This is a genomic window from Janibacter sp. Soil728 (genome assembly GCF_001428305.1).
GTDB lineage: Bacteria > Actinomycetota > Actinomycetes > Actinomycetales > Dermatophilaceae > Janibacter.
Map to the genome: position 1 here is coordinate 230,687 of NZ_LMRZ01000003.1, position 57,671 is coordinate 288,357.

Consider the following 57,671-nt stretch of genomic DNA (forward strand, 5'->3'; position numbering starts at 1 on the left):
CTTGAGGGCGACCGCCATCTCGGAGGGCAAGGTCGCAAACATCTGCGCCGTGCCCACCGGACCCTCGGCGAAGCTCACGTCCGTCTGCTCGCGACGGTTGCGACGTGCCTTCGCCGCGAGGATCTCCGGCTCGACGCGCTGCAAGACCCGTCGGATCGCCTTGCGCAGCGCACGCTCCTCGAGCTCACCGATGCGGACCGACCCGGGCTTGCCGCGAAGGGGGGCGAGCAGGTGAGCAAGGACTGCCGCCACAGCTTCGGGGCTGGCCCGCTTGGTCTCCTTTGCCACGATGCTGAGCACCCTGGTCGGGACACGGCCCTCCGCGACCAGATCGGCAATGGGCAGCAGATCCGTCACCGCTCGGGCTGCCAGATCGCACCGCTCCCCCGCCGCCCAGGTGCTGGCGTGCGTGACCATCGCGACCGCTTCCTCGGCGAACTCGGCCACCTCGCCCTCGCGCAGGTGAACCTGACGGTAGATGCCGTCCGGGCCACGCTCCTCGCCCCAGCGCACGACCTGCCCCAGCACGGACAGCTCCAGGGCATCAGCCGCGCGTCTGAGTCGCTCGGTCGCCTGCAAGACGCACGTCAGGCTCGTCTGGTCAGCACGTCCGCCGCGCTCACTCACCCCCGCTCGCGCCTGCCCCAGCCCTCGGAAGGACTCCTCCACCACGGTCAGCTCATCGTCGAACATGTGTCCACGATTCCAGCGAGGTGTGACAACGGTCTGGGCCGAGCGCGGGGCAACGCCCGAACCGTCAGGGCTACCCTCCTCTACTCCGGCGCGATGAGTTGCCAGAAAGGCACCTCACGGATGAAGCGAGTTGGCGACAGGTCGGATCGATACAAGGACTCATGAACCTTCAGGCCACGGATACGTTCGGCCATATCAAAGTTTGCATCTTTAATACCCAGAGCTGACAGCTCCGTGTGAATAGCATTTGGCACCTTGTGGATGAACCACGTCGAGAGCGTCTCTGCGTAGTTCGCCCCTTGGACCTTGAAGTGACTCAGGTACTGCGACGAAAGAATCGTTCCAACGCCAAACTCACGCCCTTCTTTCAGGAGACTGTCCAACACGTCGAACTTGTATTTCATGATATTGGACGCCTCGTCAACCAAGAGGTACGACGAGATGTTTCTGACCGTAACTCCGTCATCCGTGTGACGCGGCGGGACCTTCTTCATCCGCTTCATCCGCTCATAGAACATGTCGAGGTAGAAGACGACGATTGCGTTCTTCGTATAGGAGTCTGCTCCGAGCGAGTTCAGATCAATAACGAGCACAGTGTCTCTCATCGCCTCGTCGAGGGAGATGACTTCGTCGCGGTCCTCGGTGAAGACTTCGCCCAGGACGAAAGCGTTTAGGATCGACGTCACAGAGTCTCCTGCCGCCTCTTCACGGTACGTCTCCAGAACCTCACCGAGCGTTGGCGCGGCACCGGAACGCTGCTCATACAAACCCATAATGACGGCAATTAGCGCATCACGCTGCACTGGACCGACGCCCTTGTAGATCCTCCCCAGCATGGTCGAGAAGGCCGCTGCGCGTCTGTATGCCGCCGCCTTTGTGTATGCCTCGTGGAGGTCTAGAACATTGAGTGGCATGCGAGACGGCTGCCAGACGGTCGCCCCAACAGAATCCACGAACTCCTTGTCTTGGAAGTCTCGCTTGTAATCGAAGACCAAACAATCCACCGGGTCCTGCTGGACTTCGCGTGAGACCTTGCGAAGGTTCAGCATGAGAGCCTTCAACAACTGGGTCTTCCCAGTGCCAAGGTCTCCGACAACACCCATGTTGAGCTGGGTGGTCTCGGAATTACCTGGCCAGTACTCACCCAACTGCCCTGCAAGGGAGCCAGGCAGCGACCCGACGGTGAAGCGGACTCCGTGGTTGATTGCCTCCGTCTCCCGCGACTCAGCACCCGTAGGCGGAGATGCCACAGACGAGGTCTCATGAATAGGGCTGACGACCTCCGCCGCTCCGGTATCAACACCTGTGAATATCGCCGGCGGCACCGGCCGCGAGGACAGCGGTGGCGGTGGCGGTGGCGGTGGCGAAGAGGAAGAAGAAGAGGAAGAAGAGTCCGGCGAGTGGCTAACCGCCCCGCCTGGCTCCTCCTCCTGCCGCGTGCCAGCAGTGCGCCGGTACGTCAGGGGAAGCCCGGCCAAATCTGAACGCACGATCACCGGCGTATCGCGTACATCCGTCTCGAATCGCGCACCCAGCCCCGCCTCCTCGTCGAGCCTTGGCGACTCCGTCTCCGAGTTCGCCGCCTCGCGAGGCTTCCTGCTGCCCACATCGACCTCGCGGACCGGATGTGTAAGAGCCCACTCGACAAGGCTCGCCCACTTTGCAAGCACCTGTGCCTCGCCGTCGAACGCGCCGGCCTGCTCCTCCAAGGCATAGCGCGGCCGAACAGCCATAGCCCCGTAGGCCGACATCACATCGTGTCCGTCGAGGGAGCCCTCGCGATAAGTCTCAATCTCGTCGCCTGCATCGACTTGATGCTTAAAGAAGAGGATGAGAGGTCGTCCAAGGGCGACTGTGCGATTGCCTTGAGCAAGCCCTTCGAGGGCATCTCGAACTGTGTCCGGTCCGGAGTCCTGATTGGGCGACAACCGCAGTCCAGCCTCGAAGAGCGTCGCCATCGCGGAATCCCAGAGCGCGGCATCATGGCTCAAATGGTTCGAACGCAGTCGCTTCCTCTCCATCTGCATCTTCTTGAGAAGGCTGACTGTGGCGTCAAGTTGCTCGAGCGGTTCGGCGAACTCCGGCCCCGGGCCGGGCAGACTCCCGCCCTCGCCACCGGCGCCATAGAACTTGATCTCGACGGGGGCCAAAGTGACCTCCTCGCCGACGACTCGCACAATCAGGAGGTCTGCGCGCCGTCGCGTCTCGGAAACACCACTATCTGGCGCCAGCGCATCGAGGAAGGTCTGGCAGGAGTCCAAAGGCAGTACGGCCTGGACGCTGCCACTCGGCACCGGCATATCTCCGATGAGACGAAGAGCAAGGTAAAAGCCCAGCGCCCCGCTCGCATGCTGACCGCCCATCGATAGTAGCGACGATAGCCCAATGCCTCGCGTACCCAGTGTCCGGAAGATGTCATCCACCAGAGCAGGGACGGCAGTTGCGTTCGAATCGCTGACGATGCCTCGTACTTGTGAACTGACCTGCTCCACCAAGGACCCAGCGACGCGAGCGATCGTTACATAAGGACGGCGACTGAGTGGTGATTGGTCCTTCGTCGGGCGGAGAAAGGGGGGACGCCACTCCCAAAGCATCCGATCCGTCGCGTTCCCACCGTGGTTGGCGATCATATGCGCGAGCGCCGTGGGTGAAAGGAAGGACTCTCCTGAAATGGTCCAGTCCGAAGCATCGTTGAGCAGTGCAGAAACAGCGGTCTGCAGCCGGATCCTCGGCGCGAAGTCGGGCCCTTCCACCGCCCTGAGTGCACGGGTGAACGCATGGGGGCCCGCAGGCACCCCTGGCTCGAGGGTCGTCGAGGTCGAGTTTTCTGAAACGCTAGCCGTCTCATACCGACGCACGCTGGCCTGGGCCAGCACGCCGCCGTCTCTACCAGGCTTAGGAATGTACCCAATCTGCACCCCGCTGTCTTGGAGCAGACGCAGATTGCTTCGTGGACGGGAGCCCGGCGTTGTCGCATGAAGTGAAGCCGGATAACGGCTCCAGCTCACCGACGTCGTCAAATCGTCCTTGAACAGTCCGGACAGCAGGTCACGCGGCAAATCGCCTTCCCGCGTCAATTGATCCAGAACCCTGACTCCGAGGAGGGGCTGTTCCCGCTTTGACCACTCACCAACAGCACGGATGACACTGGAATCAATCTCCGTCAAGCGTGGGCCCGGAGCCGAGCTCGCGAGGTCGACAGTGACACTGGGCAAGTGTTGGTTCGCGCGGATGAAGTCGCGCATCGCCGCATCTGCTGCCGTGCCGGTGAGCCCACTCGGCGCGCTGCCCGGCATCGCATAACCTGCCGCTCGAGACGGGGCCCTCAAGTGCAGGGTCTTGCCCGTGGCAAGCAGCACCAGCATCGACCACCCCACGAAGAGCTGGTCTGTGCCGGAATCAATCGGCACAGCCACCATACGATCGATGCCTGCGCGGCCAGGGCCGACCATCGGGAACCGCCAGCCTTCGACCACGCCAGCCAGATCCCGCGCACGTTCCGCCCCCCACAGGACTTCCTCCGTCTGAGCCAGCCATGCCATGCGGAGCGGATGCCAAGGGGACAGAAGCACTGCTGTGCATTCGACACCTCCCGTCACTTCACCCCACACAGAGGCCGAGAACGGAAATGCAGCGCGGAATCTCACCATCTCGTCGAGCTCCGCGCATGCGTCAAGGAGGTCGGCGTAGCGCTCAAGGAGTCGGTCAATAGATCCGTCCTGAACCAGATGACGCAAGGATCGCTTAGATGGCCAGACCCCACTGCGGCCAAGTTCCGTACAGTCTGTCCGTGTCACACACTCTCGCCATTGGGCAACGAAGGCGTCGTGAGCCTGACGCGCGGGAGAGTCGAATGAGACGTCGGCATCGAGGGCGACTCCTTGATCCCAATAGTTAACCGTCTCGCTCGCCATCTGAAGGCCCCGATGGCTGATGTTTACGTCCGGAATAGCAGCGGTGCGATCTTCTGGGAGCACCACGTGCCCCAAACAACTGGTGAAGTCGTCATCTTCAACGCGCGCAGCGTAGAGGCTTTCGAGTTGCCCGCGCAGAGAGTTCAGGACGTCCGCGTCGGGGTCTTCTGGGTTGACAGGGGTCTTGTAAATCGCGGCTACAAGCAAGGAATGTGGAGCCTCGGACGCGCCTCCAGCTGCCAAGGACCACTCACGCGACCCAACCTTGAGAGAGCCACCTGCATTAGGCAGGAGATCTCCTACGTACCACCCGGACCGGTCATCCATCGGCTCGAGGGAGAACCCTGACGACGCAGGCACGCCATCATGAGCCCAGACAACCACGCGGTAGTGCTTGTCCGGTTTCAGCTCGACGCCGAAAGCGTCCTCATCATCTGACCTAGATGCTGGCCCCTCGTACCGAGGCAAGCGAAGGCCCGTCCGCTTTCCGGAGTTCCACTCGATGGCGACGACGCCTTCATCGACGGGCGGCACAACGTGCACCGCAACACTGCCGGACCCGAGATACCCGAAGAGGGGATCCATGGAGTCCACCTCGAGAGAGAGCCCTACCTTCTTGAGGCTAAACGTCTTGGCTGGCCGCACCCTGAGCACCACATCAAACATCAGCTCCTGACCAGATATCCTGAGAGACCGCACGGTTTCTACCTGTGCAGCCGCCGAAGCCTTCACTCTGACTGACGTTGCACGCATGAGATCTTCAGGAGGACGGGAGTGCAGCGGAGCGACGATCGTGACCTGTTCCGTCTGCAGACGGCCGTCAGGCATCTCCGTCGAGGCAACCAAAGAAACCGTAGGCTGCGTCTGGCTTGCGGAAAGCAACGCAGCGCTTGAGTCGAGCACGTAGAGCGCCTTGGCGGGTGGCGCGCCTCGAAGGAAGGAGTCCTCAGATATCTCACTGAAGGCCCTAAGCCGTTCGCCGTCTTTCGTCACAGTGGCCTGGAGACCGAGGAGTCCACTGCCGGAGCCAACCACCTCGTCATCCAGTCCGTCCCAACCCGCCTGACGGCACGCATCGAGAGCGCTTGCCTCGACACCACCTGTCAAGACCATTTCGCGGGTATAGAGATCAATTGCCTCCTCCGAACTCCAGATTTCCTGCAAACTCAGCACGAAGTCGGATGCCTTGTGGCGCTTTTTCCACGCGACCATGTCGGCTGGCCGGGGTAGGCCGAAGGCTGCCCACACATACTCAGTCAGGGCTTCTGCGAAGGTCGAGATGTGCGGCACAGTGTGCGCACTAGCGACAGCTTCGATGAGCGCATCTGCTCCCCTATCGACAGCCAGGAACCATTTGGCGTTCCACCCAGCGCCACCGTCTTGTTCCACCACCAGAATGTCAGCAACTGCACGCAGGCAGCGCGCCAACTGTTCAGAGAGTTCGTCCACGGGAAGCTCGCGGACGTCCACACGTGATGCCTCTGCGATGAGGACAAGGAGTTCCCGCGCCAAGGCGGTCACGTCAAACGACTGCAACGCCGTCTCCGGGAAGCCAGGGCCGACGAGCTCACGAAAGGCACCGTCGAACGACGCCAAGTCCACGCTTGTAGCCGAAACCACAGCCAATCGATCCCCTTGCCGGTACCGAATGGATTCCGAGCGAGATACAACGGGAAGGTTCCGCTGCGACTCCCCCTCACCTACGAGTATCGCGAAAGGGGTCTGGCTCGGCCTACGTAGATTTGCCTCGCGTACGGCGGCAGCACCGACGGATGGGGCAGCGTCCGAAGGCAAGTAGATGGCGTTGAGGCCAGAGAGCCCTGACGCCAGCCTTCCGATGGAACGTCCAGTCAGGCTATCCGTTGCTCTCTGCATCAGTACGCGCTCCTCACTCGAACTCCACGGTCAGCGTCTGCGCTTCCCTGAGCCAGACCAGCGGCCTCAAGCGCTTTGACAAGCTCAAGCAATTCCGGGCGCAAACCAAGTTGGCCAAGAGTGGCTAGTACCTGTCCAAGATTCGTTTCCCCGCTTGGTTCATCACAGGCAAGGCTCGCGATAACAGCGATCCACTCTGTACCGGGTTGAATCACCGAGTAGCGGTTCCCGTGTTTCCGCAAAAGGCCGTAGTAGTCAACCTCGGTAGACGAGTCACGCTGCTGGAGGGAGTACAAAATGGTCTCATACATGTTTTTGCACGAACCCGGCCAAGACCTGCCGCTCAGCGCGTCCCGAACTGCTTGCTTCAGCTCGGGGTCTCGCCGCGCCTGCTGAAGAGCGTCCTGCAAGGTGACGTCAGAGCCGCTTCCAAAGTAGTCCTGAAGGGCAGCCCGCGTCAGCACCCCACCCCCTACCATACGGCGCATTTGAGGCTTGTTGTTTCGTGAACTCACGGGGAGTCTTGCACCCGGCCATTGCAGGAGGGGCGCAGAAGAATCGAGCATGCTGAGCGGCACGTCATCGCCAGATAGGATGCTCCTTCCAACCGCCTCAAACCAGCGGCTTTCAAAGAGAAATCCGAACGCAATTCCCATCCTGAGGACTGTGGTGCACCAGTCGGTCCAGACCCGTGGCGGAAGTGCTTCGACCCACTCAGGACTCGTCAATTTGACCCACTGGTCGTGGAGCCATCCGTATGGAGTCTCTCGCAACTGACCCCGCCAGGGTGCAAGTGACGACTCGTCGAGAGATACCCGATCCGTGCCCGTAGACTTGAGGCCGAGCCCGCTGGCCATTGCTGTGTCTGTTGCCCTGAGGACCGGGTCGTCAACCATCCGCAGATCTGCTGCCAGCACCCACCGGCTAGCCATCGAAATTCTAGGCCCCCCGGGCCGTGACTCGGATTCGCCCAAGGCAAACATCGTCTCGAGGACGCCCGCCATGTCCGGCGGATTCTTGGCGCCGAGAACTCCTCGGAGACTCTGCGCAAGGGCCAGATGTGTGGTCATAGGGCTGACCGGAACCGTCTTGGCCTTCGCCGACCTCACGCCGGTGATGCCGCTAACCACCGCCCGCACAAGGACTTCGTCGGATGCCTCGGTCTGCATGCCATAGCTGCGCAAAACTTTGGCGAACGCTATTTGCTTTTCGCTGGTATTAGGTGCCGATATAACGACACCCTCCTTGTCGGACTCGCCTAGAAAGCGACTGGCATGGACATTATCGTCACCATAAGCCCACCGTCCACTTCCCCAGACCAGCGCAGATACGAGAACCTCGGCAGCCGGAACATATTGCGGGCGGTTGAGTGGGAAAAAGAGAGGTGCCTCTTGGTTCATGCCTGCTCCTTCATGCTGAGGGCGATGTCGCTGGCAGACGTTGCGATACGCAGATCCTTGGCACCCCTATTCTTTGGGATGAGCCTCAGGGACCTGAACCTTTCCAGCCGTGGGGCCGTCGAGTCCGTCGCGTCAGTCATTCCCGCCCAACCTCCATGCGACGCCAATGCCTCCCGAATCAACTGAAGATCAAGCACCACCGCCCCCAGTCGATTATTCCCCTCAGTCAGGTAGAGGAGCAGCTTTTCGCCATCGGCGTGTGTCCGGAATTTGACGTCCTCAACGACCACGCTCAAGGTCGGAGAGGAAGTGCGCCCCCTCAAAGGCTCTGTACGGCTCGCGAAAAGAGGGATCAGAGACTTGCTCTGTGAATCATCCGGTTCCCGACGTGGGCTAACCAGCGTAGTCAGCGCAGTCTCCAGCTCAGGCGGAAGTGCCGGTGCCAGTGCGCGCGCCTGAGTCCAGGTATGGATCTCCGAGCCAAAGGCGGGGTATCCGTGAGCGAGAGCCATCATTCGGGTCAAGTACCTGCCATACCACGACGTGGCCTGCGCCCTCTGCTTGGCGTCGGATTCTTCGTTGATCCACCGGACGTACGATGCGTCCAGCAACTGATCGAACGGCGTCACCATGTCGTCAAGTGCTCGCGTAGGGGCAGAGGCAATGAGCCGTTCAAGCGGCGATGCGCCCAACTCTGCTCCTGCGAATGCCTCCATAACCGGTGTCGCCCAGCCAGAGTCATCCGTTTCAGGCGCCCCCGGAACCATGTCACGAGCCGGGTCCACTGCGGTCGTCGCCCGCAAGATTGGATGCCTCCCAACCCTGTCTTCAGCGAAGAGCGCCTCATGCAGACGGACGGCAGCCAACTGCCTCATGTGATCAAAGCTGGGGACCCCGCCTTCGGACAACTTTGCAGCTTGCTCGTCATACCAATGACACAACTGGGACTTCGCCAAGGTTTCTGGGAGTGGTCCCGCGATCACACGAGCCATTGCGCCCCAGATCTCTCTGTATGAAAGCAACTGGGAGGAAGCAATCTCTGACGCGCGCAGCACCGACAAGAGTCCGTTCCGTACCCTCGACGAAGCGAGGGAATCGAGGTTCGCTGCGATCGGATCCCAGACACCCGTCGATTCCCATTTGAGTTCCCCCGCGACTCTGGACGCCAGAAGGCCAGCTGGCGTCGCTGTTCGGTCATGGCTGGGCGAGAAGACTGCGACCTCGTAGTCGGATGCGGACACCACCTCTTCGGAGAGGTGGGACTCGGGACGCTCCTCCAGCAGGGAGCATACGTCAACGAAGACAGCCAGAACATCGATATCAGGCATGTCGGATCCACCCACCGCTAGCCCCTGACGAACAAAGTTTCGAGGAGTCCCAATAGCGCTCACTCTCGGCCCGGTCGGGGACTCGCGAGCAACTGGCTCCGTGGGCGCGTCCGTGCGCCTCAACCAGGTCGTGATTGCGCTGCCCAGAGAGTCCTGCGGTTCCTCGGGGGCCTCGTCTACCAAGACCCCCCGGTTGACGCAAGCGACAACAAAATCCTCCGTGCTCGCGTCCAACTCCGTAGCAATGGTCATCGGCGACGCCCAATCCTCTGGGGGTATGGTCGCGTCATTGATGACGCGCAGAGAACCTCCCGGCGCTCGGTAGGTATACGAGCGATGCGCCAGACCGTCGTCGCGCCCGGACACTGGTTCGAGGCCAGCAGTCAACGATGCCGCGACGTGGGACTTGCCGCCGCCTGGACCACCAACGAGGAAGAGGATCCTCCGCGCACCTGCCCCTTCCAACAATGCGGTGCGCATCCATTCGACACCAGCATCCACCGCTGCCGGCGACGGAGCACGCAGAGCAGTTCGGCGCTTGCCGGGTAGCGCTGCGACGTCGGCGCCCCCAGTGGCAAAGTCCCAAAGGGTTGATACGCCGAACAGTTCCGTCGCGTCGGCCACCTCGTCACCACTGGGCTGGACCGGTGTTGACGCGGCGCTTGGCTCGGCCGACAGAGCTGCTTCGCTCGAGATGATCCCGTTGTCAGCAGCCCGGTCGTCCACGATCGTCCCTCTGATACCTCCGGAGACCTGATGTATTGCCTCGGCACCCCGGAGGTACATGGCAGCAACAGGCCGCACCTCCAATTCTCGCCTAACGACCTCAGTCAAAGAGGCCTGAAAATTGTGGGCTGGGGCCAGACCCAACGGAAAGCCATAGCCCAGCGATACCAGCACGCCCGAAACATTCAGCATCTTGAACTCGACGCTCTTGGGCACGCGTCCGATGCGCTCTGAAACGTGACGGTATACATGAGTCTTGACGACCGGCTTCCCGGCGGCTAGGGACTCGACCAACTCCATGTAAGCCGCAACGAGTACAGAGTTCTCATCATTAGTCCACGCATCCGCCATGAATCGGACCTTACCGGCTGCGGGCGATGGAACCTGCGGCAGTCAACGCCAATTCGGAGTCAGGTCCACGTCCCGCCTCGGACGTCTGGAGAAGCTCTGAAAGAACCAGCCCGATTGCATAGCCAAGAAGCGGCGGAACCGCGTTGCCCACCTGGGTGTACTGCGGCACTTGGTACTTCCGCCGCGGCCCACCAGTCGTCGGCAGCGAACGGAACTCAAAGTCGTCAGGGAACGACTGGATCCTGGCCATCTCACGGACGCTCAGTGTGCGCGGTACGTCGTAGTGGCAAGCGTCGTCTGGAATCGACAGGGCAGCTGGTGCAGGGTGACCAGCACGGAGAGCTCGCTGTGTCCGCTTCCGCGTCCGGAGCCCCTCGACGGCGCGCTTCGCTTCCGACACGGACCGGACCTGACGCCCATCTACCCCATGAAGCCCGACTGCCATGAGCTTCGCCAACGCCGTATGACCGGGCGGGGCAACGTCACTGTTGGCCGACTTGAGGTACTGACGGACAGAGTGCGCCTCCCCCTCGTCGCCTGCAGCGATCAGGGCTTCAAGGGCCTGATAGAGCACGAAGCGGGCCTCGACCCTCACAGTGTGGCTGCGGTGCTCATTGTTCAGCGTCTGGCCATCGGGCCTCGGTCGTGCGCGGTTCAGTTTCGGGTTGAAGCGGTGGTTGATGTCCTGCACGTACTCGGATGGCGTTCCGCCTGACTCAAGGTCGTCGATAGCGTCTCGGACAGACACCGGCGTGGCCGATTTCAGTGACAGATTCCCCAACGGGGATGCTCTGTACCGTTCGATGACGTCGGGCTTGGTCAGGTCCACAATTTCGTGGCGCTCTGGGTCGAAGGGCACGTCACGGTGAATGTCCTCCAAGAGTTGCTTACCCATGGACAAGGCTCCACGTGCTGTCCCGAGCGCGCGTGCCACGCTTTCCACGAGGTCCGACCTCACGGCGATCATGAGGTACCGGGGGCGGTTCTGAGCCACCCCAACGTTGCGGGCATTGACCTGCAAGCAGATTGGCGCATAGCCGATGGCTGCGAAGGCCTTGGCCACCTCAAACCACGCGTGGATGCGCCCGCTTCCCTCGGTGAATGGCCTGAGGATTCCAGACACGTTCTCCAGCAGGGCCACCTTTGGCTGGTGCACCTCCACGAACTTGGCGAACTCCCAGGGTAGTCGATTCCTGCCGTTGCCAAACTCTCTGAGTCCCGCCATCGAGAAGCTCTGGCAAGGTGGCCCGCCCGAGACGATGTCCACGTCCTCTACAAGCTTCCCGCGTGAGCCCACGACCTCATTCAGGTGGCGAATGTCTCCGACGAGCAGGCGGCCTTCGAAGTCGTCTACGTCCTGCAGTTCCTTCGTATAGGGAGAGCCTCCGTAGGTCATGGGGTCCTCGAGCAACCGACGCCGATCGAAGGGGTCCTCGTATGCGCTCCGGAGCCACAGTGCCTTGCGTTCGCGGGCGCCCCCACCATCTGAGGACAGGTCCAGCCCAAGGAGGTTGTACGCGTAAGACTCGGCTGCCATGGGAGACAGTTCGTTGGCGAGGCGGCGCTCGTGGCCAGCAGCTTGCAGGCCCAGCGACAGCCCTCCACAGCCTGCGAACAACTCTACATACCCGCCCATGTACCACCCGTTCCTCAAGCCACAACCGTCTGGACGTCACTCTAGGCGCAGGGCGTGGAAGCTCCGGTATCGACTCACAGGCCATTCCGTGTGAACATGAAAGTCCCAACGGAAGGCTGACCAATGGTTGACGCCGTTGAGTCAGGACGAGTTCCACCGTCGCCAGCGATCAGCGCAAAGTTCGCGGCACTTAGACGGTCGGATACTGTGCCCGAGATCCGTCTGCGCCGTGAGTTGCACGGACTTGGTCTGCGCTATCGAGTCCAGTACCGCGTTCCAGGACTGCCACGACGTCGCGTCGACATTGCATTCACGCGCGCACGCCTTGTCGTCTTGGTGGACGGCTGCTTCTGGCATGGCTGCCCCGAGCATGGGCCGATACCCAAGACCAACACCCAGTGGTGGCTGGAGAAGTTCGAGAGAAACCGACTCCGCGACCGGGACACAGATCAACGACTTGCCCTTCTCGGGTGGACCGTTGTCCGGGTCTGGGAGCACGAGCCTTCTGAGGCGGCGGCCAGTGAGATCGAACGGGTCTACCGGGCACTCATCAGACAGGGGATGCATCCACCTCGTCCCTCCAATCGATGACCGCGAGGATCACCACCAGCCCCCAAGAAAGGGGGCCCACCGGCAAAGCCGGTGGGCCCCCTTCGATCACTTACTCAGATCAGCTGCAACCGCTGGTCGAGCCGCAGCCCTCGCAGACGTAGCAGGAGCCGGCGGGACGCATCTTGGTGCCGCAGGTCATGCACATCGGGGCGTCCGAGGCCTTGCCCTGGAACTTCTCCATGAGCTCGGCCGAGGAGTGGACGGTGGCGTCGACCGTGCGGGCAGAAGCGGCACCAGCACCGGACTGGTCGGCGATGGTCTCGTCCTTGGCAACCGCCTCGGGCTTGGCCTCCTTGACCTCACTGGTCGCGACACCCTGGCTGTAGCTGTCGTCGTCGTAGTCCGAGTCGCTGTCGTCCGAGGACGAGGCCTCGTACGACCCGGTCTCGAGCTGACGGGCACGCTCCTCAGCGGTGTGGATGCCCATGAAGGACCGCGTGTCGAAGTCCAGGTAGTCCAGCGCCAGGCGACGGAAGACGTAGTCCATGATCGACTGCGCCATCCGCACGTCCGGGTCGTCCGTCATGCCGGCCGGCTCGAAGCGCAGGTTGGTGAACTTCTCGACGTAGGTCTCCAGCGGCACACCGTGCTGCAGCGCGATCGAGATCGCGATGGAGAAGGCGTCCATCAGACCGGCCAGGGTCGAGCCCTGCTTGCCGAACTTCAGGAAGAGCTCGCCGAGGTCACCGTCCTCGTAGGTACCAGCGGTCAGGTAACCCTCGGCCCCACCGACGGCGAAGCTCGTCGTCTGCGAGGAACGACGCTTGGGCATCCGGCGACGCAGCGGGCGGTACTCGACGACCTTCTCGACGGGCGCGGCATCGGCGGCGTCCTTCGCGGTCTTCGCATCCTTGGCGGTCGAGCCACCGTCAGACAGCGGCTGACCGACCTTGCAGTTGTCGCGGTAGACCGCGAGCGCCTTCAGGCCGAGCTTCCAGCCCTGCATGTAGACGTCCTCGATCTCCTCGACCGACGCCGTCTCCGGCAGGTTGACCGTCTTGGAGATGGCACCGGAGAGGAAGGGCTGGACCGCAGCCATCATCCGCACGTGACCCATCGGGGCGATCGCACGCGCACCCATGGCGGTGTCGAAGATCTCGTAGTGGTCCTGCTTCAGACCCGGGGCGTCGATGACGTGACCCTTGTCGGCGATGTACTCGACGATCGCCTCGATGGTCTCCTCGGTGTACCCGAGCTTCTTCAGCGCACGCGGGATCGTCAGGTTGACGATCTGCATCGAGCCGCCACCGACGAGCTTCTTGAACTTCACCAGCGAGAAGTCCGGCTCGATGCCGGTGGTGTCGCAGTCCATCATGAAGCCGATGGTCCCGGTCGGGGCGAGCACCGACGCCTGGGCGTTGCGGTAGCCGTTCTTCTCGCCGACCTTGACGACCGCGTCCCACGCCTTGGTGGCGACGGCGTGGATGTCCTTGTCCATCGTCTGCAGGGTGCGGATCTGGTCGTTGGCCGCCTGGTGCTTGCGCATGACCCGCTTGTGGGCGTCAGCGTTGCGGGCGTAACCGTTGTAGGCGCCGACGATCCCGGCGAGCTCGGCGGAGCGCTTGTAGGACGCACCGGTGAGCAGCGAGGTGATCGACGCGGCCAGCGCGCGGCCACCGTCGGAGTCGTAGCCGTGGCCCGTCGCCATGAGCAGTGCGCCGAGGTTGGCGTAACCGATACCCAGCTGGCGGTAGTCGCGGGTGGTGTCGCCGATCGACTCGGTCGGGAAGTCCGCGAAGCAGATCGAGATGTCCATCGCGGTGATGACCAGCTCGGCGACCGCCTGGAAACGCGCAGCGTCGAAGGTGTCGTCGTCCTTGAGGAACTTCAGCAGGTTGAGCGACGCCAGGTTGCAGGAGGAGTTGTCCAAGGACATGTACTCGCTGCACGGGTTGGACGCGGTGATCCGGCCCGTCTCCGGGTTGGTGTGCCAGTCGTTGATCGTGCCGTCGTACTGGATGCCCGGGTCGGCGCACTCCCACGCGGCCTTGGCGATCTTGCCCATGAGCTCACGGGCGTCGACGGTCTCGATGACCGAGCCGTCCTTGCGGGAGGTCAGACCGAACTCGGTGCCCTCGTCGACCGCGCGCATGAACTCGTCGTTGACCCGCACCGAGTTGTTGGCGTTCTGGTACTGGACCGAGGTGATGTCGGACCCACCGAGGTCCATGTCGAAGCCCGCGTCGCGCAGCGCACGGATCTTGTGCTCCTCGCGCGCCTTGGTCTCGACGAACTCCTCGATGTCCGGGTGGTCGACGTCCAGGACGACCATCTTGGCCGCACGACGGGTCGCGCCACCGGACTTGATGGTGCCCGCCGAGGCGTCGGCACCACGCATGAAGGAGACCGGGCCGGAGGCGGTGCCACCGGAGGAGAGCAGCTCCTTGGAGGAGCGGATGCGGGAGAGGTTGAGGCCGGCGCCGGAGCCGCCCTTGAAGATGAAGCCCTCCTCCTTGTACCAGTTGAGGATCGAGTCCATCGAGTCGTCGACCGAGAGGATGAAGCAGGCGCTGACCTGCTGCGGGCTGGCCGTGCCGACGTTGAACCACACCGGGGAGTTGAAGCTGAAGATCTGGTGCAGCAGCGCGTAGGTCAGCTCGTGCTCGAAGACCTCGGCGTCGGTGTCCGCGGCGAAGTAGCCGTGGTCCTTGCCCGCCTTGACGTAGGTCAGGACGACCCGGTCGATGAGCTGCTTGAGACCGGACTCGCGCTCCGGCGCACCGACCGCACCGCGGAAGTACTTGGTCGTGACGATGGTCGAGGCGTTGACCGACCAGAAGTCGGGGAACTCGACACCGCGCTGCTCGAAGATCGTCTCGCCGGTCTTCCAGTTCTGCTGGACGACGTCACGCTTCTCCCAGGTGACCTCGTCATAAGGGTGCACGCCCTCGGTGGTGTGGATGCGCTCGATGGTCAGGCCCTTGGGGCGGGACCCGCGACGGGTGCTGGGCTTGCCGGCGGTCTCGGTCATGCTGATTCTCCTGGTCAGGTCTGGCTGGTCGTGCGGGCTACTACTCACGGTGTCACCGGGTACCGACAGCCCACTCGCATGTCGGCACCCGGGGTCTAGGGGGTGGTGGCGGCGTGCTCGCGACGCAGGGTCGCGATCGCCGACTCGAAGTCCTCGAGCGAGTCGAAGGACTGGTAGACGGAGGCGAAGCGCAGGTACGCCACCTCGTCCAGGTCACGCAGCGGCACCAAGATCGCCATACCTACCTCGTGGGCATCGATCTCGGCGCTCCCCTGCGATCGGATGCTCTCCTCCACGCGCTGGGCGAGGAGGGCGAGCTGGTCCTCGGTGACCGGTCGACCTTGGCAGGCCTTGCGGACACCGGCCAGCACCTTGGCCCGGCTGAAGGGCTCGGCCGCCCCCGATCGCTTCGTCACGGTCAGGCTGGCGCTCTCGAGCGTCGTGAAGCGACGGCTGCACTCGGGGCACTGACGACGACGCCGGATGGCGCTGCCGTCATCGGTCGTGCGGCTGTCGATGACCCGGGAGTCGGTGTGACGGCAAAACGGGCAGTGCACGGCCGGATCTCCCTTCGCCTGTGGATGGTGCGGTGGACAGAACTGGGGATCAACCCCGATTTCTGTGGACAACTGCCGTCAGCCTGTGCACTAGATGTGGACGAATGACAACTGTGTAACCACAAGATGTAGTGACCATTAGACGCCTCCGCACAAGAGGACGCAAGTCCTGCGGCCAGACCCGTCGGTGAACGGCACATCGGCCACCTCCGAGGGGGACGGAGATGGCCGATGGCCGGCCCGGGCTGGGTCGGTGGGCCCGGAAGGAAGGGGGTCGCCGTCGCCGGCGAGCGGGGTCAGCGCGTCGGGATCGTCAGCGTCTGACCGGCGTGGATGTGGGTCGTGGAGAGCCCGTTGGCCACCTGGATGCTGGCCACGGCCTTGGCCGTCGGCACGCCCACGAGCTCGCTCGAGGCGATCTGGCTCAGCGTCTGCCCGGGCTCGACGGTGATCTCCTGCGGCGCGGCGGCGGGCCCGGCGAAGGCGAAGGTCGCACCGGCGATGCTCGCGGCGGCGAGCACGGAGGTGGTGATGGCCAGGCGGCCGCGACGGGTCAGCCGCGTGCGAGGGGTCGGGCGTGCGACTACTGCGTCACCGGTGGGCAGGGAGACGAGGTGGCGCGAGCGCGCGGGGACGTCGATGCGGATCGGGGTGGCGGTGAGAGCGGTCATGCGAATCCTCCTCGGTGCGGTTCTGTCGAACCGGTGTTCGATAGAACGTCTGTACGATGTCTAGCACGGGTGTTCGAAGAAAATCAACAACACGCTCGAACAGATGTTTGAAATGCCTGTTCGAACGCCCTACTGTCTTCACTACCGAGAAGTTGACCAGCGAGCACCGACAACGCTGGCGAGACCTCGGTCCAACCGGACACGGACGAAGGGGTCGAGAGCATGAGCGGCACGGACGAGGACAACATCCACCAGCTGCCCGAGCGAGACACGGGCGATGGTCTGACCGTCCGCCAGCGCAAGGTGCTGGAGGTCATCCGCAATGCCGTGGCGACCCGTGGCTACCCGCCGAGCCTGCGCGAGATCGGTGAGCTCGTCGGCCTGACCAGCCCCAGCTCCGTGGCCCACCAGCTCTCCTCCCTCGAGCGCAAGGGCTACCTGCGCCGCGACCCCAACCGGCCCCGCGCCATCGAGGTCATCTCTCCCGACGGCCACGCCGCTCCCCCGGCCGAGGTCACCGACCTGGGCGGCATGCGCGGCGGCGCCAGCACCGCCGACGAGGTCGTCGACCCCACCGGCTCCGGCGACGACCGCCCCGAGGCCAGCTATGTCCCCGTCCTGGGTCAGATCGCCGCCGGTGTGCCGATCACCGCCGAGCAGGTCGTCGACGACGTCTTCCCCCTGCCGAAGCAGATCGTCGGCGAGGGCTCCCTCTTCCTGCTCAAGGTCGTCGGCGACTCGATGATCGACGCGGCCATCTGCGACGGCGACTGGGTCGTCGTGCGTCAGCAGCCCAATGCCGACAACGGCGACATCGTCGCGGCGATGCTCGACAACGAGGCAACGGTCAAGACCTTCAAGCGCACCGACGGCCACCTGTGGCTGATGCCCCACAACCCCGCCTTCGACCCGATCGACGGCGACCACGCGACGATCCTGGGCAAGGTCACCGCGGTCCTGCGCAGCCTCTGAGACGCCGACTCTCTGGGACGCTGACTGCATGAGTCGATGGTGGCCGGCGCTGACCGGCGTGATCGCGAGCGTCCTGCTCGTCGTGCAGTCGTCGCTCACGGGTGACCTGTCGAGACTCGTGCTCGCCGTGGGCTTCCTCGTCCTCGCGTGGTGGCTCTCACCCCTCAACGGGCGTCGCGGCCCGCGGCACGCCGACATCGACACCCACCGTGAGGACTTCCCGGTCGTCATCTACTGGCGACCGGGGTGCGTCTACTGCCTGCGGCTGCGTGGCGCCCTGGGCAAGGACAAGGGCAAGGCGACCTGGGTCAGCATCTGGGCCGACGAGGAGGCCGCCGCCTTCGTCCGCTCGATCAATGACGGCAACGAGAGCGTGCCGACCGTGCGCATCGGCGAGCAGGTGCACACCAACCCCGAGCCCGAGCTCGTCAGGGCCGCGTTGCGCTGACCCCGCGCCCGCTGACGTCAGCGCTGGACAGGAGCTCCACGAGCGAGCGAAGGGAGTCCCCCAGCTCCTCGTCGACGCGGTGGTCGACGAGGTCGTCACCCCTCGTCGGACCGCGCGTGATCAGGGAGACCGGGATCCCCCGCTTGGCCGCGTGCCGGACAAATCGCAGCCCCGACATCACCTGCAGGGAGCTGCCGAGCACGAGCAGGCTGGGCGCCGTGTCGACCAGGTCGTAGCAGTGCTGCACGAGCGGTTTGGCGACCGCTCCGCCGAAGAAGACGACATCCGGCTTGAGGGTGTCGGCCCCGCACGCCTGGCAGAGCGGTGTGTGGAACCGCTCCACGTCCACGCTGTCCAGACGCACGTCACCATCAGGGCGGATCTCGTCGCTGTCGACGTCGAAGCCGGGGTTGTCCGCAGCCATCCGCGCATCGAGCGTCGGACGATCGACGCGAGCCTCGCAGGTCAGGCAGACGACCTCGACGAGGTTGCCGTGCAGCTCCACGACGTCGCTCGTCCCGGCGGCCTGGTGCAGGCCGTCGACATTCTGGGTGATGAGCGGACCGACCGTGCCGAGCTGCTGCAGGCGGGTGACCAGGTGGTGCGAGATGTTGGGCCGCGCCGCGTGGAAGCGGCGCCAGCCGACAAAGCTGCGCGCCCAGTACCGCTGCCGTGCCTCGCTGCTGCCGACGAACTCCGAGTAGTGCATCGGGGTGACCCTGCGCGTGCCGTCGGGCCCGCGATAGTCAGGGATCCCGCTGTCGGTCGACATGCCGGCGCCGGTCAGCACGAGAGCCGGTCCGGCCGTCAGCACACGGGCGATGTCCTCGATCACCCGACCAGTATGGGCGCCTGGGGCGGGCCCGACCTACGATGGCCCCATGATCGACGCCGCAGGGCTGCGCGTGATGCGGGCCATCTCCGAGGAGGGCAGCTTCACCGCGGCCGCTCTTGCCCTCGGATACTCCCAGCCCGCCGTCTCCCAGATGGTCAAGCGCCTCGAGCAGCGCACCGGAACCGTCCTCGTCGAGAAGGTCGGCCGCTCGGTCCGGCTCACGGAGGCGGGCGCCGTCCTCGCCCGGCACGCCGCCCCGGTCCTCGCAGCCCTCGACGCCGCCGAGGAAGAGGTCGCCGCCATCGCTGGCCTGCGCGCCGGGCGGGTGCGCCTGATGGCCTTCCCCTCCTCTTCCGTCACTGTCGTCCCCCGGGCGCTGGCCGCCGTGCGCGCCGAGCACCCCGACCTGTCGGTGCAGTTCGCCGAGGCCGAGCCTCCGGAGTCGCTGACCGCACTGCGCGCCGGGGAGGTCGACCTGGCCGTCGCCTTCACCTACGACGGCAGTGACCTGGGCCGTGGTGAGGACCTCGAGGGCTTCGTCGTCCACCCCCTGCTCGACGAAGAGGTGCGTGTCGCCCTGCCGCGCGACCATCCCCTCGCCGCCAAGGAGACGGTCTCGATGACCGACCTCACCGACGAGGACTGGATCGCCGGGTGCGCCCGCTGTCGCGGCCACCTCCTCAAGATCGCGCATGACGCCGGCTTCGCCCCCAAGGTCGCCTTCGAGACCGAGGACTACGTCGCGGTGCAGGGCTTCGTCGCGGCCGGCCTCGGCGTCGCACTCATCCCCGACCTCATCCGGGCCGCGACGTCCAACCCTGATGTCGTCATCCGGCCGCTCGACCCGCAGAGCCGCCGGCGCATCCACGTCGTCACCACCGAGGACCTGCTCAAGGTCCCGGCCGTCGCCGCGACGCTCCAGGCCCTCATCGCCTCGTCCAAGGTGGCCCTGCCGGCCTGACCTGCACCCTGACCCACGGTCAGTCCTGCAGGCCCCACTCCCGCCAGCCCCGCTCGGCGTCCAACAGCTCCTGCGGACGGTCCGTCGCAAGGACGACCACGCCCGGGTAGTCGGCGAGCTGCGCGCGCAGCATCGCCCGGCCGTCGGTGCCCAGGTCGTCGTCGACATGGTCGAGGACGAGGAGCGGCGGCTGGCCGAGCATGGCCCGCGCCACCCACAGGCGGGCGATCTCCTGCCGGGTCAACGGCTCACCCCCACGCCGAAGGGAGGTCCGCTCACCCTGCGGCAGCTCGGCCACCCGCTGCCCAAGACCGACCGCGGCGAGGGCCGCAGCGCCCTCCCCTTCGTCGAGGTCGGGCCTGCGGTAGCGCACCGCGCGGCTGATCGCTCCTCGCTCCAGGCGCGCGCCGACTCGGGCGTGCCCGACGCGGCGGCGGCGGTTCTTGGGGCCGGTGTGGGCGAGGTCCTTGCCGTCGACGCAGACGCTGGTCCGACCATCGAGCGATGGCAGGACGAGCTGGTCGAGGATCTCCCGCGCGTGCCAGGGAGCGGCGCTGCGCACGAGGACGCGCTCCCCCGGCTCGACCACAAGCGCCGGGAGGGGCCGCTCGCCGACCTGCAGACCGCTCACGAGAACCCGCCCACCTGCGCTGGGGGCGGGATCCTGCACGGGTGCGGTGCGCGCCGGGCTCGTCTCGGCGAGCAGGGGCGCGATGATGCGGCGGGCAGCCCGGTGGTTCTGCCGGTACTCCACGACCCGCCCCATCTCGGAGACCGGCCCCGCGAGGATGCCGATGATCGTCAGGGCCACGGCGACGGCTGCGGTGCCGACCACCCCCAGGGCACCGAGCATGGCCGCGCCTGCCGACCCGGCGACCGGGGCGACCAAGGCCGCGGCGCGCAGGGCTCCCGCGGTCCGCGATCGGTGGACGGCAGCATCGACCACCCTGGACCCGGTCCGGTCAAGGGCACGCAGCTCGCGCTCGACACCGCCGGCGGCGGCGATGCCCGGTGCGGCCGTCACCGTGTCGGCGACCCGCGCGGCCAACGATCCCCGGTGACGACGCAGCTCACGGGCCCGCTCGTAGGCCGGCCCGGAGATGAGCGCGAAGATGATGACGAGCACGATGAGGGGCGCGGCGACGACGACCGCCAGCTGCCAGCCGACGACGACGAGCGCAGCGATGCATCCGAGCGCCAGTGGCACGAGGGCGATGAGCGGCGCGATGCCGAGGGAGACCCAGTTGCGCACGCTCGCCAGATCGTTGGTCGAGCGGGCGATGGTGATACCGAGTGAAGGAGCCGAGGCCGAGGTCATCGCGTGGCCGACGAGGCCGCGGCGGATCTCTTGGACGTAGTCCTGGCCCAGCCTCTCGGCGGCAACCCGGTCGACATAGCGGGTGGCGCCGAGCCCGACGAGGGCCAGCAGGAGGATGCCCAGGTCGACGAGGATCTCGGGGGTGGGCCGGCCGACGTCACCGAGCAGCTCACCGACGAGCAGCCCTGCCCCGACGGCGCAGGTGCTGTGGGCCAGTGCAGTGGCGACGAGCAGGGCCATGGTCCCCCGCCGGTCCCCACGCAGGAGCGGGGGCATCGGCGGGGTTGTCTCGACCTCGATCTGCTCGGTGTCGTCAGTCACGATGCGAGGAGTCCGCTCGCCAGCAGGCCCTTCGGCAGGAGGCCGAGCGCGGTGTGCGGCTCGCGCAGGTCGAAGGTGCCGATGACGGGGACGGAGAGGACCTGGCCGGCCTCGCTGGTGGCCAGCGGCGACGAGGTCACGACGCCCGAGACCGCGGAGGTGGTGACCCCGGCCGCGTCCAGCACCTGCATGCCGGCGACGGCACCGAGCGCGTCCTGCGAGGCGAAGACGACGCGGTCGACCCGCTCGTGGAAGGCGGGGTCCTCGAGGAGGCGACGGGTCTCCTCCTGGTAGACGCCGTCAGCGACCTCGATGATGACGACGTCCGGGCCGGTGGCGGCGAGCTCGTCGACCATGTCGACGAAGATCTCCCGGATCCGCTGATCGCCGAGGCGGTAGGTCGTGGCGTGGCCGAAGTCGGTGAAGTCAAGGACGGTCGACGCCCCCGCGTCGCGGAAGTGGTGGGGGTCGTTGCCCGCGCCGGTGCCCGTCGACTTGCCTGCGGCGACCTGCAGGCCCGCGGTGACGAAGCCGTTGACGATGGAGCCGAGGACGGTGGACTTGCCGGAGTTCATCGACGAGCCGAAGACGGCGATCACGGGCGGTCGGCCGGCGGTCGGCGCCGGCGCCCTGGTGGCGGTGGACCCGAGCGGGGCGAAGCGGTCGAGGGTGACCCGGCCATGGCGGTCGGCGAGGAGGCCGAGCGGCTCGATGCGGGTGGCGCCGTCGATGCTCGCGTGCATCTCGATGACCTGTGAGGCGAGGCCACCACCGGCGACGAGGTCGGCCGGCGCGAGCGACTCGGGGACGTGCGCGAGGAACTGGTCGGGGGCGTAGCGGTCGCCGTATGCGACGAGGATCTCGCGCCCGGGGAAGAGCAGCTGGCGACGCGAGACGGGGCTCTCGAGGCGGGTGTGCTTGCCGATCTCGACCACGCGGGCGAGGACGACGTCACCGGCCCGCGGGACGACGTCGCTGCCGAGCTCCAGGTGGTAGCCGTCGGCGGAGGACTCGATCGCGACGGCGACGAAGCGGGTCGTGTACGCCTTGAGCACCCGGCGCAGCCGCATCGGGTCCATGGACTGCGTGTGGCGGCCCGGCTGCATCGCGGTGGTCGACCGGTCGGCCGGGGCGGTCTGCACGTCGGTGGTCTCGCTCGGGATGAGGTGGGTCGTCGTCATCGTGGGCTCCTGTGGGTGCGCCGCCGGGGCGGTCTCGGTGCGGTCGAGGGGGGTCCTGCGGCCACGAGGTACAGACAATCGCGCCGCCGTGAAGCGATGATGAGGTCTGGATGAGAACCTCCTCATCCACCGGACACCCGCCGTTCGCCTTGCCCTGCGGGACTACCGAGAGATGCTGCAGGACTACTGGGAGGTGAGGACGGCCGGCCCGTCAAGGACCGCGATGTCCCCGTCCTGATCGGTCCGCAGGACTCGCGCCCCGTGATCGCGTGCCCAGCGCAGCGCCGTCGGCGTCGGGTGGCCGTAGGTGTTGTCCTCGCCGACGCTGATGATCGCCACCGGGGCGGCCACCTCGTCCATGAGCTCTTCGTCAAGATTGCTCGACCCGTGGTGGGGCATCTTGACCAGATCCAGGTCGGCCGCCGCGGCAGCCATCGTCGGATCGCGCCTCATCGCCAGCAGCATCGCGTGCCCGGCCTCCCGCTCGACATCACCCAGGAGGAGCGCCGAGAGGTCGCCCACCCGCACGTGCAGGACGAGGCTCGCGTTGTTGGCCGCCGAGCCGCCGCCGACCACCCGCGCCGGCCACCACGCCGTGGCGCTCACCTCTCCCAGCTCGACGTGGTCGCCTGCGACGACGGGCGTCACCGGGATCGAGCGGTCGGCGGCCAGGGCGCGGACCTGCCGCGCGGCCCACTGCGGCTCCTCGACAGGCGTGACGAAGATCCGCCCGACCGGCCGGTCACCGATCGCTGCCTCGAGGTCGCCGACGTGGTCGTCGTGGAAGTGCGTGAGCACCACGGCGTCGAGCGTGCGCACCCCCAGTCGACTCAGGCAGCCGTCGATGCCGCCGCCCTCGGGACCGACGTCGACGAGCACCGCGCGCCCGGGGCCGGAGGCGAGGACCAGCCCGTCGCCCTGACCGACATCGCAGGCGACGATGCGCCAGTCCGGTGGCGGCCAGACAAGAGTGCGTTGTGGCAGGGAAGAGATGGCGACCACGACGACGAGCGCGAGGGCCACGAGTGGGCTGGCTCGCGAGCGCCGGATCGTCCACGGGCCGGCCAGGATCGCGAGCGTCGTGACCACCGTGAGGAGCACCGCACCGAGCGCGCCGTCGGGCCACGGGAGGGCACCACCGGGCACGTCGGCGCCCACCCTCGCCGTCCACGCGATGGCCAGGGCGAAGGGGGCCCCGCACCATCCCACGAGCGTCGCCAGGGTCGTGCTGAGCACCGCGACGAGTGCGATGCTCACGCCGAGGACCGTGGCCGGGGCGACGAAGGGGGCGGCCACGAGGTTGGCGACGACCGCGATGAGGCTGACATTGCCCTGGAGCAGGACGATCACCGGTCCGCAGACGAGCTGGGCAGCGAGCGGGATGGCGATCGCGGGGCCGATGAGGTGCAGTCGCGGCGGCAGGTGGGCGTTGATCGCGGCCGACCACGGCCGGACGAAGAGCAGCAGCCCCAGCGTCGCGAGCGAGGACAGCACGAAGCCGTAGGACCGGGCCAGCCACGGATCGAAGGCCAGCAGCACGAGGATTGCCGCGCAGAGCGCGGGGGTGCCGGATCCCCGGCGGGAGGAGCTCATGCCCAGCAGGCCGATGGCGCCCATCGTCGCGGCGCGGATGACGCTCGGCTCGGGGCGGGCCAGGACGACGAAGAAGGCCAGCCCGGCTCCGGCCACCCACGGCCGCCACCGCCGGCGCACACCACCGACTCGACAAGCACCCACCAGTGCCGCGAGGACGACCGCGACATTGGAGCCGCTGACGGCGGACAGGTGCGACATCCCGGTGACGAGCATGTCGTCGGTGAGCTCCTGCGGGGTGAGCGAGGTGTCGCCGATGACGAGCGCGGGCAGCAGGGCTCGGGCATCGCTCGGGAGCGGCTCGACCGCTTCACGCATCCCACTGCGGAGGTGCTCGGCTGCGGTCCGCACCAGCGACCGCTCTCCCATCGGCTCTGGTGGACCTCGGGGACTGAGCAGGGCCACCTCCGGGTCCGCCGGGTCCGCGGGAGAGAGCTTGCCGGTCAGCGAGATCCGGTCGTGCCAACCCACGTCAGCCCACGCCTCCTTGGCCCGGACGAAGACCGGTGCGCTCACCGACGTCGTCACCCCGCGCGCGGTCACCGACTCCAGGCGTACCCGGAGCAGGACCTGCCGGGGCGGGTCGCTGCCCGAGTCACCACGCGCCCGACCGGCGCGCACGACCGGCTCGGTGAGGACCACCCCGTGCGCCTGCACCATCGCCCCCTGCGCGACGAGCTCGTCGATCGGCCCGACCCGACGAGTGGCCTCGTGGGCCGCCGACGAGCCCAGGACCAGCACCGCCGCGACGAGCCCCAGGGCCACCGCCCCCGGGCCGTCACGCCGCCACGACGGCCGAGCGTGCCGACCTCGATGTCGCACCCCTGCAGCGAGCGCGACCAGCAGGAGTGCCACGGCGGCGAGCGCGCCCACGATCCGCTGCTGCCCCGACCAGGACAGGGCCCAGGCGCCGAGACCCCAGGCGCTCAGGCACGGCAGGAGGAGCCGTAGGTCGAGGACGGGCGGCTCCTGCTGCGCGGCACTCACACGGTGACCTTGGGCGAGAGCTGGGCATAGGTCTTGTCCCCGATGCCGCTCACCTCGCCGAGCTCCTCGACTGCGGTGAACTGCCCGTGCTCGGTGCGCCAGTCGAGGATCCGCTGGGCCAGTACCGGCCCGACACCGGGCAGGGTCTCGAGGGTGGCGAGGTCGGCGGTGTTGAGGTTGACCGGGCCGTCGCTCGCGCCCGGTCCTGCTGCGCCCGCACCTGTCGGCCCCCCGGCCCCCGTCGGCGCGGCACCCACGACGCTCTCCCCCGGCGCCGGCACGACGACCTGCTCGCCGTCGACGAGCTGCCGGGCGAGGTTGACGCCCGTCAGGTCCGCCCCGGAGGTGGCACCGCCCGCCTCCTCGAGCGCATCGTCCACGCGCGAGCCTGCGGGCAAGGTGATGACCCCCGGTCGCCGCACCTTGCCGACGATGTGGACCGTCACCCGTGCTGGCGTCGACGTGCCCGCCGCAGCCGTTGCTGGCGTCGTAGTGGCCCCGGGGAGCGTGCCGGTACTCGGCGCACCCGCACCCGCAGTCGCACCCGCACGCGGCGCACCGGCGTCGCTCCCTTCGCCCATCGTCACCGGCTCGGGTGCCGCATCACCTCGCGCCAGGACATACCGCCCAGCCAACATCGCCACGGCGAGTGCGACCACGAGCGCCACACCGATGATCGCCTGCCGACTGACGCCATAACGGCCGGTCGCGAGCGTCGAGGGCAGCTCCAGAGGGCGGGGGTCGCGGTCCCCGTCGAGGATCTCGGTCACCCGGACGGAGGGTTCGCTGGCGCGGCTCATGGCAGCGACGCTAGGGAGCCTCCCCGGCCCCGGGATGCACCCTGCCCCCGATGTGGATCACCGCGACGACGGGGCCGCGGGTGTGGATCGTCAGTCGCGGATGCGCGGGACCGCCGCGACACCGATCGTCCCGAGACCGACGTGCGAGGCGACCGTCGCGCTGAGCCGCGTCGTCTCCACCCGAGTGCTCAGGGCATCGGCCAGGGTCCTCGCCAGACCCTGCGCGCGCTCACCGGCGTCGACGTGCTGCACGGCGATGTCGACACCGTTGGCCCACTCGGGCAGGTTGTCGTAGTAGTCCACGGTGAGCGCCTGCAACCGGGCGATCGCCTTACCGGCCGTGCGCACCCTCTCCAGCGGCTCGACCTGGCCGTCCTGCACGTGCAGGACCGGCTTGAGCGCGAGGGCCGAGCCCAGCAGCGCCGCGGCACCGCCGATGCGTCCGCCCCGTCGCAGCCGCTCGAGGCTGTGCACGAGCAGCCGCACGGAGGACCCGTCCAGGCGCCGCTCCAGGCGCTCCAGCACGTCCTCGACGTCGCGCCCGGCGGCCGCATCCCGGCTGGCCTCCACTGCGGCAAAACCGACCGCCATCCCGATCGTCCGCGAGTCGACGACGTGCACCGGGACGGGTGACTCCAGGGCTGCCGAGCGCGCGGAGTCGGCCGTCCCTGACATCGCGGTGCTCAGGTGCACGGAGATGATCGCGTCGGCTCCCCCCTTCGCTGCCTTCTCGTAGGCCCTCAAGAAGCTGATCGGGGCCGGCCGCGACGTGGAGATGTCGACCTTGCGGCGCAACGCGTCGACGACCCAGTCGGTCCCCACGTCATCGCCCTCGACCTGGTCCTGCCCGTCGACGACCACGTGCAGGGGCACGACGGCGATCCCGTGCTCGCTGCGCAGCTCGTGCGGCAGCGAGGCGGTCGAGTCGGTGACGACGGCGATACTCACGAGGCGAGCGTATCGACCGCGCGCCGACGAGGCATCGGACGTCCGCGGCTAGCCTGACGAGCATGTCCACGACCCAGCGTCTGCCCTACCTCGACAAGACCGTGCCGGAGGCGTGGAAGGCCCTCAACGCCCTCGCCCTCAAGGTCTCCGCCGCCGCCGAGGCCGCCGGCCTGGAGCGCGAGACGATCGAGCTGATGAATGTGCGGATCTCGCAGCTCAACGGCTGCGCCTTCTGCCTCGACATGCACACCCGGATGGCGCTGGAGGCTGGCGCCACGATCCAGCGGATCGCCCAGCTGCCCGCGTGGCAGGAGTCGGCGATCTTCGACACCGTCGAGTGCGCGGTCCTGCACGTCGCCGAGGTGACCACGACCCTGCCCGACGCGCAGGAGCGAAGGGCGGCGCTCGCCTCCGCGCGCGACCTGCTGGGCGAGGAGGCCTTCGCGGCCATCGAGTGGGCAGCCGTGACGATGAACGCCTTCAACCGGGTGTCGATCCTCTCCGAGCACCCGGTGCGGTCACGCGCCTGAGCGGCGCGTGACCGGCCACCTCAGGCAGTGACGATGTTGACCAGCTTGGGGGCGCGCACGATGACCTTGCGCACGCCGCCCTCGGTCGCGGCCTTGATCTTGTCGCGGTCGAGCGCCAGCGCCTCGAGGTCGGCCTCGCTGATGTCCGCGGGGACCTCGACGCGGTCGCGCACCTTGCCCTTGATCTGGATGACGCAGGTGACGCTCGACTCGACCATCTTGCTCGGGTCGGCGACGGGGAAGGGCTCGCAGCTCAGCGAGTCGGAGTGACCCAGACGCGACCACAGCTCCTCGGCGAGGTGCGGCGCGATCGGGGCGACCATGAGCACGAGCGGTTCGATCGCCGCACGCGGCACGTCGCCGAGCTTGGTGAGCGCGTTGTTGAGCTCGATCAGGCGGGCGATCGCGGTGTTGAAGCCGAGCGACCCGTAGTCCTGGGTGACCGCGGCGATGGTCTGGTGCAGCAACCGCTCGGTGTCGGCGTCGAGCGCGGTGTCGACGACGTCGACCTCACCGCTCTCCTCGTCGATCACGTTGCGCCACAGGCGCTGCAGGAAGCGCTGGCTGCCGACGACGGCACGCGTCTCCCACGGCTTGGACTGCTCCAGCGGGCCGAGCGACATCTCGTAGACGCGGAAGGTGTCGGCGCCGAACTGCTCGTACATCTCGTCCGGGCTCACGGCGTTCTTGAGCGACTTGCCGATCTTGCCGTACTCCTGGGTGACCGACTGGCCCTGCCAGGTGAAGGTCGTCGACCCGTCGTCGCCAGAGTGCTCCTCGACCTCGGCAGCCGGCACCGGCTGCCCACGGTCGTCGCGGTAGGCGTGCGCCTGGATGTAGCCCTGCGAGAAGTACTTGCGGAAGGGCTCCTCGCTGCTCACGTGGCCCAGGTCGAAGAGGACCTTGTGCCAGAAGCGGGCGTAGAGCAGGTGCAGCACAGCGTGCTCGACGCCGCCGATGTAGAGGTCGACGCCACCGGGGTCGCGGGTCCCGGCGGGGGCGCCGGGGACGGCCTCGTCGCGCGGACCGACCCAGTAGGCCTCGTTGGCCGGGTCGACGAGCGCCTCGGAGTTGGCGGGGTCGAGGTAGCGCAGGTAGTACCAGCAAGACCCTGCCCAGTTGGGCATCGTGTTGGTCTCGCGGCGGTACTTCTTGACGCCGTCGCCGAGGTCCAGCTCGACCTCGACCCACTCGGTGGCGCGGCCCAGCGGCGGCTCGGGCTCGCTGCTCGCGTCGTCGGGCTCGAAGGTGCGCGGGCTGTAGTCGTCGACCTCGGGCAGCTCGATCGGCAGCATCGACTCGGGGACCGCGTGCGCGACGCCCTCCTCGTCGAAGACGATCGGGAAGGGCTCGCCCCAGTAGCGCTGGCGGGAGAAGAGCCAGTCGCGCAGCTTGTAGTTGATCGTCCCGCGGCCGAGGTCGCGCTCGTCCAGCCAGGTCGTGATCGCGGCCTTGGCCTCGGTGACGTCCAGCCCGTCGAGGCTCACGTCGTCATTGCTCGAGGCGGTGGCCACGCCGTCCCCGACGAAGGGAGCCGACTCGTCGATCTGACCGTCGCGCGGCGCGATGACGTGCCGGATCGGCAGCTCGAAGGCGGTGGCGTAGTCGAAGTCGCGGGAGTCGTGCGCTGGCACGGCCATGATGGCGCCGGTGCCGTAGCCCATGAGGACGTAGTCGGCGACGAAGACGGGGACGCGCTCGCCGTTGACCGGGTTGGTCGCCCAGCCGCCCGTGAAGACGCCCGTCTTGTCCTTGGTCTCGATCTGACGCTCGACATCGCTCTTGCGGCCGGCGGCGTCGCGGTAGGCGGCGATGGCCTCCGCGGGCGTCGCCGCTCCCCCGGTCCACGTGTCCTTGGTGCCCTCGGGCCAACCGCCCTGCGGGACGAGGGAGTCCACCAGCGGGTGCTCCGGTGCGAGGACCATGAAGGTCGCGCCGAAGAGGGTGTCGGGGCGGGTCGTGAAGACCTCGATGCCGTGCTCTGCGCCGTCGGCGCCCTGCGCCGCGAAGGTGACCGCGGCGCCCTCGCTGCGGCCGATCCAGTTGCGCTGCATGGCCTTGACCTTGTCCGGCCAGTCCACTCGGTCCAGGTCGTCGGCGAGCCGGTCGGCGTAGGAGGTGATGCGCATCATCCACTGGCGCAGGTCGGCCTTGAAGACCGGGTAGTTGCCCCGCTCGGAGCGGCCGTCGGAGGTGACCTCCTCGTTGGCCAGCACGGTGCCCAGGCCCGGAGCCCAGTTGACCGGAGCGTGGCTGGTGTAGGCGAGGCGGTAGTCGTCCAGGACGGCGGAGCGCTCCGGACCGGACAGCTCGTCCCAGGTGCGGGTCTCCCCCTTCGGCAGGGCGCGCTCACCGGAGGCGAAGGAGGCGATGAGCTCGTCGATCGGCCGGGCCCGACCACGCCCGCCGTCGGGACGCTCGGCGTCCTCGTCGTACCAGGAGTTGAAGATCTGCAGGAAGATCCACTGCGTCCACTTGTAGTAGTCCGGGTCGATCGTCGCGAAGGCGCGGCGGTCGTCGTGACCCAGCCCGAGACGGCGCAGCTGGCGCTTCATCGTCACCATGTTGGCCTCGGTCGTCACCCGCGGGTGCTGACCGGTCTGGACGGCGAACTGCTCGGCCGGCAGGCCGAAGGCGTCGTAGCCCAGGCAGTGCAGCACATTCTTGCCGAGCATCCGGTGGTAGCGCGCGTAGACGTCCGTCGCGATGTAGCCCAGCGGGTGGCCGACGTGCAGCCCCGCGCCCGAAGGGTAGGGGAACATGTCGAGGACGAGCATGTGGCCCTCGTGCTGGCTCACCCGCTCCGGCTCGGCCCACGGGCCGGCGGGGTTGGGCGCCCGGAAGGTGCCGAGCTCCTCCCAACGGTCCTGCCAGCCGGTCTCGATCCGGCCGGCCATCTCCGCGGTGTAGCGGTAGGGCGTCTCGCTCATCTGTGGTGCTTCTCCCGGGGTTGACGATCGGGCTTCAGACTACTTGTCGTCCGTCCGGGCCTGCGCCAGCGCATCGGTGATGCCGAGCTCCACGTCCCCGAGGACGGGGTCGCGGCGGCTGAGCACGTCGAGCGTCGCCTTGACGTTGGCGAGGTACTCGCGCTGCTCGCCCGCGCGGTAGGGGCCGGTGAAGCGGCGCGCGCTGTCGTCCCCCACCCCGACCGTGTCCAGGCCGATGGCATTGCAGACCGCGACCGCGCGGGGTACGTGGTAGCTCTGCGAGACGATGATCGCGTCGGGGACCTCGAAGATCCGCTTGGCCCGCACGCAGGTGTCGTAGGTGTCGCGCCCGGCGAAGTCCATGACGACCCGGTCGGTCGGGACCCCTGCCTCGACGAGGTGGTCGCGCATGGCGGTCGGCTCGTCGTAGGCATGCGTCCGGTTGTCGCCGCTGACGAGGATCGCGTCGACGCTGCCCTGCTCGTACAGCTGCCGGGCGATGTCCAGCCGACCCTCGAGGAAGGGGGTGGGGCGGCCCTCCTCGGTCAGCCCGGCACCGAGGACTATCGCCACCGACCGGTCGGGTGCGTCCGCGAGCCCGTGGACCTGCCCCGACGCGCTGCGCGCGACCCAGACATTGGGTGCCACGACCGCGACCGCGGCGAGCGCCACGACGCCCCCCAGGGCCCACCACCGGCGTCGTCCCCTCAGCTCCATGCCCGGAACCTAGTGCCTAGGGTGTGCCCATGACCGCTCCCGATCTCCCGGAGATCATCGACATCCACACCCACTTCATGCCCCAGCGGGTGCTCGACAAGGTGTGGGCCTACTTCGACTCGGCCGGTCCCCTCCTCGGGCGGGCGTGGCCGATCACCTACCGCGAGGACGAAGGGGGGCGCCTGGCCGCCCTGCGAGCGCTCGGTGTGCGGGCCTTCACCTCGCTCAACTACGCCCACCGGCCCGGGATGGCGCAGTGGCTCAACGACTGGTCGAGCGAGTTCGCGGCGCGGCACGACGACGTGCTGCACTCGGCGACCTTCTACCCCGAGCCGGGGGCGGCGGAGTACACCGCGGCCGCGATCGAGGGTGGCGCCCGGATCTTCAAGGCGCACGTGCAGGTCGGTGACTACTCGCTGGCCGACCCGCTCCTGGACGACGTGTGGCGGGTGCTGGAGCGCAGCCGCACCCCGATCGTCATGCACGCGGGCAACGGACCGGCGCCCGGACGCTTCACCGGGCCGCAGGCCGTGCGCGACCTGCTGCAGCGCCACCCGGGTCTGGTGCTCGTCATCGCCCACATGGGTATGCCCGACTACCGCGACTTCCTCGACATCTGCGACGAGCACCCCGATGTGCACCTCGACACGACGATGGCCTTCACGGACTTCACCGAGGAGATGTCACCCTTCCCCCGCGAGCGCCTGGACGACCTGGCCGCGCTCGGTGACCGGGTGCTCTTCGGCAGCGACTTCCCCAACATCCCCTACCCCTACGAGCACGCGGTCGAGGCCGTGCGCGGACTGGGTCTGGGCGCGCAGTGGGAGCGCAAGGTGTTGCACGACAACGCCGCTCGGCTCTTCGGGATCTCAGCTTCGCAGGTGTGACAGCAGCATCCCGACGGGGATGCTCACCGCGAGGACCAGCAGCATCGCGCGGTAGGCCAGCCCGACGACGCGCGGGATGCCATCACCGGGGCCGCGCGCTCCGGCTCTCAGGGCGAGGACCAACGCGACGACGAGCAGCACCGACCCGAGGTCGACGAGCAGCGGCGTCGTGACGAGGGTGCCGCCGATGACCAGAGCGCTGCCGAGGTTCCACCCGGCCAGCTGCACCCAGCCGGCCCGGTCGTCCGTGGCGTCAACCGCCCGCAACCGGCCCATGACGTGCTGGGCCACGCCGACGACGAGCACGAGGTAGGCCGCAGCCCAGCTCCCCTTCGCCCAGTCCATCGGGCCGGTGACGGCCGCGACGAGGCCACCGAGGACCACGCCCAGAGCGCCGAGGGCGGTGAGCGCGCGAGCAGGTACGGATGTCGGGGCGGTCGTCACCCAGCGCTGCCGGTGCCGACGCTGAGGAGCACGACGGCGTCCTCGAGGGCCAGCAGGTCGTGACGAGCCGGCGGGATGACGAGCATCTCCCCCGCGCCACCCTCCCAGGTCTCCTCCCCTGCGGTCAGCCGCACCCGCCCCTGCAGCACCTGCAGCGTCGCCTCCCGCGGGCTGTCGTGCTCGGCGAGGGCCTGGTCCTGCAGCAGGGCGATGAGCGTCTGACGCAGCACGAAGTCATGGTGGCCGTGGACCGTCACGGCGCTGCGTCCGGCGGATCCCTCTCGTGCCTTGCCCAGGTGCTCCTGCGCCAGATCGGTCAATGACAGCGATTCCATGACAACTCCTTCGACGGGGATGCGTCCTCCCATCCTGCCCCTGTCCCGCTCCTTCCCCAGCCGGTACGTTGCCGTCATGGGTCAACAACAGCGTCCGATCTCCTTCCTGCGTGTCCCCGACGTCGACGACGTCCCCGAGGGCGTCCAGCGTCTGTGGACGAAGTCCAAGGAGGCCTTCGGCTTCATCCCCAATGTCTTTCGGGCACAGGCCCTCAACGGCGCCCAGTTCGAGGCGTGGTGGCGCTACTTCAACCTCCTGGTCAACAAGGAGGGCCACCTGAGCAATGCCGAGCGCGAGCTCATCGCGGTCGTCGTCAGCGGCATCAACCAGTGCACCTACTGCGCCGTCTCCCACGGGGCCGCCCTGCGGGAGTACTCGGGCGACCCGGTGATGGCCGACCTCGTGGCGGTCAACTGGCGCCAGGCCGAGCTGAGTGATCGTCAGCGGGCGATGGCCGAGTACGCCGAGCTGCTCACGACGGCACCGGGATCCGTGGAGGCAGCCGACCTGGAGCCGCTGCGCGACGCCGGCCTGGATGACCACGAGATCCTCGAGGCGGTCCAGGTCATCGGGATGTTCAACATGACCAACCGCGTCTCGAGCGCCCTCGGCATGGTCCCCAACCACGAGTACCACTCGCAGGCTCGCTGACCTCGCTCCTCGTCGAGCTCACTCCTCGTCGTCGGTACCGGGGTAGGTCACCCGGGTGCCGTCGACGACGGCGAAGGAGGTCAGCGTGTGCTCCTTGGGCGCGCTGCCCCCGATGACGTCCAGGACGGTGACGCCCCGCACGACCAGGGCGTCCCCGACGAGGGAGCGGTGGCAGCGCCACGGCACCGCCTCGGCGCACATGATGACCGGCGACTCCTCGTCAGCGATCTCCAGCAGCTGCGTCAGGCCCCGGTCGAACTCCTCGGTGCCCATGTGGTCGGCGTAGCCCTGGAAGGAGGCATTGCGCCACTGCGTGTTGACCGAGTCCGGTCGGCGCTTGCGCAGGCCGCCCAGCTCCTTGACGTACGTGTAGCCCAGCCCCGCGTCCGCCAGCGATGCCTCGAGCGCGTCGTGCGAGTACTGCGGGTTGTGCCGCGACTTGGGCACGGTGCGGATGTCGACCACCCGCGTGATGCCGAGCTCACGCAGCAGCGCGATGAACTCGTCGACGGGGCGGGTCGAGTGGCCGATCGTGTGGACGGTGCTCACCCACTCATCATGCACGCGCCCTGTGGGAGCGCAAGACACCCCTGACGACGAGCCCCGCGACGATGGCCCAGAAGGCGGCGCTGATCCCGGCGATCGCGATCCCCGAGGCGGCGATGACGAAGGTGGTGACGGCCGGGACGTGGTCCGCGGGCTCCGCGAGGGCCGCCTTGAGCGAGACCGCGAGCGTCCCCACGAGGGCCAGCCCGGCGACGGCGGGGACGACGCCCTCCGGGGCCAGCGAGACGAGGGTGGCCAGGGCAGCCGAGGCGATGCCGATCGGGACGAGGAGCACGCCCGAGGTGACGCTGGCGATCCAGCGACGTGAGGTGTCCTCCCCCGCCTCCGGCCCCGCGGCGAGCGCTGCGCTGATCGCGGCGAGATTGATGCCGTGGCCGCCGGCCGGCGCTCCGACGAGCGTGCCGATGCCGGTGACGAGCATCGAGCGCTGCCACGGCACCTCGTAGCCGAAGCCACGCATCACCGCCATGCCCGGGACATTCTGCGAGGCCATCGTCACGAGGTAGAGCGGGACGGCGATGCCGACCAGTCCTCCGGTGGTGAAGGCAGGGGCAGTCAGCTCCAACCTCGGCACCAGCGCCGCAGCATCGAGGGGCGTCCCCGAGCGGACGAGGTGGACGGCGATGACGGCGGCCGCGGCGACGAAGGCGAGCGGCGAGGCCCACCGGGGCAGGAAGCGCAGCGCGAGCAGCCAGACGAGCACGACGGGTCCCACGGCCCACGGGTTGGCTGCCATGCCCGTCACCGGGCCGAGGCACAGCTGCAGGACGATGCCGGCGAGCATCGCTTGTGCGATGGCTGCGGGGATCCGGGTGATGAGGGTTCCCAGTGCCGGGACGAGGCCGGTCGCGAGGACCAGGGCACCGGTGACGACGAAGGCACCCACGGCAGCAGGCCAGCCCCCGTCGACCATGCCGGTGGAGGCGAGCAGCGCCGCCCCGGGCGTCGACCACGCGATGGTGACCGGCAGTCGGGTGGAGAGCGACAAGGCGATCGAGCTCAGTGCCATGAGGACGGTCACGGCCATCAGCCCGCTGGCGGCCTGGGCACGGCTGGCGCCGACCGCCTCGAGACCGGCCAGGACGATGACGAAGGCACTCGTGAAGCCGACGAGGGCCGTGACCACTCCGGCGCCAACGGGTCGGAGGGTGGCATCGCGCATGGGCGCAAAGGTACGGGAACGACGAAGGCCCGGACCTCGCGGTCCGGGCCTTCGTGCTACCACTGGTGGAGCTGAGGGGATTCGAACCCCTGACCCCCTCCATGCCATGGAGGTGCGCTACCAACTGCGCTACAGCCCCGAGTGGGTTTCCCCCGAAGGGGACTGCCAGACTATATCCATAGGCCCCCCTCGTTCACCAAATCGAATGGTGCTCAAGGGCTCAGAGTCCTACGGCAGAGGCATTCCACTGGGTGATCCGCCACCCGGAGCGGCCGGTCATCGTGGTCGCACCCTCCTCGAGGACAGCCCAGTGACAGTTGCCGAAACCGCCGAGCACCCGCCAGGCCGTGGACTGGTCGAGCCCGACGAGCTCGGCGACGAGCGAGCGCCCGGTGACGCCGTGGGTGGCGATGACGACGCACTCCCCCGGGTCCATCGACGCCAGGAGCTCGTCGAGGGCAGCGCGGGTGCGCGCGCCGACGTCGGCCAGGGACTCGCCGTGGCCGCCGCGCTTGAAGTCCTCGCCGCTGATCAGCTTGTCGGCGTCCTGCGGGTACTGCGAGTACACCTGCGCGGCCGTGAGGCCCTGCCAGCCGCCCGCATGGATCTCACGCCAGCGCTCGTCGGTGCTCACCGGGAGGCCACCGCTCGCTGCGGCCACCTCCTCGGCGGTGTCGCGAGCGCGCACGAGGTCGGAGGAGACCACGCGGGTGGGACGAAGGGAGGCGATCGCCGCGGCAGCGGCACGCGCCTGCTCACGACCCAGGTCGGTCAGCTCGTGGTCGAGCTGTCCCTGCCAGATGCCCTTGAGGTTGGAACCGGTCTGTCCGTGCCGCAGCACGATCAGGCGCCGGGGATCCCCCTTCGTGCCGCCCGCGGCCTCCGCCGAGACCCGACGGGTGGCCTCGGCCCCTCCTGAGGAGGCCGCCCGCGGCCGTCTCGAAGGGCTCACTGCTGGCCTTCGGCCTGCTGCGAGCCCACCACCCCGACGTCCAGGTGCGGGCAGTCCCGCCACAGGCGCTCGAGGTCGTAGAAGTCCTTCTCGTCGTCGTGCTGGGCATGCACGACGAGGTCGCCGAAGTCGAGCAGGACCCACCGGCCGGGGCCGTAGCCCTCACGGCGCAGGGTCTTGGTCTCGGCTTCTTCGCGAAGGGTGTCCTCGACGGCCTCGGCGACGGCCTGGACCTGCCGCTCGTTGTCGGCGGAGACCACGAGGAAGATGTCCGTCAGGGGCATCTGCCCGGAGACGTCGAGTGCGGTGATGGTCGTCGCAAGCTTGTCGGCCGCCGCACGGGCGGCGAGAGTCGCAAGGTCGATGGCGTGCTGGGTGGCTACCACGGTGTGTCGGTCACTTCCGGTCGTCTGTGTAGAGCTCGTACTTGTTGATGTACTGCACGACGCCGTCCGGCACGAGGTACCAGACTGGTTCGCCGTCGCTGACGCGCTGGCGGCAGTCGGTGGAGGAGATCGCCATGGCGGGCACCTCCTGGAGGGTCACCTTGTCCTCGGGCAGGCCCGACTCGCTCAAGGTGTACCCGGGACGGGTGACGCCGATGAAGTGGGCAAGGTCCCACAGCTCGTCGACGTCCTTCCACGACAGGATCTGCGCGAGGGCATCGGCGCCGGTGATGAAGAAGAGCTCGTCATCGGGGCGCAGCCGCCGCAGGTCGCGCAGGGTGTCGCTGGTGTAGGTCGGGCCGTCGCGGTCGAGGTCGACCCGGCTGACGGTGAACCGCGGGTTGGAGGCGGTCGCGACGACCGTCATCAGGTAGCGGTGCTCGGCGGGGCTGACCTGCTTGTCGGCCTTCTGCCAGGGCTCGCCCGTCGGCACGAAGACGACCTCGTCGAGGTCGAAGCGGGACGCTGCCTCGCTGGCCGCGACGAGGTGGCCGTGGTGGATGGGATCGAAGGTCCCGCCCATCACGCCGAGGCGCTTGCTCAGTGGTGGTCCCCGGCGTCGTGCCCGTGGTCGTCGTGGGCGACGGTGTTGTGCTCGGCGGGGAGCTTGGTCGAGGCCTGACGGAAGGCGAAGAGGACGCCGAGCATCATCGCGAAGATCAGCAGGGCGAACAGGCCGTACACGGAGGGCGGGACGGGCAGCTCGTTGTGGTGCCCGGACTCGGCGACGAGGGAGGCGAGGGTGCTCAGCATGGGTCCATGCTACCCGGACGTTGTCCACCGTCGTCATCCACAGGCCTGTGGGTGACGACGAGGACAACCGGGTGTTCCTGTGGACAGGTCTGTGGGTGGTGTCCGCTCGGCGATGGGTTCGCCCTGCTGTTGCCGTCAGGTGTCCCGTACGCGTAGAACAGACCTCACACCGCGGCCGCTCGAAGAGGGTGCCCACCCACTCTCGGGGGCCGGCAGGACCACAGGGATAACGACGTTGCACGTCCGCGCGGGCCACATCCGTGCCGGGCACCGGCGACTCGAGCAGCGTCGGCGCCTCCTGGTCCACGTGTCACCGCGACGTCAAGGCGTCGTGCCTGCAGTCGCCGCAGGGCCCGAGAGGGAACGTGCCACGGACACGGTCGAGGGCCCTCTCCGCGATGGAGGGGGCCCTCGGCCTGTTTCAGTCGTGGTGCGCGAAGGGGGACTCAGCCACGGATCTGCCCGTCGCCCTCCACGACCCACTTGGTCGTCGTCAGCTCGGGCAGCGCCATCGGGCCGCGTGCGTGCAGCTTTTGCGTCGAGATGCCGATCTCCGCACCGAAGCCGAACTCGCCACCGTCGGTGAAACGCGTGGACGTGTTGACCATCACGGCCGCGGCGTCGACCTCCGCGGTCCAGCGCCGCGCGGCAGCGCGGTCCTCGGTGACGATGGCCTCGGTGTGCCCCGAGCCGTGGCGGCGTACGTGCTCCATCGCGGCGTCGACGTCCTCGACGATCGCCACCGACATCTCGAGGTCGAGGTACTCGGCGTCGTAGTCCTCGTCCGTCGCCGGGAGCACCTCGATCCCCTCCGGCGCGAGCTGCGCGGTCTCGGGGTCGCCGTGCAGGACGACCCCGGCACCGGCGAGCTCGGCCAGGGCCTTGGGCAGGAAGTCCGCGGCGATCTCCCGGTGCACGAGCAGGGACTCCGCCGAGTTGCACACGCTCGGGCGGTGGGTCTTGGAGTTGACGGTGATGGCCAGCGCCCTGCCGAGGTCGGCCGCCGAGTCGACGTAGACGTGGCAGTTGCCCACACCCGTCTCGATGACGGGGACGGTCGACTCGAGGACGACGGCGCGGATCAGGCCCGCTCCCCCGCGCGGGATGAGCAGGTCGACGAGCCCGCGGGCCGTCATCAGTGCCGTGACGACGTCGTGGCCGCCCTCGAGGAGCTGGACCGCGTCCTGCGGCAGCCCCTGCGCCGCGAGCGCCGAGCGAAGGGTGTCGACAAGGGCCCGGTTGGTGCTCGCGGCGGCGGAGCCCCCGCGCAGGATCATCGCGTTGCCGGACTTCAGCCCCAGACCAGCGGCGTCGACGGTGACATTGGGCCGGGCCTCGTAGATCATCCCGATGACACCCATCGGCACGCGGACCTGACGGATCTGCAGACCATTGGCCAAGGTCGAGCCGCGCACGACCTCGCCGACGGGGTCGGGCAGCCCAGCCACGTCGCGCAGGGCCTGGGCCACGGCCGCCACCCGGTCGGCGTCGAGGGACAGCCGGTCGAGGAGACCGGCGGCCATCCCCCCTTCGCGTCCCCGCTGCAGGTCCTCGGCGTTGGCCGCGACGACCCGGTCGGTGGCCGTCTCGACGGCGTCGGCAAGCGCCAGGAGCGCGGCGTCCTTGTCGGCGCGGGTGAGCAGGGCGAGGTGGCGCGAGGCGGTGCGGGCCCGCTGCGCGAGCTCCCGGACGACGGCGGTGCTGTCACTCATGGCCACAGGGTAGGCCGAGGCGGTGAGAGGATGCCGAGGTGACCACGATCCTCTCCATCCAGTCCCACGTCGCCTACGGACATGTCGGCAACTCCGCGTCCGTCTTCCCCATGCAGCGCCTCGGTGTCGAGGTCTGGCCGGTGAACACGGTGAACTTCTCCAACCACACCGGGTACGGCGCGTGGCGCGGACCACTCATGGACCCGGCAGATGTCGCGGACGTCATCACGGGCATCGGTGAGCGCGAGGCCTTCGGCGAGATCGACGCCGTCATCTCGGGCTACCAAGGCGGCGAAGGCATCGGCGCGACCATCCTCGAGGCGGTCGCCAAGGTCAAGGCCGCCAACCCCGAGGCGATCTACGCCTGCGACCCGGTGATGGGCAACGAGACGTCCGGCTGCTTCGTCCACGAGTCGATCCCCGTGCTCCTGCGCGAGAAGGTCGTGCCGCACGCCGACCTCATCACGCCCAACCAGTTCGAGCTCGGCTACCTCACCAAGACCGAGCCGCACTCGCTCGAGGAGACCCTGGCCTCGGTCGACGCCGCCCGGGCGATGGGCCCGAGCACGGTGCTCGTCACCTCGGTGCTGCGCCCGGACCGGCCCGAGGGCACCATCGAGATGCTCGCCTGCCACGACGACGAGGCGTGGATCGTGCGCACCCCGCACCTGCCGCTGAAGGCCAACGGCTCGGGCGACGTGACGGCCGCGCTCTTCACGAGCCACTGGCTGCGCACCGGGTCGCTGCAGGAGTCGCTCGGCGCGACGGTCTCGGCGGTCTTCGACCTGCTGCAGCTCACCCTCGACTCCGGCAAGCGCGAGCTGCAGCTGGTCCAGGCGCAGGAGTCCTATGCCCACCCGCGCATGCAGTTCGAGGTCACGCGGGTTCGCTGACCCCGGGGGTTACGTCGTTCGTCCGGCATCCCCATCGGGGTCTGCGTCGATGTGCAGGGTTGGCGTCGATGCGCAGGGTCGGCATCGATGCGCAGGGTCGGCCGACGCCACAACGTCAGCCAACCCCATGGATCGACGCCGGGCCGCCGAGGGATGCCGGCTCACAGCAGCGCGAGGTGGTCCCGGTGGATGACCTCGCGCTCGTACTGCGGCCCGATGGCCTGCGCCAGCTCCTTGGTGCTGCGACCCATGAGGTGCGGCAGCTCGCCCGAGGTGTAGTTGACCAGGCCGCGAGCGATGACCCTGCCGTCAGGGCCGACGACGTCGACGGGGTCACCGTCGACGAAGGAACCGGTGCACCCGGTGATCCCGGCGGGCAGCAGGGAGCGTCCACGATCACGAAGGGCGGTGACCGCGCCCTCGTCGATCTGGATCGACCCGCGAGGCGTGGTCGCGTGGGCGAGCCACAGTGCCCGGGAGCCGCGCTTGCGCCCGTGCGGGCGGAAGAAGGTCCCCACGTCCTCGCCCGCGAGCGCCTCGGTGACGCGATCGGCGGAGGTCAGCACCGCCGGGATCCCTGCAGCGTTGGCGATCGTGGCGGCCTCGACCTTGGTCGTCATGCCACCGGACCCGACAGCGGAGCCCGTGCCACCGATCGAGATCGCCTCGAGCTGCGCCGGGTCGGACACCACGGTGACCCGCTCGGCGCCCGGGGTGCCGGGCGCCGCGGTGTAGAGGGCATCGACATCGGTGAGGAGCAGGAGCGCGTCCGCGTGGATCAGCTGGGCGACGAGCGCGGCGAGCCGGTCGTTGTCGCCGAAGCGGATCTCGTGCGTGGCCACCGTGTCGTTCTCGTTGACGATCGGGATGACCCCGAGGTCGAGCAGCGAGTCGAAGGTGCGCTTGGCATTGGTGTAGCTCGTGCGACGGGTGATGTCGTCGACGGTCAGCAGCACCTGGCCGATGAGGTGACCGTGCCGACCGAAGGCCCGGTCGTAGGCCGACAGCAGCACGCCCTGACCGACGCTGGCAGCCGCCTGCTGACGGGCCAGGTCGCGAGGACGAGTGGTCATGCCGAGCGGTCCGATGCCCGCCGCGATGGCACCGGAGGAGACGAGCACGATCTGGGTGCCCGCGCTGCACCGGGTCGACAACGCGTTGACGAGCGCCGTGAGGCGCGCGACGTCGAGCTCTCCCCCGATGTCGCTCGTCAGGGATGACGAGCCGACCTTGACGACGATGCGCCCGGCGCGGGCAACCGCACCGCGGGCATCGGCCGCCATCAGTCCTCCTCGGTCCAGTGCCCGGCCTGCCGCTCGGTCCACAGCCCCTCGCGGGCCTGCGTCTGGGCGTCCTTGCGGGCGTGGAACTCGTCGCGACGCTCCTGCGTCGTGCGGCGGCTGTTGTCCTCGAAGCGCAGGTCGGTGCCACGGCCGCCGAGCAGCTCGGCGCCGCCGACGATCGTCGGCTCCCAGTCGAAGACCACCGAGTTGTCCTCGGGCCCGATGAGCACGGTCGACCCGGAGACGGCCCCGGACTTGGTCAGCTGGTCCTCGACCCCGGCACGGCTGAGCCGGTCGGCGAGGTAGCCGACCGCTTCGTCGTTGGAGAAGTCGGTCTGGAAGACCCAGCGGGTGATCTTGTCACCGACCACGTGGTAGACCTCACCGTCCGGGGTGGTCTCCTTGCGCACGGTGAAGCCGGCGTCGTCGACCGCCTTGGGCCGCAGGATGGTGCGCTGCGGGACGATGTCGATCGCGATCTCCGCGCGAGCCGCCTGCACGTGGCGGGCCATGGCGAAGGTCAGCTCCTTGAGCCCGGTGTGTGCGACGGCGGAGACGATGAAGACCTCCAGGCCGCGCTCCTCCAGATCGGACTTGACCATCTCGGCCAGGTCGAGGGCGTCGGGGACATCGGACTTGTTGAGCACGACGATGCGGGTGCGCTCCGACAGCGGCTTGCCGCCGAGGGTGTCGTCGGCCACATAGGCGGCGAGCTCGGCCTCGATGACGTCCAGGTCGCTCATCGGGTCGCGGCCCGGGTCGAGGGTGGCGCAGTCGATGACGTGGACGAGGACCGAGCAGCGCTCGACGTGGCGGAGGAACTCCAGGCCCAGGCCACGCCCTTCGCTCGCTCCGGGGATCAGGCCGGGCACGTCGGCGACGGTGTAGCGCGCGTCGCCCGCGGTGACCACACCGAGGTTGGGCACGAGGGTGGTGAAGGGGTAGTCGGCGATCTTGGGCCGGGCCGCGGACAGCACCGACACGAGCGAGGACTTGCCGGCGCTCGGGAACCCGATGAGCGCGACGTCGGCGAGCGACTTCAGCTCCAGGATGACGTCGGTGGTCGCTCCCGGCTCGCCGAGCAGAGCGAAACCGGGCGCCTTGCGGCGGGCGCTGGACAGCGCCTTGTTGCCCAGGCCCCCTCGGCCACCCTTGGCCGCGACGAAGCGGGCACCGGGAGTGACGAGGTCTGCGAGGACGTCGCCGTGCGCATCGGTGACGACCGTGCCGGCCGGCACGGGCAGGACGAGGTCGCCGCCGTTGGCGCCGTTCTTCTCGTCGCCGCCGCCGGGCGCACCGTTGGTGGCCTTGCGGTGGGGGCTGCGGTGGTAGTCGAGGAGGGTCGTGACCTGGTCGTCGACGTAGAGGATGACGTCGCCGCCGTCCCCACCGTTGCCTCCGTCGGGGCCGCCCAGCGGCTTGAACTTCTCGCGGTGCACGGAGGCCACGCCGTGGCCGCCCTTGCCGGCCTCGACGTGCAGGGTGACGCGATCGACGAAGGTCGTCACGACCTCACCTCTTCTTGATCTGTGGGTTGGTGCGGGTACGGCGAAGGGGGCAGGTCAGCGGACCCGCCCCCTTCGCGCATGCTTGGTGTCGCGTCAGCTGGCGGAGTCCACCGGCAGGACGCTGACGATCTTGCGGCCACGCTTGGCGCCGAAGGTCACCGAGCCGTCCGCGAGGGCGAACAGCGTGTCATCCCCGCCACGGCCGACGTTGTCGCCGGGGTGGAAGTGGGTGCCGCGCTGGCGCACGATGATCTGACCGGTACCGACGATCTCGCCGCCGTACTTCTTGACGCCGAGGCGCTGGGAGTTGGAGTCGCGTCCGTTGCGGGACGAGGACACACCCTTCTTGGAAGACATGTCAGTGGGTTCCTAACTGTTGAAGAAGAAGGCTCAGGCCTTGATGTCGGTGATCTTCAGCTGCGTGAGCGGCTGGCGGTGACCCTGGCGCTTGCGGTAGCCGGTCTTGTTCTTGTACTTCATGATCGTGATCTTGGGGCCCTTGGCGGCCCCCAGGATCTCGGCCGTGACGCTGACCTTGGCCAGCTTGTCGACATCGCTGGTCACGGTGGACCCATCGACGACGAGGAGCGGCTTGAGGTCGATGCTGTCGCCAGCGTCGCCCTTGATCGAGTTGATGAGGATGGTGTCGCCGACGGAAACCTTCTCCTGGCGGCCACCCGCGCGAACGATCGCGTACATCAGTGGAACTCACTTTCGGTTGCAGGTGCACTCGCTCTGTCTGACCGGCCAACAGTCCCCGTGCCGAGGCACGAGGCGTCCGCTCGGTGGGCGCACCAAGAGCACAGACTACCGGCCACCCCCACCTGCGGCAAAACGCAGGACGAAGGGGGTGACCGGCAGTGGTCGGGACGGGCTCAGGCCTGGGGTGGCCCGGCCTGCGACGTCACGCGCTTGCGCTTGGGACGGGCAGGAGCCGCCGGCTCGGGGTCGGCCACCGGGGTGGTCGGGGCCTCGCCGGACTCCCCCGCGATCTTGGTGATCGGGACAGCCGCCGTCTCGGCGGGTGCGGTGAGGTCGACCGGCTGCAGAGCGACCGGGGCGCCGGCGCTCGAGGCGGCCCGACGGCCACCACGACGACGCGTGGGCGCCTCGGGCTCGGGTGCGACCTCGGGCTCCGGTGCGGGCTCGGGCTCCGGTGCGATCTCGGGCTCGGGCGCTGCCTCGGGCTCGAGGGTCGGGGCCGCGGTGAGGTCCACCGGCTCCAGTGCCACCGGGGCGCCGGCGCTCGAGGCGGCCCGACGGCCACCACGACGACGCTTGGGTGCTTCCGGCTCGGGTGCGACCTCGGGCTCGGATGAGACCTCGGGCTCCGGTGCGATCTCGGGCTCGGGCGCTGCCTCGGGCTCGGGCGTCGTGGCCGCGGTGAGGTCCACCGGCGTCAGAGCGACCGGGGCGCCGGCGCTCGAGGCGGCCCGACGGCCACCACGACGACGCTTGGGTGCCTCCGGCTCGGGTGCGGTCGACTCCTCGACCGCCGACTCCGCGAGCACGGGGACCTCGAGATCCGCGACATCGTCCTCACTGGACTCACCCGAGATGTTCTTGATCGCGGCGGCGTGGGCTGCCGCAGCGATCTGGGCCGCGGTGCGGCCGTTGGCGTCGGTCTGCTCCTCGACGGGCTCCTGGCGCTGCTGCGAGGAGTCCGACTCCCCCTTCGACCGGCCACGACGGGACTTGCCGCCGCCACTGCTGCCACCGTGGTTGCCGCCGGCGTGACCGCCCGGGTCGTGGGCGACGGGCTCGCTGTGCACGATGATGCCCCGGCCCTGGCAGTGGTCGCACTCCTCGGAGAAGACCTCGATGAGGCCGGCGCCGACGCGCTTGCGGGTCATCTGGACCAGACCGAGCGAGGTGACCTCGGCGACCTGGTGCTTGGTCCGGTCACGGCCCAGGCACTCCAGGAGGCGGCGCACGACGAGGTCGCGGTTGGCCTCCAGGACCATGTCGATGAAGTCGACGACGATGATGCCGCCGATGTCGCGCAGCCGCAGCTGACGCACGATCTCCTCGGCAGCCTCGAGGTTGTTCTTGGTGACCGTCTCCTCGAGGTTGCCCCCGGAGCCGATGAACTTGCCGGTGTTGACGTCGACGACGGTCATCGCCTCGGTGCGGTCGATGACGAGCGAACCACCCGAGGGCAGCCAGACCTTGCGGTCCATCGCCTTGGAGATCCCCTCGTCGACCCGGTGCGCGCTGAAGACATCGCCCTCACCGGTCCACTGCTCGAGCCGGTCGGACAGGTCCGGGGCCACCGCGTCGACATAGCCCTTGATCTCGCGCCAGGCACCCTCACCCGAGACGACCATCTTGGCGAAGTCCTCGTTGAAGATGTCGCGGATGACCCGGAGGGTCATGTCGGGCTCGGCGTGCAGCAGCACGGGGGCGCCGCCCGAGGAGCCCTTCTTGACCTGCTTGGACCCGGCCGCTTCGCTGACCTTGTCCCAGGCCTTGGTGAGTCGCTCGACGTCGGCAGTCAGCTCCTTCTCGGAGGCGCCCTCCGCGGCGGTGCGCACGATGACGCCGGCGCTGTCGGGCACGACCTGCTTGAGGATGGCCTTCAGGCGGGTGCGCTCGGTGTCCGGGAGCTTGCGGGAGATGCCGGTCATGCTGCCCTCGGGCACGTAGACCACGTAGCGGCCCGGCAGGGAGATCTGCGAGGTCAGGCGGGCACCCTTGTGACCGACCGGGTCCTTGGTGACCTGGACGAGGACCGAGTCACCGGCCGACATCGCGTTCTCGATGCGGCGGGCCTGGCCGTTGCCCACGCCCTGGGCCTCCCAGTTGACCTCACCCGCGTAGAGCACGGCGTTGCGGCCCTTGCCGATGTCGATGAAGGCGGCCTCCATGCTCGGCAGCACGTTCTGCACGCGGCCGAGATAGACATTGCCGACCAGCGTCGAGGTGGTCTCACGTGAGACATAGTGCTCGGCGAGCACGCCGTCCTCGAGGACCGCGATCTGGGTGCGCTCGCCCTGCTGACGCACGGCCATGACGCGCTCGACGCTCTCGCGGCGGGCCAGGAACTCGGCCTCGGTGATGATCGTGCGGCGACGACCGGACTCACGGCCCTCGCGGCGACGCTGCTTCTTCGCCTCCAGTCGGGTGCTGCCCTTGATCGACTGCACCTCGTCGCGGCGCGACTCGCGCACGCGGGTGGTGGTCCCGGGCGGGTCGTCCTGACTGCTCTTGCCGCCACCGCCACCGTTGCCGCCACCGTTGCCACTTCCGCCGCGACGGCGACGCCGGCGACGACGCGAGCTCGAGCCGCCGTCGTCATCGGAGTCCGAGTCGTCGCTGTCGTCGGAGTCGTCCTCGGACGAGGTGTCGTCAGCGTCGGAGTCGTCGTTGCGCTCGTCCTGCTTGTTGCCGCCGCGACCCCGGCCGCGGCCACGACCCCGGTTGCGGCCGCTGTTGCTGTTGCTGTTGCCCGAGCCCTCGTCGGAGGAGTCGTCGGAGTCGGACGAGGAGTCGTCGTCGCTCGAGGAGCTGTCATCGCTCGAGGAGTCGTTGCCCCTCGAGGGGTCGTTGTCGGACGCGCTGGAGCCGTCGTCCGAGGAATCGGTCGAGCGGTTGTTGCTGTTGCGACCCCGGCCACCACGACGGCGGCGACGGCGGCCCCCTTCGCCCTGGGAGTTGTCGTCGTCGTTCGAGTCGTTGCGCTCGTCGCTGTCGTTCGAGTCATTGCGCTCGTCGCTGTCGCGGTCGTTGCGCTCGTCGCTGTCATCGCGACTGTCGACGTCATCCTCGTCCGAGTCCTCGTCCGCGAGCTCCGGCTGGGGCTGCGGCTCCGGGGCTCGGCGACGAGGCGGGGCGGTGACCGTGGTCGGCGGCTGGAAGAGCAGACCGAATGAGGGCACGGCCGCGGCCGGCGCCTGTTGCTGGGGGCTCTCGTCCTCGACGATGGTCTCGTTGTCGAGCGACTCGTCAAACTGGTGTTCGTTGTCGGTGGCCATGTGGCACCTCCTGCACCTCGACCGGATCCCGACACCGACACCCCGTGAGGTGCAACCCGACCGCTGTGCGGCGTGGCGGGCGCCTGGCGCCCGCGAAAAGGTCCGTGTTGCCTCGGCGGGGCTCGCGCTGAGCGCGGCACCTCGTCAGGGCCGGCGTCGTCTCAGTCGGCGGCCAGTGGATCGGCCACGCTCTCGGTCTCGCTGCTCCAGATCCCCTGCGCCAGTCGCGTCGCCTTGGGCGACTGTGGTGGCGCGAACGAGGTGGCAGCGGCGATCGCACTGAGGACGTCGTCGGGGCGAACGGCAGGTGTGGTGTGCCGCACGACCATCGTCAGTATCGCACAACCGTCCTCGCTCACCCCTGTGACGGCCCGCTCGACCGGCCCGCGCGCGTCGTAGCTCTTCAGGCCCTTCTTGAACATGCGCTCGACCTCGACGTGCTCCTGCGCCATGAAGCCCGCGACGGCACGCTCCAGATCGGCCGGCTCGACACCGGGGAACTCCAGGAGCCACCGGCTGGCCTGCAGACGGTCGGCCAGAGCCCCCGGCTGGGCGTCGACGACCGAGACGATGTCCAGCCCGTCGGGGAGGGCCTCGTTGAGCGCGGTGGCCACCGAGTCCGGGTCCACCTGCTCGGTCACCGAGATCTCGAAGTACTCCGCCTCGCTGGCCGCACCGGTCGCCGCGCCGTTGGCGTAGGAGATCTTGGGGTGCGGGTGGAAGCCCGCCGAGTAGGCCATCGGGACCCCGGAGCGGCGCAGTGCGCGCTCGAGCGCCCGACCGAAGTCACGGGTCGAGGAGTAGCGCAGCCGCCCGCGGCGGGCGTACTGGATGCGCAGCTTCTGCACCGCCGGGGGCGGGGGCGGACCATCGGGGGTGCGTTGTGCGGCCATGCCGACAAGGGTAGGTGCAGCCAGGAGTGGAGGTATACGCGCGGATCATTCGTCCGCGCGTATACCTCCAATCAGGTGCGTGCGAGCAGCTCGACCAGGTGAACACCGGCCCGCTCCGACAGGTCCGCGATCTGCGTCTGGCAGGAGAATCCGTCGGCTAGCACGACCGCGTCGGGTGAGGCCGCGTCCATCGCCGGGAGCAGCTGCTGCTCGGCGATCTTGACCGACACCTCGTAGTGGCCCAGCTCGACGCCGAAGTTGCCCGCCAGACCGCAGCAGCCGCCCAGACGGGTGACCGTGGCGCCGGTCCGTGCCAGCAGGGCCTCGTCGGCCGACCAGCTCATCACCGCGTGCTGGTGGCAGTGCGGTTGGGCGACGACCTCGGTGCCGGTGAGGTCGGGGGCGGTCCACCGCCCTTCGTCGATGGCGCTGGTGAGGATCTCGGCGACGGTGCGCACTCCCCCGGCCACCTGCCGGGCGACGGCGGAGTCGACGAGGCGCGGCAGGTCATGGCGCAGCGCCGCGGTGCAGCTGGGCTCCATGCCCACGACCGGGATACCTGCGGCGACCGCCGGGCCCAGGGCGCGGGCGGCGTCCTCGAGCGTCGACCTCGCCGCGTCGAGCTGTCCGGTGGAGATGAAGGTCAGACCGCAGCACAGCGCCTCCTGCGGGACGAAGGGGGTGAACCCCGCCTCCCGCAGCAGGGCCACGGTGGCCCGCCCGACGTGGGGCGAGAAGTGGTCGGTGAAGGAGTCGACGAAGAGCGCGACAGGGTGGTCGGTGCCGGCCGCCTGCGCGGCGGAGGCGATCATCCCTTCGGCCGTGGCCCAGGAGCGGAAGGTCGTGCGGGCGAAGCTGGGGATGCTGCGCCGAGGGTCGACGCCAGCCGCGGGCAGGGTGAGCTTCTTCAGCCCCGGCAACGAGGTCATGGCATTGACGAGGCGGGGCGCGCGGGCCGCCAGGCGAGCCATCTGCGGCAGCCGGCCGAGCGTGTAGTGGCTGCGCGGGCGCAGCTTGCCCTTGTAGGTCTGGTGGAGCGCCTCGGACTTGTAGGTCGCCATGTCGACACCGGTGGGGCAGTCGCTGGAGCAGCCCTTGCACGACAGGCACAGGTCGAGGGCGTCGTGGACCTCGGGCGCGCTCCAGCCGCCGGTGATCGTGGAGCCGTTGAGCATCTCCTGCAGGACGCGGGCGCGACCGCGGGTCGAGTCCTTCTCCTCCCCCGTCGCCAGATAGCTCGGGCACATGACGGTGGTCGAGGTACCGGCGGCACGGCACTTGCCGACGCCGGTGCAGCGGTGCACGGCCTGGCTGAAGTCGCCGCCGTCCTCCGGGTAGCCGAAGGCCAGCGGGACGGTGACCTTGTGGGCCGCGGGGATGCGGATGTCGGCATCGACGGGCGCCGGGTCGACGAGGATGCCCGGGTTGAGCAGGTTGCTCGGGTCGAAGGCGCGCTTGACCGCCCCGAAGAGCCCCATCGTCTCGGCGTCGTACATGCGCGGCAGGAGCGCCGAGCGGGCCCGGCCGTCGCCGTGCTCGCCCGAGAGCGAGCCGCCGTGGGCCGCGACGAGGTCGGCCGCGTCCTCGACGAACCGGCGGTAGCGGTCGGTGGCATCGGGGGCATCGAGGTCGATGTCGAGCCGGATGTGCAGGCAGCCGTCGCCGAAGTGCCCGTAGGGCAGCCCCTGCACGTCGTGCTCCTCGAGCAGGGCGTCGAAGGCGCGCAGGTAGTCACCCAGGCGGGCCGGCGGGACGGCGGCGTCCTCCCAGCCGGCGTGCGCCGGGCGGTCGCGCGGCGAGCGCGCCGACAGGCCGGCTCCGTCCTCGCGGATCTTCCACAGCGCCCGGGCATGGGCCGGGTCGGTGACGACGAGGGAGTCGGTGTGCTCGATCTCGCGACGGACCCGCTCGGCGGCGGCATGCGCGGCGGCGGCGTCCTCGCCGGGCACCTCGACGAGCATCCACGCGGCGCCGCGTGGCAGGTCCGGGACGGCCTGCGGGCCGCGGCGGGTGCGCACGACGTCGACGATGCGCGAGTCGATGCCCTCGGCCGCGACGGCGCCCAGCCCCTTGAGCAGGTGGGCGACGTCGCCCGCGGCGTAGATGTCGGGGAAGCCGAGCACGACCAGGCTGGTGGCCGGCGGGTCGGTGACCAGGCGGACGCGGGCCTGCGTGACGACCGCGAGGGTCCCCTCGGAGCCGACGAGCATCCGGCCGATGTCGCGGCCGCGCTCCGGGGCGAGGTGCTCGAGGGCATAGCCGGAGACCTGCCGACCGAAGGTGGCGAACTTGGTCCGCACGGTGTCGAGGTGGTCGTCGGTCAGCTGGGTCAGGCGGGCCACGAGGGCGTCGTCGCCGGTGAGCGAAGGGAGTCCCCCGGCCACCCCCGTGGTGGCTGTGAGGTGCGTGCCCGCCGCCGTCAGCAGGTCCATCCCGACGACATTGTCGCTGGTACGGCCGTAGCCGAGCGCGCGGTTTCCGCAGGCGTTGTTGCCGATCATGCCGCCGATGGTGCAACGGCTGTGGCTGCTCGGGTCGGGACCGAAGCGCAGACCGATCTCACGGGCGCGGGCCTGCAGCGTCGCGTGGACGGTGCCGGCCTCGACGAGAGCAGTGGCACTCTCGCGGTCGACCTCGAGCACCCGACCCAGATACCTCGCGGTGTCGATGACGATGCCGGGGCCGACCGCGTTACCGGCGCACGAGGTCCCGGCGCCACGTGCGGTGATCGGGATGCCCAGCTCGCGGGCGACCGAGAGGGTCGCGGCGATCTCGTCGGTGTGCCTCGGGAAGACGACCGCTCGCGGTGGGACGCGGTAGATGCCCGCGTCGGTGGCGTACATCCCGATCGTCAGGGCATCGGTGCGGGCGTCGGTCACGCCCTCACGGTGCAGGGCCTCGGTGAGCAGCGTGGGCGACGAGGTCATGACCGGCATTCTCCCCCTTCGCCACTCACGCGTGAGGAGGGGTCTCGCACAGTGGGTGCTACCCGCGGATGAACCACGGGATGACCACGAGGGCGAGCGCCAGCAGACCGATCAGCCCAGCACCCCACATGGTGTAGCCAGAACGCCGCTCCTGCGGCCAGTGATGCATCGGGAGGACCGCGAAACCCACCCCGTAGACCATGGCCAGCACCCCCACGACGACGAGTCCGGTCGTGACCGACATACCCCTGCTCCCCTGCTCGGTGACGTCGGACTCAGCCTGTCACGAGCGGGGAGCGAAGGGGGGTCAAGAGCGCAGCATGTCCTGCTTGCCGCTGCCCAGGACGGTGAGCGGCAGCAGGGTTCTCTCGGTGGGGCCGATCTCGATGTCCGTGCCCATCTGCGGGCAGACGCCGCAGTCGAAGCACGGGGTCCACCGGCAGTCCTCGACCTCGGTCTCGTCGATCGCGTCGAGCCAGTCCTGCCACAGCCACTCCTTGTCGAGGCCGGAGTCGATGTGGTCCCAGGGCAGGACCTCCGACTCCTCGCGCTCGCGGGTGGTGTACCAGGCGACGTCGACGCCGGTGCCCTCGAGCCCCGTCTCGGCGGCAGCCATCCAGCGGTCGTAGGAGAAGTGCTCGCTCCAGCCGTCGAAGCGACCACCATCGCGCCAGACCTGCTCGATGACCCGACCGACCCGCCGGTCACCGCGCGAGAGCAGGCCCTCGACGATGCCGGGCTTGCCGTCGTGGTAGCGGAAGCCGATGGAGCGGCCGTAGCGCTTGTCCGCCCGGATGGCGTCGCGCAGCTTGTACAGCCGCGCGTCCGTCTCCTCCGGGCCGAGCTGCGCGGCCCACTGGAAGGGGGTGTGCGGCTTGGGGATGAAGCCACCGATGGACACCGTGCAGCGGATGTCGTTGTGGCCAGCGACCTGGCGACCGGTCTCGATGACCCGCTTGGCCACCTCGGCGATCTGCAGGACGTCCTCGTCGGTCTCGGTGGGCAGACCGCACATGAAGTACAGCTTGACCTGTCGCCAGCCCGCGCCGTAGGCGGCCGCGACGGTCCGGATGAGGTCCTCCTCGGTCACCATCTTGTTGATGACCTTGCGGATGCGCTCGGACCCGCCCTCGGGGGCGAAGGTCAGCCCGGAGCGACGACCGTTGCGGGTCAGCTCGTTGGCCAGGTCGATGTTGAAGGCGTCGACGCGGGTGCTCGGCAGGGACAGCCCGGTGTTGGTGCCCTCGTAGCGGTCGGCGAGCCCCTTGGCGATCTCACCGATCTCGGTGTGGTCGGCGCTGCTCAGGGAGAGCAGACCCACCTCCTCGAAGCCGGTCGCGGCCAGCCCGGCCTCGACCATCTCGCCGATGCCGGTGATGGACCGCTCGCGGACCGGGCGGGTGATCATGCCGGCCTGGCAGAAGCGGCAGCCGCGGGTGCACCCGCGGAAGATCTCGACGCTCATCCGCTCGTGGACGGACTCGGCGAGCGGGACGAGCGGCTTCTTGGGGTAGGGCCACGCGTCGAGGTCCATGACGGTGTGCTTGTCGATGCGCCACGGCACGCCGGCCTCGGCCGGGGCGACGCGCTGGATGCGCCCGTCGGGCAGGTAGTCGACGTCGTAGAAGGCCGGGACGTAGACGCCACCGGTGGCGGCGAGGCGGCGCAGCACCTCGAGGCGGCCACCGGGCTTCCCCCGGGCCTTCCACTCGCTGATGATGTCGGTCGCAGCGAGCACGGCTTCCTCGCCGTCGCCGACGATCGCGGCGTCGATGAAGTCAGCCACGGGCTCGGGGTTGAAGGAGGCATGCCCGCCCATGACGACGATCGGGTGCTCGTCGGTGCGGTCTGCAGCGTGCAGCGGGATGCCGGCCAGGTCCAGCGCGGTGAGCATGTTGGTGTAACCGAGCTCGGTCGAGAAGCTCAGGCCGAAGACGTCGAAGTCACCGATGGGACGGTGCCCGTCGACGGTGAACTGCGGCAGGCCATGCTCGCGGAGCAGTGCCTCCATGTCGGGCCAGACGGCGTAGCTGCGCTCGGCGAGGGCGTCGGGGCGCTCGTTGAGCACCTCGTAGAGGATCATCACGCCCTGGTTGGGAACGCCGACCTCGTAGGCGTCGGGGTACATCAGGGCCCAGCGGACCGTGAGGTCCTCTCCCCCGGGGCCGTGGCCACCGACGTGCCAGTCCTTGACGGTGGAGTTGAGCTCGCCCCCGACGTACTGGATGGGCTTGCTCACCTTCTCGAGCAAAGGCTCGAGGGCGCTGAAGATCGACTCACCGGACATACCGACAAGGGTACGGGGGGTGGAGCGGTCCTGACGAAATCGAGGTTGCCCCGACTCAGGGAGTGCGGAACGAACGACCAAGGGGCCACCTCGATCTTCGCCAGGACCGCGACGCCCGATCAGCTGGGGTACATCTCCTCGATGTCGCCCCTGAACTTGTCCGCGACGACCTTGCGACGCATCTTCAGGCTCGGCGTCAGCTCTCCGTCCTCGACCGTCAGGTCACGACCGAGGATGTGGAACTTCTTGATCTGCTCGTGGCGGTTGAGACCAGCGTTGAGCTCGTCGACATAGGACTGGACCATCTCGCGGGCCTGGAGCGAGGAGACGATCTCGGTGTAGCTGGCGTCGGGCATGCCGTTGGCCTCGGCCCACGGCCGGATGGCCTCCTCGTCGAGAGTGATCAGCGCCGTGACGAACTGGCGGCTCTCACCGTGGACGAGGAACTGACCGACGTAGGGGCACAGGCCCTTGAAGGTCGACTCGATGATCGACGGTGCCACGTACTTGCCGTTGCTCGTCTTGAAGAGGTCCTTCTTGCGGTCGGTGATCTTGAGGAAGCCGTCGGCGTCGATCTCGCCGATGTCGCCGGAGTGGAACCACCCGTCGTCCGTGAGCACCTCGGCCGTGGCCTCGGGGTTGTTGTGGTAGCCCTCCATGACGTGCTCACCGCGGATGAGGATCTCGCCGTCCTCGGCGACCTTGATCTCCGTCTGCGGGGTGGGCCAGCCCACCGTGCCCACGCGCAGGGCGTAGGGCCGGTTGACCGTGGCAGCGGCCGAGGTCTCGGTGAGGCCGTATCCCTCGAGGATCGGCAGGCCGGCGCCGTTGAACCAGTGGGCGATGTCCTGGTTGAGCGCAGCCGAGCCGGAGATGAAGAAGCGGATCCGACCACCGAAGCGCTCGCGCACCTTGCCGAAGACGAGCTTGTCGGCCACCGTGTGCTTCAGGCCGAGCAGGAGGCCCGGCTTGCGGTTTTCGGACAGCGTCCGGGAGTAGTCGCGTCCGGCCTTGGAGGCGAAGTCGAAGATCTTGGCCTTGGCGCCGCCCTCCTCGGCCATGCCCAGCGAGATCTTGCCGTAGACCTTCTCGAAGATGCGCGGGGCAGCCGCCATGAAGGTCGGTCGGACCTCACCGAGGTTCTCGACGATCTTGTCGATGCGGCCGTCGATCGCGGTCTGCATGCCGACGTCGGCGGCGATGAGGAGCAGGACCTTGGCGAAGACGTGCGCGAGCGGGAGCCAGAGGTAGTGCACGTCCTCGGAGGTGAGCATGTCGGTCGACCGGATGGCCGCTCCCTGGTAGGTCCAGGTCGCGTGGCGCAGGCGCACGCCCTTGGGCCGGCCGGTCGTGCCGGAGGTGTAGATGATCGTGGCCAGCGACTCCGGTGTGGTGCCGTCGATGCGCTCGTCGACGAGGCCCGGTGCAGACGCGAGAGCGGCGGCGCCACGTGCCTCGAGGTCCTCGAAGGAGATCACCCAGTCGTCGAGGTCGACGCCGTCGGTGTCGATGGCGACCACGCATGTCACGCCGGGGATGGCGTCGCGGACCTCCCGCAGCTTGGCGACCTGCTCGGCGTTCTCGGCGAAGACCACCTTGGAGCCGGAGTCGTCGGTGATGAAGGCGACGTCGTCGCTGATCGACGTGGGGTAGATCGTCGTCGTCGCGGCGCTGGCAGCCATGATCGCGTAGTCCGCGAGCACCCACTCGATGCGGGTGCTCGAGGCGAGGGCGACCCGGTCCTCGGGCTGGACACCCAGCTCGACGAGGCCAGCGGCCAGCGCCCAGACCCGCTCACCGAGCTGGGCCCAGGTCAGCTCGTCCCACGCGATGCCGGACGGGTAGGAGTACGCGATGTTGTCGGGAGTGTCAGCGATGCGATCGCGCAGCAGGTGACCGACCGAAGCGGGTCGGTCGGCGAACGCACTGGAGTCGAAGGCCTCGTCGGAGGCGCGGGTGGGGCGGGGCTGTGGCACGGAGAGTCCACTCCTTCGTGGGCTGCGGGTGATGCGCGTATCTTCCCCCACCGATGGCCCCCTTGTCACCGGCCATCCACAAGGTGACCGGTTGGTAACCATCTCGGGTCAGGTCCGTCGGCGTTCCGGGGGTCGGGTCACGGCCACGACGATGCCGACGGCTGCCCAGCAGGCGAACATCGAGGAACCGCCGTAGGACAGGAAGGGCAGCGGGAGACCCGTGACGGGCAGCAGACCGAGATTCATCCCGATGTTCTCCACCGACTGGACGGCGAACCACGCTGCGACCGCCCAGCAGACGAGCCGGACGAAGGGGTCCTCGGTGCGTGTCCCGGCCAGCGCGATGCGCGCGACGAGGAGCCCGAGCAGCAGCACGACGAAGGCTGCACCGACGAAGCCCAGCTCTTCCCCTGCTGCGGAGAAGACGAAGTCGGTCTCCTGGAAGGGGATGGCACCCGAGCTCGTCAGATCGCCCGTGTGCAGGCCCTGACCACCCCAGCCACCGCCGGCGATCGCCCGGCGCACCTGCTGGGTCTGGTACCCGATGCCGAGCGGATCGGCGGCCGGGTCGAGGAAGGCGGTGAGCCGGTCACGCTGGTAGGGGCTGAGCAGCGGCGTCGTGAAGGCCGCGGTCACCGCGCCGACGCCCGCGAGCAGCACCCCGGCGAGCCATGGCCACGAGGCACCCGAGACGACGAGGACGCCCAGTGCCAGGGCGACGAGCACGAGCGCGGAGCCGAGGTCCGGCTGGGCCATGACGAGCAGGACCGGGACTCCCGTGACGGCGCCCGCCAGGAGGATCTCGCGGGCCCTCGGCCGTTGCCGGCGCTCGGCTGCCGGCGCCAGCAGCATCGGCAGGGCCACGCAGAGCCCGACCTTGGCCAGCTCGCTGGGCTGGACCGAGAAGCCTCCCGGCAGCTGGATCCAGGATCGGGAGCCATTGATCTCGGAACCGAGCGGCGTGAGCACGAGCCCCAGCCCGAGGACCCCCGCGAGATAGACGAAGGGGGCGAGTGTCCGCAGCACCGACCGGTCCAGCCGGACGACGAGCAGGGCGAGGAGCAACCCGATACCGAGGTTGAGCAGGTGCCGTACGAGGTAGGCCGAGCCGGAGTCGGCACGGGTGGCGGAGTGGACGAGCACCGCGCCCAGCCCCGAAGCGATCAGGGCCGCGGCGATGAGCACGAGGTCGGAGCGCAGCAGCTGCCGCGCGAACCCCCCTTCGGCCCGCACGGCCTTAAGGTCGTGCGGTCGGCGGGAGGCCGAGGAAGGTGCGGGTCAGCTCGACATCGCGGGCCATGGCGACGAGCAGCTCGTCGATGGAGTCGAACTTCAGCGTCGGGCGCACGTGCTCGACGAAGTCGACGGCCACTCGCTCCCCGTAGAGGTCGAGGTCGGTGCGGTCGAGCACATAGGACTCGACGACCCGGACCTGCTGGTCGAAGGTCGGGTTGGTGCCGATGGAGATCGCGGCCGGCAGCCGTCGGTCTGCGCTGTCCTCCGGCAGGTCCAGCCGGACGAGCCACCCGGCGTAGACGCCGTCAGCGGGGACGAGGCCGAGGCTGTCCATGCCCAGGTTGGCCGTGGGGTACCCGAGCTCACGCCCGCGGTGGAAGCCGTGGACGACGGTCCCGACGACGCGGTGGGGGCGGTCCAGGATCACGGAGGCCTCGGCGACCTCGCCCACGGACAGGTGGGTGCGCACCGCCGAGGAGGACCATCGCTCGTCGTCGCCCTGGTCCTCGATCACGACGACCTCGAAGCCGTGCTCCGCGCCGAGCTCACGCAGCAGGTCGACGTCACCGGTGTACCCGGCGCCGAATCCCTTGGTGTCGGCGCCGACGACCAGGACGCTGCACTGCAGGCCCTCGACGAAGGTGTCGACGATGTAGTCGACCGCGCTGGTCTGCGCGAACTCCATGGTGTAGCTGAGCACCAGCAGGCCAGCGACACCGGCCTCGGAGAGCAGGTCGTCGCGCAGCGGCCCGGGCGAGATGATCGCGGGGGCCCGCTCTGGGTGCATGACCTCCACCGGGTGGGGGTCGAAGGTCACCGCGACGGCGGGCAGACCGCGCTCGTGCCCCTGCCGGACCAGCTCATCGAGGATGGCACGGTGCCCGCGGTGCACACCGTCGAAGTTGCCGAAGGTCGCCACGCACGGCCGCAGCTGCGACGGGGTGGCACTCGGGGATGACCATTGCTGCACGAGAGCACACTCTACGAACTGGCCGGGGCAAAGACGACGTGGGCCCGGGCGGTGGCCCTGCTCTCGTCGAGCACCGCGACCAGAGATCCGTCCGGCGCGAGCGCCGCGACCGGCTCCTCGCGACCCGGCTGGGCGCTCTCGATGCGCTGCCCGAAGCCGAGCGCGCGCGCCTCGCCCTCCGTCAGGACCCGGGTGGTCAGGGCAGCCGCAGCGGCCTCCTCCAGCGGCGTCAGTGGCATGACTGCCTCGTCGCCGTCCTTGTCCCGCAGGGCATTCAGCTCCTCGAGCGTGTGAGCGTGCTCGAGGGTGAGGCCGCCGACACGGGTGCGCCGCAGTGCGGTCAGGTGACCGTTGCTCCCCAGGTCGACGCCCAGGTCACGGGCCAGCGCCCGCACATAGGTGCCGGACGACACCGCGACGACGACGTCGACGTCGAGCACTGCCTGGCCATCGGCGTCGGCGGGCCGAACGTCGAGGACCTCGAAGCGTGAGACGGTCACCGGGCGAGCCGGGAGCTCGACCTCCTCCCCCGCGCGCAC

46 protein-coding genes and 1 tRNA gene (2 of these 47 running past the window's edge) are annotated in these 57,671 nt (G+C 68.7%); 8 read left to right on the forward strand and 39 right to left on the reverse strand.

The window, feature by feature from the left end:
• The 5 genes from ASG73_RS05325 to ASG73_RS05345 all read right to left on the reverse strand — a co-directional run.
• On the reverse strand, nucleotides 1–693 hold the start of the coding sequence (locus tag ASG73_RS05325; RefSeq protein ID WP_055991972.1) for an HNH endonuclease signature motif containing protein. It extends 1,008 nt beyond the left edge of the window; only the first 693 of its 1,701 coding nucleotides appear in the window; its start codon is at nucleotides 691–693; the stop codon falls past the left edge of the window.
• Nucleotides 694–773: 80 nt separating this feature from the next.
• Nucleotides 774–6,209 carry a hypothetical protein gene (locus tag ASG73_RS17805; protein ID WP_156466150.1) on the reverse strand — a complete coding sequence of 1,812 codons (5,436 nt, stop codon included), beginning with the start codon at nucleotides 6,207–6,209 and terminating at the stop codon, nucleotides 774–776.
• A gap of 272 nt (nucleotides 6,210–6,481) precedes the next feature.
• Nucleotides 6,482–7,882 (reverse strand): hypothetical protein, encoded by a 1,401-nt coding sequence (locus ASG73_RS17810; RefSeq protein WP_156466151.1) that lies wholly within the window; start codon nucleotides 7,880–7,882, stop codon nucleotides 6,482–6,484.
• The gene (locus ASG73_RS17815; RefSeq protein WP_156466152.1) at nucleotides 7,879–10,287 is read right to left on the reverse strand and encodes a hypothetical protein; all 2,409 of its coding nucleotides are present in this window, start codon (nucleotides 10,285–10,287) and stop codon (nucleotides 7,879–7,881) included. The genes ASG73_RS17810 and ASG73_RS17815 overlap by 4 nt, the downstream gene beginning before the upstream one ends.
• Nucleotides 10,288–10,297: 10 nt before the next feature.
• Nucleotides 10,298–11,923, reverse strand: a complete 1,626-nt coding sequence (locus ASG73_RS05345; protein WP_082567026.1) for a DNA cytosine methyltransferase — start codon at nucleotides 11,921–11,923, stop codon at nucleotides 10,298–10,300.
• A 123-nt stretch (nucleotides 11,924–12,046) separates the two neighbouring features.
• On the opposite strand from ASG73_RS05345, the gene ASG73_RS17455 reads away from it, so the two are divergent.
• Nucleotides 12,047–12,514 (forward strand): very short patch repair endonuclease, encoded by a 468-nt coding sequence (locus tag ASG73_RS17455; protein WP_082567027.1) that lies wholly within the window; start codon nucleotides 12,047–12,049, stop codon nucleotides 12,512–12,514.
• Nucleotides 12,515–12,593: 79 nt separating this feature from the next.
• Here ASG73_RS17455 and ASG73_RS05350 read toward each other — a convergent pair whose 3' ends face one another.
• The 3 genes from ASG73_RS05350 to ASG73_RS05360 form a co-directional block, all read right to left on the reverse strand.
• The gene (locus ASG73_RS05350) at nucleotides 12,594–15,506 is read right to left on the reverse strand and encodes a vitamin B12-dependent ribonucleotide reductase (protein WP_055991987.1); all 2,913 of its coding nucleotides are present in this window, start codon (nucleotides 15,504–15,506) and stop codon (nucleotides 12,594–12,596) included.
• A gap of 95 nt (nucleotides 15,507–15,601) precedes the next feature.
• Nucleotides 15,602–16,063: a transcriptional regulator NrdR gene (nrdR, locus tag ASG73_RS05355; RefSeq protein ID WP_055991990.1), complete on the reverse strand. Its 462-nt coding sequence runs from the start codon at nucleotides 16,061–16,063 to the stop codon at nucleotides 15,602–15,604.
• Nucleotides 16,064–16,359: 296 nt separating this feature from the next.
• On the reverse strand, nucleotides 16,360–16,734 hold the full coding sequence (locus tag ASG73_RS05360) for a LysM peptidoglycan-binding domain-containing protein (protein ID WP_055991993.1): 375 nt from the start codon (nucleotides 16,732–16,734) through the stop codon (nucleotides 16,360–16,362).
• Nucleotides 16,735–16,956: 222 nt separating this feature from the next.
• Here ASG73_RS05360 and lexA point away from each other — a divergent pair, with 222 nt between their 5' ends.
• Both lexA and ASG73_RS17460 read left to right on the forward strand, forming a co-directional pair.
• Nucleotides 16,957–17,706: a transcriptional repressor LexA gene (gene lexA, locus ASG73_RS05365; RefSeq protein WP_055991995.1), complete on the forward strand. Its 750-nt coding sequence runs from the start codon at nucleotides 16,957–16,959 to the stop codon at nucleotides 17,704–17,706.
• Nucleotides 17,707–17,734: 28 nt separating this feature from the next.
• Complete coding sequence (locus tag ASG73_RS17460) at nucleotides 17,735–18,154, forward strand: glutaredoxin domain-containing protein (RefSeq protein WP_082567028.1); 420 nt, start codon at nucleotides 17,735–17,737, stop codon at nucleotides 18,152–18,154.
• On the opposite strand, the gene ASG73_RS05375 is transcribed toward ASG73_RS17460, so the two are convergent.
• Complete coding sequence (locus ASG73_RS05375) at nucleotides 18,135–18,989, reverse strand: NAD-dependent protein deacetylase (RefSeq protein ID WP_055991998.1); 855 nt, start codon at nucleotides 18,987–18,989, stop codon at nucleotides 18,135–18,137. The genes ASG73_RS17460 and ASG73_RS05375 overlap by 20 nt on opposite strands.
• A 46-nt stretch (nucleotides 18,990–19,035) precedes the next feature.
• On the opposite strand from ASG73_RS05375, the gene ASG73_RS05380 reads away from it, so the two are divergent.
• The gene (locus ASG73_RS05380) at nucleotides 19,036–19,950 is read left to right on the forward strand and encodes a LysR family transcriptional regulator (RefSeq protein ID WP_055992001.1); all 915 of its coding nucleotides are present in this window, start codon (nucleotides 19,036–19,038) and stop codon (nucleotides 19,948–19,950) included.
• 19 nt (nucleotides 19,951–19,969) lie between these two features.
• Here the strand turns inward: ASG73_RS05380 and ASG73_RS05385 are convergent, their stop codons facing one another.
• The 5 genes from ASG73_RS05385 to ASG73_RS05405 form a co-directional block, all read right to left on the reverse strand.
• Nucleotides 19,970–21,589 carry an ABC transporter ATP-binding protein/permease gene (locus tag ASG73_RS05385; RefSeq protein WP_055992004.1) on the reverse strand — a complete coding sequence of 540 codons (1,620 nt, stop codon included), beginning with the start codon at nucleotides 21,587–21,589 and terminating at the stop codon, nucleotides 19,970–19,972.
• Nucleotides 21,586–22,770 (reverse strand): DUF1611 domain-containing protein, encoded by a 1,185-nt coding sequence (locus ASG73_RS05390; RefSeq protein WP_235499363.1) that lies wholly within the window; start codon nucleotides 22,768–22,770, stop codon nucleotides 21,586–21,588. The genes ASG73_RS05385 and ASG73_RS05390 overlap by 4 nt, the downstream gene beginning before the upstream one ends.
• Before the next feature lie 183 nt (nucleotides 22,771–22,953).
• Complete coding sequence (locus tag ASG73_RS05395; RefSeq protein ID WP_055992006.1) at nucleotides 22,954–25,350, reverse strand: DNA internalization-related competence protein ComEC/Rec2; 2,397 nt, start codon at nucleotides 25,348–25,350, stop codon at nucleotides 22,954–22,956.
• On the reverse strand, nucleotides 25,347–26,150 hold the full coding sequence (locus ASG73_RS05400; protein ID WP_235499364.1) for a ComEA family DNA-binding protein: 804 nt from the start codon (nucleotides 26,148–26,150) through the stop codon (nucleotides 25,347–25,349). The genes ASG73_RS05395 and ASG73_RS05400 overlap by 4 nt, the downstream gene beginning before the upstream one ends.
• Nucleotides 26,151–26,240: 90 nt before the next feature.
• Nucleotides 26,241–27,098 (reverse strand): DegV family protein, encoded by an 858-nt coding sequence (locus tag ASG73_RS05405; protein ID WP_055992009.1) that lies wholly within the window; start codon nucleotides 27,096–27,098, stop codon nucleotides 26,241–26,243.
• Between the two features lie 62 nt (nucleotides 27,099–27,160).
• On the opposite strand from ASG73_RS05405, the gene ASG73_RS05410 reads away from it, so the two are divergent.
• Nucleotides 27,161–27,628 carry a carboxymuconolactone decarboxylase family protein gene (locus ASG73_RS05410; RefSeq protein WP_055992013.1) on the forward strand — a complete coding sequence of 156 codons (468 nt, stop codon included), beginning with the start codon at nucleotides 27,161–27,163 and terminating at the stop codon, nucleotides 27,626–27,628.
• A 20-nt stretch (nucleotides 27,629–27,648) separates the two neighbouring features.
• Here the strand turns inward: ASG73_RS05410 and leuS are convergent, their stop codons facing one another.
• Nucleotides 27,649–30,558 (reverse strand): leucine--tRNA ligase, encoded by a 2,910-nt coding sequence (leuS, locus tag ASG73_RS05415; protein ID WP_055992015.1) that lies wholly within the window; start codon nucleotides 30,556–30,558, stop codon nucleotides 27,649–27,651.
• A 39-nt stretch (nucleotides 30,559–30,597) separates the two neighbouring features.
• The gene (locus ASG73_RS05420) at nucleotides 30,598–31,275 is read right to left on the reverse strand and encodes a SanA/YdcF family protein (protein ID WP_055992018.1); all 678 of its coding nucleotides are present in this window, start codon (nucleotides 31,273–31,275) and stop codon (nucleotides 30,598–30,600) included.
• Nucleotides 31,276–31,304: 29 nt separating this feature from the next.
• Here ASG73_RS05420 and ASG73_RS05425 point away from each other — a divergent pair, with 29 nt between their 5' ends.
• The gene (locus ASG73_RS05425) at nucleotides 31,305–32,162 is read left to right on the forward strand and encodes an amidohydrolase family protein (RefSeq protein WP_055992021.1); all 858 of its coding nucleotides are present in this window, start codon (nucleotides 31,305–31,307) and stop codon (nucleotides 32,160–32,162) included.
• On the opposite strand, the gene ASG73_RS05430 is transcribed toward ASG73_RS05425, so the two are convergent.
• The gene (locus ASG73_RS05430; RefSeq protein ID WP_055992024.1) at nucleotides 32,145–32,606 is read right to left on the reverse strand and encodes a hypothetical protein; all 462 of its coding nucleotides are present in this window, start codon (nucleotides 32,604–32,606) and stop codon (nucleotides 32,145–32,147) included. The two genes, ASG73_RS05425 and ASG73_RS05430, sit on opposite strands and share 18 nt — an antisense overlap.
• On the reverse strand, nucleotides 32,603–32,941 hold the full coding sequence (locus tag ASG73_RS05435; protein WP_055992027.1) for a cupin domain-containing protein: 339 nt from the start codon (nucleotides 32,939–32,941) through the stop codon (nucleotides 32,603–32,605). Before ASG73_RS05435 ends, ASG73_RS05430 begins: the two co-directional genes overlap by 4 nt.
• A 76-nt stretch (nucleotides 32,942–33,017) precedes the next feature.
• Between ASG73_RS05435 and ASG73_RS05440 the strand changes: the two genes are divergently transcribed.
• The gene (locus ASG73_RS05440; protein WP_055992737.1) at nucleotides 33,018–33,593 is read left to right on the forward strand and encodes a peroxidase-related enzyme; all 576 of its coding nucleotides are present in this window, start codon (nucleotides 33,018–33,020) and stop codon (nucleotides 33,591–33,593) included.
• An 18-nt stretch (nucleotides 33,594–33,611) separates the two neighbouring features.
• Here ASG73_RS05440 and ASG73_RS05445 read toward each other — a convergent pair whose 3' ends face one another.
• The 8 genes from ASG73_RS05445 to ASG73_RS05475 all read right to left on the reverse strand — a co-directional run bounded on the left by ASG73_RS05445 (nucleotide 33,612) and on the right by ASG73_RS05475 (nucleotide 39,185).
• Nucleotides 33,612–34,142 carry a DUF488 domain-containing protein gene (locus ASG73_RS05445; RefSeq protein ID WP_055992030.1) on the reverse strand — a complete coding sequence of 177 codons (531 nt, stop codon included), beginning with the start codon at nucleotides 34,140–34,142 and terminating at the stop codon, nucleotides 33,612–33,614.
• Between the two features lie 7 nt (nucleotides 34,143–34,149).
• Complete coding sequence (locus tag ASG73_RS05450; protein WP_055992032.1) at nucleotides 34,150–35,322, reverse strand: benzoate/H(+) symporter BenE family transporter; 1,173 nt, start codon at nucleotides 35,320–35,322, stop codon at nucleotides 34,150–34,152.
• Nucleotides 35,323–35,385: 63 nt separating this feature from the next.
• Nucleotides 35,386–35,461 (reverse strand) — tRNA-Ala (locus ASG73_RS05455).
• A gap of 81 nt (nucleotides 35,462–35,542) precedes the next feature.
• Nucleotides 35,543–36,274 (reverse strand): histidine phosphatase family protein, encoded by a 732-nt coding sequence (locus ASG73_RS05460; RefSeq protein ID WP_082567029.1) that lies wholly within the window; start codon nucleotides 36,272–36,274, stop codon nucleotides 35,543–35,545.
• Nucleotides 36,271–36,660 (reverse strand): ribosome silencing factor, encoded by a 390-nt coding sequence (gene rsfS / locus ASG73_RS05465; protein ID WP_055992035.1) that lies wholly within the window; start codon nucleotides 36,658–36,660, stop codon nucleotides 36,271–36,273. Before rsfS ends, ASG73_RS05460 begins: the two co-directional genes overlap by 4 nt.
• Nucleotides 36,661–36,670: 10 nt before the next feature.
• On the reverse strand, nucleotides 36,671–37,264 hold the full coding sequence (gene nadD, locus ASG73_RS05470; protein WP_055992743.1) for a nicotinate-nucleotide adenylyltransferase: 594 nt from the start codon (nucleotides 37,262–37,264) through the stop codon (nucleotides 36,671–36,673).
• Nucleotides 37,261–37,473 carry a hypothetical protein gene (locus ASG73_RS18060; protein WP_162253962.1) on the reverse strand — a complete coding sequence of 71 codons (213 nt, stop codon included), beginning with the start codon at nucleotides 37,471–37,473 and terminating at the stop codon, nucleotides 37,261–37,263. The genes nadD and ASG73_RS18060 overlap by 4 nt, the downstream gene beginning before the upstream one ends.
• Nucleotides 37,474–37,919: 446 nt before the next feature.
• Nucleotides 37,920–39,185: a glutamate-5-semialdehyde dehydrogenase gene (locus ASG73_RS05475; RefSeq protein WP_055992746.1), complete on the reverse strand. Its 1,266-nt coding sequence runs from the start codon at nucleotides 39,183–39,185 to the stop codon at nucleotides 37,920–37,922.
• A gap of 38 nt (nucleotides 39,186–39,223) precedes the next feature.
• Here ASG73_RS05475 and pdxY point away from each other — a divergent pair, with 38 nt between their 5' ends.
• A complete protein-coding gene (gene pdxY / locus ASG73_RS05480; protein ID WP_055992038.1) occupies nucleotides 39,224–40,078 on the forward strand; it encodes a pyridoxal kinase PdxY in 855 nt (284 codons plus the stop codon).
• 161 nt (nucleotides 40,079–40,239) lie between these two features.
• On the opposite strand, the gene proB is transcribed toward pdxY, so the two are convergent.
• From proB to truB, 13 genes are all read right to left on the reverse strand, one after another.
• The gene (proB, locus tag ASG73_RS05485; RefSeq protein WP_055992041.1) at nucleotides 40,240–41,361 is read right to left on the reverse strand and encodes a glutamate 5-kinase; all 1,122 of its coding nucleotides are present in this window, start codon (nucleotides 41,359–41,361) and stop codon (nucleotides 40,240–40,242) included.
• The gene (gene obgE, locus ASG73_RS05490; RefSeq protein WP_055992043.1) at nucleotides 41,361–42,869 is read right to left on the reverse strand and encodes a GTPase ObgE; all 1,509 of its coding nucleotides are present in this window, start codon (nucleotides 42,867–42,869) and stop codon (nucleotides 41,361–41,363) included. Before obgE ends, proB begins: the two co-directional genes overlap by 1 nt.
• A gap of 93 nt (nucleotides 42,870–42,962) precedes the next feature.
• On the reverse strand, nucleotides 42,963–43,226 hold the full coding sequence (rpmA, locus tag ASG73_RS05495) for a 50S ribosomal protein L27 (protein ID WP_055992046.1): 264 nt from the start codon (nucleotides 43,224–43,226) through the stop codon (nucleotides 42,963–42,965).
• A gap of 33 nt (nucleotides 43,227–43,259) precedes the next feature.
• Complete coding sequence (gene rplU, locus ASG73_RS05500; protein ID WP_055992049.1) at nucleotides 43,260–43,568, reverse strand: 50S ribosomal protein L21; 309 nt, start codon at nucleotides 43,566–43,568, stop codon at nucleotides 43,260–43,262.
• A 176-nt stretch (nucleotides 43,569–43,744) separates the two neighbouring features.
• Entirely contained in the window at nucleotides 43,745–46,843 is a 3,099-nt protein-coding gene (locus ASG73_RS05505) for an Rne/Rng family ribonuclease (RefSeq protein ID WP_055992052.1), read from the reverse strand.
• Nucleotides 46,844–47,004: 161 nt separating this feature from the next.
• Nucleotides 47,005–47,736, reverse strand: a complete 732-nt coding sequence (locus tag ASG73_RS05510; RefSeq protein ID WP_055992055.1) for a TIGR03936 family radical SAM-associated protein — start codon at nucleotides 47,734–47,736, stop codon at nucleotides 47,005–47,007.
• A gap of 71 nt (nucleotides 47,737–47,807) precedes the next feature.
• On the reverse strand, nucleotides 47,808–50,663 hold the full coding sequence (locus ASG73_RS05515; protein ID WP_055992749.1) for an FAD-binding and (Fe-S)-binding domain-containing protein: 2,856 nt from the start codon (nucleotides 50,661–50,663) through the stop codon (nucleotides 47,808–47,810).
• Nucleotides 50,664–50,721: 58 nt separating this feature from the next.
• Nucleotides 50,722–50,907 (reverse strand): hypothetical protein, encoded by a 186-nt coding sequence (locus tag ASG73_RS05520; RefSeq protein WP_055992057.1) that lies wholly within the window; start codon nucleotides 50,905–50,907, stop codon nucleotides 50,722–50,724.
• Between the two features lie 63 nt (nucleotides 50,908–50,970).
• Entirely contained in the window at nucleotides 50,971–52,950 is a 1,980-nt protein-coding gene (locus tag ASG73_RS05525; protein ID WP_055992059.1) for a TIGR03960 family B12-binding radical SAM protein, read from the reverse strand.
• A 119-nt stretch (nucleotides 52,951–53,069) separates the two neighbouring features.
• Nucleotides 53,070–54,926, reverse strand: a complete 1,857-nt coding sequence (locus tag ASG73_RS05530; RefSeq protein ID WP_055992062.1) for an AMP-dependent synthetase/ligase — start codon at nucleotides 54,924–54,926, stop codon at nucleotides 53,070–53,072.
• A gap of 108 nt (nucleotides 54,927–55,034) precedes the next feature.
• Nucleotides 55,035–56,159: an FtsW/RodA/SpoVE family cell cycle protein gene (locus ASG73_RS05535; RefSeq protein WP_055992066.1), complete on the reverse strand. Its 1,125-nt coding sequence runs from the start codon at nucleotides 56,157–56,159 to the stop codon at nucleotides 55,035–55,037.
• A 4-nt stretch (nucleotides 56,160–56,163) separates the two neighbouring features.
• On the reverse strand, nucleotides 56,164–57,132 hold the full coding sequence (locus ASG73_RS05540) for a bifunctional riboflavin kinase/FAD synthetase (protein WP_055992068.1): 969 nt from the start codon (nucleotides 57,130–57,132) through the stop codon (nucleotides 56,164–56,166).
• 11 nt (nucleotides 57,133–57,143) lie between these two features.
• Nucleotides 57,144–57,671, reverse strand: the 3' portion of a protein-coding gene (gene truB / locus ASG73_RS05545; RefSeq protein ID WP_055992072.1) for a tRNA pseudouridine(55) synthase TruB. The gene runs 393 nt beyond the window's last position; the window shows 528 of its 921 coding nt (coding positions 394–921); the start codon falls outside the window, past its right edge; the stop codon is at nucleotides 57,144–57,146.

Bases quoted from the DNA above. Each gene is read 5' to 3' on its own strand.
- ASG73_RS17810 (WP_156466151.1), bottom strand. From the start codon at position 7,882: ATGAACCAAGAGGCACCTCTCTTTTTCCCACTCAACCGCCCGCAATAT.
- ASG73_RS17815 (WP_156466152.1), bottom strand. From the start codon at position 10,287: ATGGCGGATGCGTGGACTAATGATGAGAACTCTGTACTCGTTGCGGCT.
- ASG73_RS05345 (WP_082567026.1), bottom strand. From the start codon at position 11,923: ATGGGCGGGTATGTAGAGTTGTTCGCAGGCTGTGGAGGGCTGTCGCTG.
- ASG73_RS17455 (WP_082567027.1), top strand. From the start codon at position 12,047: ATGGTTGACGCCGTTGAGTCAGGACGAGTTCCACCGTCGCCAGCGATC.
- ASG73_RS05350 (WP_055991987.1), bottom strand. From the start codon at position 15,506: ATGACCGAGACCGCCGGCAAGCCCAGCACCCGTCGCGGGTCCCGCCCC.
- ASG73_RS05360 (WP_055991993.1), bottom strand. From the start codon at position 16,734: ATGACCGCTCTCACCGCCACCCCGATCCGCATCGACGTCCCCGCGCGC.
- lexA (WP_055991995.1), top strand. From the start codon at position 16,957: ATGAGCGGCACGGACGAGGACAACATCCACCAGCTGCCCGAGCGAGAC.
- ASG73_RS17460 (WP_082567028.1), top strand. From the start codon at position 17,735: ATGAGTCGATGGTGGCCGGCGCTGACCGGCGTGATCGCGAGCGTCCTG.
- ASG73_RS05380 (WP_055992001.1), top strand. From the start codon at position 19,036: ATGATCGACGCCGCAGGGCTGCGCGTGATGCGGGCCATCTCCGAGGAG.
- ASG73_RS05390 (WP_235499363.1), bottom strand. From the start codon at position 22,770: ATGACGACGACCCACCTCATCCCGAGCGAGACCACCGACGTGCAGACC.
- ASG73_RS05400 (WP_235499364.1), bottom strand. From the start codon at position 26,150: ATGAGCCGCGCCAGCGAACCCTCCGTCCGGGTGACCGAGATCCTCGAC.
- ASG73_RS05410 (WP_055992013.1), top strand. From the start codon at position 27,161: ATGTCCACGACCCAGCGTCTGCCCTACCTCGACAAGACCGTGCCGGAG.
- leuS (WP_055992015.1), bottom strand. From the start codon at position 30,558: ATGAGCGAGACGCCCTACCGCTACACCGCGGAGATGGCCGGCCGGATC.
- ASG73_RS05420 (WP_055992018.1), bottom strand. From the start codon at position 31,275: ATGGAGCTGAGGGGACGACGCCGGTGGTGGGCCCTGGGGGGCGTCGTG.
- ASG73_RS05425 (WP_055992021.1), top strand. From the start codon at position 31,305: ATGACCGCTCCCGATCTCCCGGAGATCATCGACATCCACACCCACTTC.
- ASG73_RS05435 (WP_055992027.1), bottom strand. From the start codon at position 32,941: ATGGAATCGCTGTCATTGACCGATCTGGCGCAGGAGCACCTGGGCAAG.
- ASG73_RS05440 (WP_055992737.1), top strand. From the start codon at position 33,018: ATGGGTCAACAACAGCGTCCGATCTCCTTCCTGCGTGTCCCCGACGTC.
- ASG73_RS05450 (WP_055992032.1), bottom strand. From the start codon at position 35,322: ATGCGCGATGCCACCCTCCGACCCGTTGGCGCCGGAGTGGTCACGGCC.
- ASG73_RS18060 (WP_162253962.1), bottom strand. From the start codon at position 37,473: ATGCTGAGCACCCTCGCCTCCCTCGTCGCCGAGTCCGGGCACCACAAC.
- ASG73_RS05475 (WP_055992746.1), bottom strand. From the start codon at position 39,185: ATGAGTGACAGCACCGCCGTCGTCCGGGAGCTCGCGCAGCGGGCCCGC.
- proB (WP_055992041.1), bottom strand. From the start codon at position 41,361: ATGGCGGCCGATGCCCGCGGTGCGGTTGCCCGCGCCGGGCGCATCGTC.
- rpmA (WP_055992046.1), bottom strand. From the start codon at position 43,226: ATGTCTTCCAAGAAGGGTGTGTCCTCGTCCCGCAACGGACGCGACTCC.
- rplU (WP_055992049.1), bottom strand. From the start codon at position 43,568: ATGTACGCGATCGTTCGCGCGGGTGGCCGCCAGGAGAAGGTTTCCGTC.
- ASG73_RS05505 (WP_055992052.1), bottom strand. From the start codon at position 46,843: ATGGCCACCGACAACGAACACCAGTTTGACGAGTCGCTCGACAACGAG.
- ASG73_RS05510 (WP_055992055.1), bottom strand. From the start codon at position 47,736: ATGGCCGCACAACGCACCCCCGATGGTCCGCCCCCGCCCCCGGCGGTG.
- ASG73_RS05515 (WP_055992749.1), bottom strand. From the start codon at position 50,663: ATGACCTCGTCGCCCACGCTGCTCACCGAGGCCCTGCACCGTGAGGGC.
- ASG73_RS05520 (WP_055992057.1), bottom strand. From the start codon at position 50,907: ATGTCGGTCACGACCGGACTCGTCGTCGTGGGGGTGCTGGCCATGGTC.
- ASG73_RS05525 (WP_055992059.1), bottom strand. From the start codon at position 52,950: ATGTCCGGTGAGTCGATCTTCAGCGCCCTCGAGCCTTTGCTCGAGAAG.